The sequence below is a fragment of the Rahnella rivi genome (genome assembly GCF_019049655.1).
Taxonomy (GTDB): Bacteria; Pseudomonadota; Gammaproteobacteria; order Enterobacterales; family Enterobacteriaceae; genus Rahnella; species Rahnella rivi.
Map to the genome: position 1 here is coordinate 230,687 of NZ_JAFMOX010000065.1, position 57,671 is coordinate 288,357.

Below are 57,671 nucleotides of genomic sequence, written 5' to 3' on the forward strand. Positions count from 1 at the left end.
GGAAGGTTCAAGGCTTGCAGAGGTGCAGGCTGAGCCAGATGAAACGGCAAGATCTTTCAGTGCCATGATCAGAGATTCACCTTCCACGTTGGCAAAACTGACGTTCAGGATATTGGGCGCCGCGTGCTGCCCGGAACCATTGAGGTGCACCTGATCCAGTTTCTGAATACCTTTCCACAACCGGTCGCGCAGCACAGTCAGACGCGCCACTTCAGCGGGCATTTCTTCTTTGGCGATGCGATACGCTTCGCCCATGCCGACAATCTGATGCACCGGTAACGTCCCGGAACGCATACCGCGTTCGTGACCGCCACCGTGGATTTGGGCTTCGATGCGGACTTTCGGTTTACGGCGTACATACAGCGCACCAATGCCTTTTGGCCCGTAGATTTTATGCGCTGAAAACGACATCAGATCCACCGGCAACTCGCTGAGATCGATGGAGATTTTACCCACGCTCTGCGTCGCATCCACGTGAAACACAATACCGCGACTGCGGCACAGTTCGCCGATGGTCGCAATATCCTGAATCACACCGATTTCGTTGTTCACCTGCATCACCGACACCAGAATCGTATCCGGGCGCAGCGCGGCTTCAATGGCAGCGGCGGTGATAATACCGTCGCTGCGCGGTGCAAGAAAGGTGACGTCAAACCCTTCACTTTCCAGCTGAAGGCAGGTGTCGAGCACGGCTTTGTGTTCGGTCTGGCTGGTAATGATGTGTTTGCCTTTTTCACGCTGTGCGTGAGCCGCGCCTTTGATCGCAAGATTGTCTGATTCTGTCGCGCCTGACGTGAAGACAATCTCACGCGGGTCGGCATTAATCAGCTCGGCAATCTGGTTACGCGCCACATCTACCGCCTCTTCCGCCTGCCAGCCAAAGCGGTGCGAGCGGGAAGCCGGATTGCCGAAAGTACCGTCCAGTGTCAGACACTGCATCATTTTCCCGGCCACGCGCGGATCGACCGGCGTCGTGGCTGAGTAATCGAGATAAATAGGTAATTTCATGGCAGGCAAGCTCCGGACTGCGCGTTCGACAGCGAACGAAAGAATTAAAAACGACAACCAGTTTAAAACGGCTTCACGGATTCTTAAAAGGGAAATGACGTTTTGCGGGCACTTATCGGTAAGAATTGGCTTTTGAAAAGCAAAAGCCCGCGGGAATATGCATTTCCGCGGGCTTTTTAAAGCGGTTATCAATGTGGATTAAGCGATCAGGCTCTTAAATTGACATTGATGGTTTCCATCTGGCGGCCGTTAGGCTGACGACGAACTTCACCGTTCTGACGGTCGGCCACTTCCAGGATTTCCTGATTGTTGACCAGTTCAGCCAGCGTAATGTTGTTGAGGAAGCCGCTGATGCGCTCGCTCAGATCACGCCATAAGGTGTGCGTCAGGCAGCGTTCGCCATTCTGGCACCCTTCTTTACCCTGACAACGGGTGGCGTCAACCGATTCGTCGACGGCAGTAATCACTGCGCCCACGGCGATATCAGCTGAATCTTTACCTAACAGATAACCACCGCCGGGACCACGAACACTGGCAACCAGACCGTTTTTACGCAAACGTGAGAACAGCTGTTCCAGATACGAAAGAGAGATGCCCTGGCGCTCAGAAATGTCAGCCAGTGGTACCGGTCCTTCCTGTGAATGCAGCGCTACGTCAAGCATAGCGGTCACGGCATAACGGCCTTTGGATGTCAGTCTCATAGCATGATTACCTGTGTTGAAGAACTTAAAAAGTACAATGGGTCGCAATATGCAAATGAGTCTGCCATTCCCGAGTAAAACAGTCAACTATTTAACCTAGTAATTTACTCAAGTATTATAGAGCGGTCAGAGCGGAGGGTAAGAGAAGGGATTAACAGGCTGATAAATAAACATAAAGTCGTCTTTATTATCAGCCTGAATGGCTTATTCTTTGTCGTTCTTAGTCTTTTCAATCGACGTCAGGATGCCGCGCAGGATGTTTAATTCCTGAGATTCGGGGCGCGCACGGGTGAATAATCGACGTAATTTACTCATCACCTGCCCCGGATGTGCCTGGCGAATAAAGCCAGTTTCCAGCAGCGTATGTTCCAGATGCTGATAGAAACGCTCGAGGTCATCTACCAGCGGATACGGTGACTCTTCGTATTCCACCTGCGGTTTGGCGGCTTCCAGCAAGGCGAGGTGCGCGACGCGAACTTCATAGGCAATAATCTGCACGGCCATGGCCAGATTCAGTGAGCTGTATTCCGGATTCGCCGGGATGCAGACATGGTAATTACACTTTTGCAGTTCTTCGTTGGTCAGCCCCACGCGCTCACGGCCAAACACCAGTGCGACCGGTGCGGTTTGTGCCGCAGCCGCGCTGTGCTCGCCGCATTCACGCGGATCCAGCATCGGCCACGGCAGCGTACGCGAACGCGCACTGGTGCCGATCACCAGACTGCAACCCGCCAGGGCTTCGTCCAGCGTATCAACGATCCTGGCGTTACCGATCACGTCACTGGCACCGGCAGACAACGAGATGGCCTGAGAGTCAGGTTTCACCAGCGGATTCACCAGATAAAGGCTGGATAATCCCATGGTTTTCATGGCACGGGCGGTAGAGCCCATATTGCCGGTGTGGGAGGTTTCAACTAATACAATACGGATATTGGGCAGCATACAAACTCTGAGCGTGGCGGAAAATCACAACAGCCTATCACAACGGTAGTTAATTTTCAGAACCCCTGCTATACTGCGCGCCGTTTCCCGTATTCCCGTTCTTTAACATCCTAGTTGGAAGATATCCATGCATCCGATGCTCACCATCGCCGTGCGCGCTGCGCGCAAGGCCGGTAACCTGATTGCCAAACATTACGAAACGCCAGATTCTGTAGAAGCGACTCAAAAAGGTACCAATGATTTTGTTACCAATGTAGACCGCGAAGCAGAACACATGATTATCGACGTCATTCGCAAATCCTATCCAAAACACACCATCATCAGTGAAGAGTGTGGCGAGCTGGAAGGCGAAGACAAAGATGTACAATGGATTATCGACCCGCTGGATGGCACCACCAACTTCGTTAAACGCTTCCCACATTTCGCTGTTTCTATCGCCGTGCGCATCAAAGGCCGCACTGAAGTTGCGGTAGTTTACGATCCAATGCGTAACGAACTGTTCACCGCGACCCGTGGTCAGGGCGCACAGCTGAACGGTTACCGTCTGCGCGGCACTAACGCGAAAGATCTCGACGGCACCATTCTGGCGACCGGCTTCCCGTTCAAAGCAAAACAACACGCAAACAGCTACATCAATGTGATTGGCAAACTGTTCACTGAGTGCGCAGATTTCCGTCGCACCGGTTCTGCTGCGCTGGATCTGGCGTATGTGGCCGCTGGTCGCGTTGACGGTTTCTTTGAAATTGCCCTGAAGCCTTGGGATTTCGCCGGTGGCGAACTGCTGGTGCGTGAATCAGGCGGCGTGGTCACTGACTTCGTTGGCGGACACAACCATTACTCTTCTGGCAACATCGTTGCCGGTAACCCGCGCGTTGTTAAAGGTATTCTCAATACCATGCGTGAAGAACTGAGCGAAGCGCTGAAGCGTTAATTCCGCTGCCGGTCAGTTAAAAAAAACGGACGTCCCATCGGGCGTCCGTTTTTTTATGCCTGCCGTTTACCCCCTGAAGGGACCACCGGTTATCGGGGAGACATCGCCGCCACCGGAGCTGTAGAGCAACATACCCGCCACCAGCAGCACAATCCCGCCGGTCAGCGCCAGCAGCGACCAGGTGATCCGCTGCCAGGCCGCAGGCGTCCGGGTGGCGCTCAGTTTTACGGCCAGCGCACGGCTGTAAAACACCAGCACGCCGATAAGCGATACGGTCAGGGACGTTCCGACAGCCATGGTGATCGCCGAGATCACGCCCCAGCTGTAAACACCGATGACTTTCGCGAACAGCAACACCATGATCGCGCCGGAACAGGGCCGCAGTCCCATCGCCAGTACAATGGCCACCTGCGTGCGTAAATCTCCGCCGGCCTGAAGCTGCTGATCGCTGGGGACGTGCTGATGCCCGCAACCGCAATGCTCATCATGAATGTGCGCTTCGTTTCCCAGCGGCGAAAGACGGCGGATGTGCATCGCCGGTGCCGGGCGCAAACTTTTAATCGTCTGCCACACGCGTTTTAGTGCGCGCCAGCAGAGCAAAAGACCCAGCAGCATCACCAGAATAAAGCTCCCCCGCTCCATCCAGAAACTGCTCTGATGCAGCTGACGTGAAGAGAGTTGCAGCACGCCAAGCACTACGCTGACCAGCAAAATTGCCACCAGCCCCTGCACGATCGCCGACGCAAAAGTCAGTTTCAGGCTGCTTTTCAGCCGTGAGGGGTGCGTCGCCAGATAAGTGGTGATGACGATTTTCCCATGCCCCGGTCCGATGGCGTGGATCACCCCGTAAACAAGGCTGAAGCCTGCCAGCGTCATGCCCGACTGCATCGGATTTTCTTTCACCTGACGCAGCAGACCGGCCAGTTCCTGATGCAGTTCCCGCTGCCAGATAATGCTGCTCAGCAAAATACGCGGCCAGTAGTGCATCAGCAGCACACCGCCGCCCGCCAGCAAAATGAGGAAAATGGCCAGCGGCCAGAGATCACGCCATGAGAGAGTTTTCGACGGCGTTGAGATTAATGACATTCCAGCGTGACCTTTTGTGCAAATTGCTGCCCGAGATCCATATCTTCCGGCGGGGCATCGGCCTTATCGAGAGACAGCGCGTAGTTTTGCAGTGAAGCATCCGGTTTCGGTGTAAACAGCGCCAGCGTGCAGCGCTTTTCAAGCGACGGCGGCAGACGCAGCGCAGCGTTGTCTTTATAGGTCATATCGACAAAGTACGAGGGATCGAACGTTGAAAACTCCATAGGTTTGCCCTCCAGCAGTTGCGGTTTTGCCAGCGGCAGAACGAATTCCAGCACCGCCTGATCGCCCTTGCGGGAAAGCTGATATTCGCTGGGTAAATCCAGATATTTCACCGGTTTTCCTTCACGATAGAAATTGGTGAAATAGTGCTGGCTGAGCACCCGCGCCATCACTTCGGCGGCGAGTTTCTTCCAGATATCGGACCCCGGTTTAGCGTTCTGCGCGTCATACAGCAAATCTGCTGAGGTGATTTCATCCATCGTCCAGACCATTTTCAGCCCGGTCAGCGAGGTTTCATTCGCCACCAGCGTCGTCTGCATATCGATAAAACTGTGCGGGTGCGCCAGCACCGTTGCGGGCAGGCAGAACAGCGCAGTGCCCAGCCATTTGGCATAACGGGAGAAAGGCCGGTTCCGGGCCTGGTGTAACGTCATTTCCATATCAGGCGCCATTATATTGTTACTAAGTAACAGTATTTTGCTGTGCATTTAGGCGGTCGTCAAAAATATCTGTGATCTGAGTTGTAAGCCGGAGTAAAACCCGCCAGCCATGCCCTGCCGCGGGCAGGCGGTTTGCTATGCTTGACTAATAATTTCATGTGGCACCATTACAGAAGGTGATATGACTCTGGAAACACAACCCACTCCTGCGCTTTCCGCTTCGCAACGTCGCTGCCACGTGTTGCTGATGCTGTACGCGCCGCTGACGGCTGTGCAACTGGAAATCATCAGTGAAATCAACCGTGTTGATCTGCGCACCACCTGGGACGATCTGGCAGAAGTGACCTGCGAAATTCAGCGGATCCATCATCTGGATGTCATGCAATACAGTGAAAAAGAGTGCCGCATTGAAGGCGATACGCTTGCCCAGCGCTTATGTTTGTTTCACGGTTTGCGCCGTACATTACGTATTTCCCCCGATTTCGTGCCCCGCTATTTTCTTCCCTGGTTACACATTGCTTTCGAAAGTCAGCCCTGCCCGAAGGCGGCGCTAAGGACTGACATTCTGGGAATGATGATTGAAGACTGCTCCTCGCTGCTGCCAAAAGGGCTGAGCGAGCACGACGGCAAGCTGATGCGCATCTGCCTTCAATATTGTTTATGGCAGAACGGCGCATGGAAAAACGCCCCCTCCTCCGGACTGCGTTTCACCGAACAACAGCGCCGGTGGTTGCGTGAGAAAGCCGAATACACGGCAGCGCGCGAGCTGTTTATGCAGCTGCAAACGCTGAGTAACGGTCTGCTGGATGACGGTGAGTGCGAATTTTTCACGCTGATGTTGCGGATGTTGAAAACTCACAGTTATCAGAGCTCAGGCTCTACCGAAGACCAGCGTTTACTGCTGCACATCGAAAGTCTGGTGGGGCGTTTTCAGGAAGTCGCCGGCATGAAATTCAGCAGCTACGAAGGGCTGGTTGGTCAGCTGTTCGCGCATCTCGGCCCGGCGATCGAACGCTGTCATTTCGGCATTGGTATCGACAATTTAATGCAGGAAGAAGTGAACCGCATGTATCCGCGCCTGGTGCGGACAACGCGCGAAGCGCTGGAAGGCTTTGAGCACGAATATCTGATCCAGCTTTCCGAAGATGAAATCGGGCTGGTGGCGATCACGTTCGGCGCATGGCTGATGCAGGGAAATGCCTTGCAGGAAAAACAAATTCTGCTGCTGACCCACGACAATCCGCAGCTGGAAGAAGCGGTTGAGCAGCAAATCCGTGAAGCAACGCTGCTGCCGCTGAACATCAAATATCAGACGCTGACGGATTTCTACAAATTTGGTGCGCCGAGCGGCGTGGCGATGATTGTCACCCCCTACGCCACCCGCAGCACCGATGCCGATCCGCTGGTGATCCACACCCAACTGCCACTGGCGAAAGAGCAGCGAAAACGTATCCGCTCGCTGCTCGAAGCGCCTTAGCGCGTTGCCGGTGCTGACGGCGCGACCTGCGGACGCAGGAAAATCGCCGGTACCGCCAGCAGTGCCATCACCCAGAACAGGCCCGCGTGGAGATGTTCGAACAGGAAGCCGGACACCATGGTCATCACCGCCACGCCGCCCCCCATCGCCAGTGCGGAATACACCGATTGCAGGCGAATGACCTGATCACGCGGACGCGCCGCGATAAAGCGCATGCCCGCCAGATGACACACCGTGAAGGTGCCGCAGTGCAAGATCTGAACCACGATAAGCCACGGCAGCGCGGTGAACGCCCCCATCATTGCCCAGCGCACCACGCCACAGACGGCGGAAAGCAGCAGTAAATCACGCGCCGACCAGCGGCTGAACAGCTGTTTGCTGAAGGTAAAGACCAGCACTTCCGCCACCACCCCCAGCGACCAGAGATAACCAATGGTCGTGGAAGAATACCCGACATCCTGCCAGTAAATGGCGCTGAAACCGTAGTACGCCGCATGAGCGCCCTGCAACAGCGTGACGCACAGCAGGAAGCGCCACACCGGCTTTTCGCCCAGCAACGCTTTCCAGGAGATGGTCGGTGCACCGCTTTGACGCGGTTCGCCCACCGGTTTCACACTCGGACGCAGCAACATTCCCAGCAGCATGGCCGCCACACCTGCGGTCAGTGTGTAGAGGATCGCGTTATGACCGTACACTTCAACCAGCTTGCCGGTCAGCGCTGAACCAATCACAAACGCAATGGAACCCCAGACGCGTACCTTGCCGTAATCCATATTGATCTGACGTTGCAGTGTGCCCGCCATCGCATCGGTCAGCGGTACCAGCGGGCCAAAGAACAGACTGAAACCGGCGATGTTGATCATCAGCCACGCCCAGCCATTGCCAAACCAGAAGCCAACCGCGAACGCCAGCGTAAGCAGCGCCAGAATGCGCAGCCCGGTGACCAGATGAGAGGGATCTTTAATTGAGGGGGAGATGATCAGCGTGCCAAGGAATCGCGCCACTAACCCGGCGCCGAGCAGCAGGCCAATATTTTCGGATGAAATGCCCTCGCCCTTGAGCCACAAACCCCAGAAGGGAAGAAAAATACCGTAACTGAAAAAATAGGTGAAATAACTGAGTGCCAGCCAGCGTGTGGAACGCAATTCCATAGATCCTCCGGTGTGAGGCCAATACTTTGACAGAGCTCACAATCGCTAGCAATCCGCAAACCTCTTCATCACAAAAGAATGTCTGCCAGCTCACAAATTCTGATTCATAGGTATAAAAAAACCCGCCGGAGCGGGTTTTAGCAGCTTTACGGCTTCACGAATATTACGCGTAAACCGGGAAGCGTGCGCAGATATCAAGGACTTTGTTTTTCACGCGTTCGATAGTGGCTTCGTCGTTCACGTTGTCCAGCACGTCACAGATCCAGCCAGCCAGTTCACGCGCTTCAGCTTCTTTAAAGCCGCGACGGGTAATTGCCGGAGTACCGATACGCACGCCAGAAGTCACAAACGGGCTCTTCGGATCGTTAGGTACGCTGTTTTTGTTCACGGTGATGTTAGCGCGACCCAGTGCAGCATCGGCTTCTTTACCGGTCAGGTTTTTCTCAACCAGATCCATCAGGAACAGGTGATTGTGCGTGCCGCCGGACACCACTTTATAGCCGCGTTCCAGAACCACAGCCACCATCGCCTGGGCATTTTTAGCCACTTGCTGCTGGTAAACTTTAAACTCAGGTTCCATCGCTTCTTTCAGTGCGACCGCTTTACCGGCAATCACGTGCATCAGCGGGCCGCCCTGGCCACCAGGGAATACTGCGGAGTTCAGTTTTTTGTAGAACTCTTCGTCGCCGCCTTTCGCCAGAATCAGACCGCCGCGTGGGCCAGCCAGCGTTTTGTGCGTGGTGGTGGTGACGATGTGCGCGTGTGGAACCGGGTTAGGGTAAACGCCCGCCGCAATCAGACCGGCAACGTGTGCCATATCAACGAAGAAGTATGCGCCCACGCTGTCTGCGATTTCACGCATTTTTGCCCAGTCAACGATACCGGAGAAGGCTGAGAAGCCGCCGATGATCATTTTTGGTTTGTGCAGTTCGGCCTGACGTTTTACGTCGTCATAATCGATGTCGCCGCTTTCGTCGATACCGTAAGGCACCACGTTGTACAGTTTACCGGACAGGTTAACCGGTGAACCGTGAGTCAGGTGACCGCCATGGCCGAGGTTCATCCCCAGAATGGTGTCGCCCGGTTGCAGCAGTGCGGTATACACCGCGAAGTTTGCCTGTGAGCCGGAATGTGGCTGAACGTTGGCGAAATCTGCACCGAACAATTCTTTTGCACGGTCGATAGCCAGTTGTTCAACGATGTCGACGTACTCACAACCACCGTAATAACGTTTGCCCGGGTAGCCTTCGGCATATTTGTTGGTCAGTTGCGAACCCTGAGCCTGCATGACACGCGGGCTGGTGTAGTTTTCTGACGCAATCAGCTCGATATGTTCTTCCTGACGAACAACTTCTTTTTCCATTGCTGCCCACAGCTCAGCATCATAATCGGCAATGTTCATTTCACGCTTTAACATCCGCATCTCCTGACTCAACAAACTAAAATAAACGCCCCTCGGGGTTCTGCGCCACAGTGTAAATGTTTAAGCGGCCTTCGGATAGGGTCAGTTTAAGGTTTTTAGGCAAACGATTGGCTCCAGATACAGCAAGGCTTTGATCTAAGAACTCCTGCCCGGAATCAAGGGATAAATATTCATCTGAACATGTCTATATTTCAGCTTTGTGACCTGGGCACCTGACGTAAAGCCCTTACCCCTTTAGTGGGTGTTTACAAAAATTGTGGGTTTATATAAGATGCATTTAAAATACATGTTTAATAAAATCGACGAAGACACGGAGTTCACTATGCTTGATTCAGCCACTATCGCGACCGTTAAATCCACTATTCCATTACTGGCGGCAACCGGCCCGAAACTGACCGCACACTTCTACGACCGCATGTTCGAACACAATCCCGAACTCAAAGACATCTTCAATATGAGTAACCAGCGCAACGGCGATCAGCGTCAGGCGCTGTTTGATGCCATCTGCGCTTACGCAGCCAATATCGAAAATCTGGCGGCGCTGCTGCCCGCGGTGGAACGCATCGCGCAAAAACACACCAGTTTCACCATTCAGCCTGAGCAATACAACATTGTCGGCGCACACCTGCTGGCAACGCTGGATGAAATGTTCAGTCCGGGTCAGGAAGTGCTGGATGCCTGGGGCAAAGCCTATGGCGTGCTGGCGAACGTGTTTATCAACCGTGAAGCGGAGATTTATCAGGACAGCGCAGAAAAAACCGGTGGCTGGCGCGGCACGCGTGAATTCCGCATCGCCGAAAAACAGCCGCAGAGCGAACTGATCACGTCCTTCCTGCTCGAACCTGTCGATGGCAAACTGGTCGCTGACTTTCAGCCGGGGCAGTATCTGGCGGTGTATATCCGCGACGCGTCACTGGAAAATCAGGAAATCCGTCAGTATTCCCTGACGCAGGCACCGAACGGCAAAACCTACCGGATTGCGGTGAAACGTGAAGGGGAAGGCGCCGTGTCTAACTTCCTGCATAATTTTGCGCTGCCGGGCGACATCATCCATCTGGCGGCCCCGCACGGCGATTTCTTTATGGATATCAGCGATACCACGCCGGTTGCGCTGATTTCTGCCGGTGTCGGTCAGACGCCGATGTTAGGCATGCTCAATACGCTGGCAGCGCGCGGACATCACGCGCCGGTGCAGTGGCTGCACGCGGCTGAAAACGGTGCGGTACATGCGTTTGCCTCAGAGGTAAAAGACGCACAGAAAAACCTGTCGCAGCTGGAAAGCCACGTCTGGTATAACCAGCCACAGGCGAATGATTTACCGGGTGAGGATTATCAGTATGAAGGGCTGATGAATCTGAGCAGCGTCAGTACACAGCTGAGCGATCCGGCGATGCATTTCTACCTGTGCGGCCCGGTCGGGTTTATGCAGTTTGCGGCGAAACAGTTGCTGGCGTTGAACATCCGTGAAGCCAACATTCATTACGAATGCTTTGGCCCGCATAAAGTGATTTAAAGCAGAAAGACCAGAAATGCAAAAAGGCTGATGAAATATCAGCCTTTTTCGTTTTTTCGCCGCAACCGGGAATTAAATGGCTTCTTCGTCCTGCTCGCCGGTACGGATACGCACGACGCGCGCCACGTCGAACACAAAGATTTTACCGTCGCCGATTTTACCGGTCTGCGCAGTGGTCATGATGGTTTCCACGCAGGTATCCACGATGTCATCCGCCACGACAATTTCTATTTTTACTTTTGGCAGGAAATCGACCATGTATTCCGCACCACGGTACAGCTCGGTGTGACCTTTCTGACGGCCAAACCCTTTCACTTCGGTCACGGTCATCCCGGTAATCCCGACTTCTGCCAGCGCTTCACGGACGTCGTCGAGTTTGAATGGCTTGATAATCGCATCAATCTTTTTCATGGCGGACCCTTATAATCATTCGTTTGCTCTCCGCCTTCCTGAGCGGCAGCATGGTTCACAGTCTGGCTTCGGGTGCGCGCGGCACGCGAAGGCGCTAAAGGTATCATAGTTCAGCGGCAGGAATGTACCTCAAGCCTCTGAAAGTAAATTCCCGTTACTCTTTAAAATCGGTGGCTTCCAGCTCGTGGCGGGACAGCAACTTATAAAACTCGGTGCGGTTACGTCCGGCAATGCGTGCCGCCTGAGTGACGTTGCCTTTCGTGATTTGCAAAAGCTTACGCAGATAATTCAGTTCGAACTGGTTACGCGCATCCGCAAAGGTGGGCAGCGCGGTGTTCTCACCTTCCAGTGCCTGCCGGACCAGCGCTTCACTGATCACCGGCGCCGAGGTCAGCGCCACGCATTGTTCGATCACGTTGACCAGCTGACGCACATTGCCCGGCCAACTGGCCGCCATCAGGCCTTTGAGCGCATCGGTGGAAAAACTGCGCACAAAAGGTTTGTGCCGCAGTGCAGAAATGCGCAGCAAATGGTTGGCGAGCAGCGGGATATCCTCCGCCCTTTCACTCAGCGTCGGTAATTTCAGCCCCACAACGTTCAGCCGGTAGAACAAGTCTTCGCGAAACTCGCCCTTCTCCATCGCTTTCGGCAAATCCCGGTGCGTGGCGGAAATGATCCGCACATCCACGTCAATATCGTGATTACTGCCGAGCGGACGCACTTTGCGTTCCTGCAACACGCGCAGCAATTTCACCTGCAATGACAACGGCATGTCGCCGATTTCATCGAGAAATAATGTCCCGCCGGTGGCAGCCTGGAATAACCCTTCACGGCTGCTGACCGCGCCGGTAAAGGCCCCTTTGGCATGACCAAACAGTTCTGATTCCAGCAACTGCTCCGGCAGCGCGCCACAGTTTATGGCAATAAAGGCTTTCTTAGCGCGCGGGCTGGCACCATGGATAGCCTGCGCCAGCACTTCTTTACCGGTGCCGCTCTGGCCGTTGATCAGCACACTGACGTCAGACTGCGCGACCATATTGGCCTGCTCGAGCAGACGCAGCATGATCGGGCTGCGCGTGACGATTGCCTCGCGCCAGCTTTCGTCAACCGACGGGCTGGACTGCGCCAGCGCTTCATCAATGGCTTTATACAACGCATCGCGGTCAACCGGTTTGGTCAGGAATCCAAAGACACCCTGCTGAGTGGCGGCGACCGCATCGGGGATCGAGCCGTGCGCGGTGAGAATGATCACCGGCATACCCGGCTGAAATTTTTGGATCTCGGCGAACAGCGCCATGCCGTCCATTTCATCCATGCGTAAATCGCTCAGCACCAGATCAATACGTTCACGGTGCAGGACGCGCAGCGCCTCAGCTCCGCTTTCCGCGGTGGTGACACGAAAACCTTCGCTGGTCAGGCGCATCCCCAGCAGTTTTAACAGGCTGGGATCGTCATCAACCAGCAATAAACTGGCGGCTTTGCGTAGCGTCATTTTGCGTTCAGCCCTTTTGGCGGCGTGTAGGTTTCAGCCGGTTTGACAGAGGAGTCAGCGTTAGATTTTGCCGGTGTGGCAGGATCGTTATCCGGTAAATCACCCTGAATTTGTTTGCGCGAGGAGAGCTGACGTTCGATATCGGTCAGGTTCTCCAGTTTACGGCGCGTATCCGCCAGGCTGTCTTCCAGCACCTGCTGCTGAGCGGTCATCGCCTGAAGTTTTTCCTGGCCGACCGCCTGCTGGCGAAGATTGCGGGCTTTTTCATCCCCCAGCGTCACCTGCAGATTCTGGCGCTCACGCCACAACTGCACCAGCGGACGGATCGAGCCAGGCATCTGCCCGCGATACTGGCTGACTTTATTTAATAACGCGCGGCGCTGGGTTTGATCCGGATCGGCACCGGATAACAGAATGCTTTGTTTGAAGACCTGATCCCAGCGGGTGGCGGGGATCTGCTGCGCCTGAAAACGCGCCTGCGCATCATTCATGCGATCGGCACAATCCATCGCACGCAGCCAGTAAAGGGAATTGGTCAGCGCATCATCATCGTCCAGCGCCCACAGGGTTTCACAGGGCGCAATACGAAAATCGGTGACTTTACTCTCCGGAACGATCTGATCGGAGACTTGCTGATAATAGCGGTTATCGGTGGTATGCGGCACACAGCCCATCAGCACCAGCGGCGCGCCGAGTAAAAATATCCGGCGGCTCAGCACGCTGCGCACGCGCGCAGCGGCACATTTCAACAGTGAGGTTAATGCGCTCATAGGGCGCACCAGCCAGCAAATATCATCATTATTAATTCTTCTCAGCCGTCAGGGGCAATTCGATACGGAAACAGACGTCCGCATCCTCAACGGCAACCAGTTGCAGCTCTCCATGCATGCGGCGAATACAGTCCTGAGCAATGCTTAATCCCAGACCGCTGCCTTTTACAGCCCCTTTTCTCTGCTGGCTACCCTGATAAAAAGGTTCAAAAATCATCGCACGTTCGGCATCGGGGATCGGCGCGCCGGAGTTCGCCACTTCGATAATCACCCGCCCTTCTCCCGGCCTGCTGCGGACCCAAATAGTACCGGATTCAGCCCCGTAGTGCACCGCATTGGAGTAGAGATTATCCAGCACGCGACGCAGCAACGTCGGCTCAGCCAGACACTGTGGCGCATCGATGTGGACTTCGCTGCGAATTTTCTTCGCACGCGCAGGAAGAGAGTTTGCCGCGACCACGTCGGCCACCAGCGCATTAAGATCAACCGCCACGCTGAGCGTCGGTGCATCGGCCAGTTTACGGTTGTAATCGAGCAGTTGTTCGATCAACGTCTGCAAATGGCGGCTGCTGTTATTGAGGATCGCCACCACTTCTTTTTGATCCGGCGTTAAAGGCCCGGCGACTTCATCGGCCAGCAGTTCGGTGCCTTCGCGCATACTGGCGAGCGGCGTTTTCAGCTCATGAGAAATGTGGCGGAGGAATTCATGACGCTGCGACTCCAGCCAGGCCAGACGCTCGCTCAGCCAGACGATCCGTTGTACCAGTGACCGGATTTCCCGCGGGCCTTTGAAGCGTGTGACATCCCCCAGATTTCGCCCCTCACCCAGCCGGTTGATCATGCGCTCAACGCCCTTAACCGGTCCGATGATCATGCGGGTAAACAGCAGCACCAGTGCACCGCTAAGCAGGAACAGAACCAGCGCCTGCCAGCCGAAAAACTGGCCACGTTCGGCGATAGCCCGCTGCAACTGCTGGCCGCGTGAAAAGACCACTTCACGGGTGGCCTGAACCATTTCGGCATTCGTGCGGGAGAAGTTTTCCAGGCGTGCAGAAGAGTCGGCATCCGGGGCGTTATTGTGGCAGGTCAGCGTAGTGAGCTGGGTCAGTAAAGTACGCAGCGTCTGGTAATAACGTAAATCCGGCAGCACCGAAGCATGGGCATCCAGCATCTGGGAATATTGTTTATGTTGATTCTGATAAAGGCGGGAAAGAGTGGGATCGTCGAGGACGCAATACTGGCGGTAACTGCGCTCCATCTCCAGCGCGATGCTGGACATCGCTTCGCTGCGGCGGGCGTCGCTCAGCGTGGTGCGGTTAATGCGGGCCGCCTGACGGCTGAGCTGATCGAGGCTGTCATAGGCCTGATAGGCCAGCACCAGTAAAGGCAGCAGCACCAGCAGGAAAGCCATCAATACCAGCTGACGTAACGAGCCGGGGAATAAACGTCCTCTTTTCAACGCATTCATCTCATTTTCAACAGATGACGCCATGCTAGCTGACAACGGTTTGAACAGCCAGTGCGACAGCAAAGCAACAGGGGGTTTAGCGCGAAAGGGGTGAAACAGGAAGTTTTCAGAGGGAGGTATTGCTGAACGCCTTTTGCAGGCGTTCAGCAAACCGGAAGAGGTGGTGCCTCACTCAACGTGTCGTTCGATGCTTGATAACGTGCTTGCGCAACGATTATCGGTCTGGTGAACGATAGGCACCGTTTCTTTGGCGTCATTCGGGCATTATGAGCATATCAACGCTTTCGCGTGAGCCAATCATAATCAGGTGAATGAGCAACTGACAGGATACTAGCACAATGCATGCCAACATTAAAATAACATTTTTATAGCATTGAATAGGCTACGTTTTATTTTTTCAGCACGTGATTTACGCGGGGCAAAGCCCGAATAAGCCGTTGAAAAAACAGTCACAGTGTCGCCATTGCCCAACAAAAACCTGCCTGATAATTAAATCACTTTAAAAACAGCAGTATAAATGTCGTTAAATGACGACAGGCCTTTACCGGTTTGTCGTCATTTTATGACACAGACGCATTAATGATTGAAAGCAGCCCGCTTGTTCAGTTGTTTATGGCTGTACATCGCCTGATCGGAGTCCGCCAGCAGGCTGTGAACGGAGTCATGTTTATGCGGGTTATATTCGATCTGCCCGACGCTGAATTTAATGTTGTATCCGCGCTGTTCCTGAAGATTCCATCCGACCACGGCTTCGTGCAGTCGATGCATGATTTCAGTGGCTTCGAGATGGCTGACGTTGGTGAGCAGCGCGACAAACTCATCCCCGCCGAGCCGCCCCACCACGTCCGTTTCGCGCAATAATCCGCTGAGAATGCCGGCGAAAACGGTCAGCGCGCGGTCACCTTCGGCGTGCCCGAATTTATCGTTAATCTCTTTAAAATCATTCAAATCGAAGAAGAGCATCGTGGCGGGTAATCCCAGACGCTGACAGGCATTCAGCGTTTGCTGCGCCTGCGCTTCGAAGCCGCGACGATTAGCCACCAGCGTCAGTTCATCCATGGTCGCCATCTGCAGCGCCCCGATTTCCTGCTCGGCCATTCTGGCTAAATCGCGCAGCAACTGACGCTCATCGGCGTCCATATCGCGCGGCTTGACGTCAATCAGGCACAAGGTGCCGAGTGAACTGCCGTTGGGTACCACCAGCGGGCAACCGGCAGACTAAGAGAAGTCCGTAAAGTCAGTCTTGCGGGCAAATGGGGTGAAAAATAACACGCAATATCCGATTAATGCTCACTAAAACCGAGCGAATTTGGGACCGGCACCGGCTGTTCGCAGTCTATCGGATTATCGGCTTTCGCCGGATCGCACTGGGTGGCCTGCTGCGGAATAAAGATATGATCCAGAATCGCACGCGCCGTCGGCCCGGCAATCACGCCATCGCCGCCGCCGTTTTCAAGGATCAGCGCCATCACCACGGACGGATGTTTGTACGGAGCAAAAGCGGTGTAGAAGATATGATCACGCAACCGTACCGGCGTCATTTTGGCGTTATAGGTCTGGTTCTCACGCAGGCTGAACACCTGAGATGTCCCGGATTTCGCCGCTATCTGATAAGGCGCGGTATGGAAAAGTTTGTAGCCGGTGCCGTTTGGCAGATTCGCCATGCCGAACATACCGTTTTTGACGATCCCCCAGATCGGAGATTTCGGATCGGCAATTTGCTGCGTCGGCGGCATCTTATACGGCGTAATCACTTTGCCACTTTTTGACGAATACAGCAGATGCGGCGTCTCCAGCTTACCGTTATTCACCAGCGCACTTAATGCACGCACCATCTGAATAGGCGTCGCCACCCAGTAGCCCTGCCCGATGCCCACAGAAACCGTATCGCCCTGATACCAGCCCTTCTTGTGCACCTTCAATTTCCATTCACGGCTTGGCAGCACGCCGTTGTACTGCTCATCCAGATCTATGCCGGTGGATTTACCGTAACCGAATTTACTCAGCCAGGTATGAATACGGTCGATCCCCATTTCAAACGCCACCTGATAGAAGAAGGTATCCGCTGATTCCTCGATAGCTTTGGTGACGTTGAGCATCCCGTGGCCGGTTTTCAGCCAGTCACGGTAATGGCGCTGGGTACCCGGCAGCGTCCAGGTCGGCGCACCGAAGAAGGTGGTCTGCGGGGTGATCACGCCTTCAAACAGCGCCGAGGTCGCCATGAAAGGTTTTACCGTCGAGGCCGGTGGATAAAGCCCCTGGGTCACGCGGTTAATCAGCGGCAGATCGGGGTTTTTCAGCAGTGCACTGTATTGTTTGCTGGAGATGCCGTTCACGAACGGATTCGGATCGTAACTCGGGCTGGATACCATCGCCTTAATCCCGCCGTCACGCGGATCCATTACCACCACCGCCGCCCGCTGGCCTTTCAGCACTTTCTCGATGTATTGCTGCAAGTCGAGATCTAACGTCAGGTAGATATTTTGCCCGGCCTGTGGCGGCACTTCTTTCAGCAAACGCACCACATGCCCGTGGTTATCCACTTCCACTTCCTGATAACCGGTACGGCCATGCAAAATATTTTCATAATACTTTTCAACGCCCTGCTTACCAATATCATGATCTGCGGCGTAGTTTTCTGACAAGCCTTCGGCGTCGAGGCGTTTTTCATCTTTATCATTAATTTTCGACACATACCCGACCACGTGTGCCAGTTCGGCGCCATACGGATAGCGGCGCTGCTGATAGGTGCTGATCGAGACGCCGGGAAATTTGAACTGGTTGACGGAGAAGCGGGCGACTTCGATATCGGTCAGCGCCAGTTTTAGCGGGATTTGTGCAAAGCGACGCCCGTGGATCATCGCATCATGAAAGCTGTCGAGATCGTCCTGCGTCAGATCGACAATCGGCTTAAGCGCGTTCAGCGTGGCCTGTAAATCCGGGACTTTTCCGGGGATCATCTGCAACTGATATAACGTGATATTTTGCGCCAGGATGACGCCATTGCGATCCATGATAAGCCCGCGGCTTGGCGCGATCGGCAACATTTTAATGTCATTCTGATTCGATCGGGTCTGGTAAAAATCGTGCATCCCCACCTGTAAATGATACAGATTCAGCACCAGAACGGCGGACAACAGAAACACGACCATAAAAGCAATCACGGCGCGGCGGACGAAAAGGACGGACTCGGCGGTGTGGTCGCGAATTTCGTCGTTAAGTAAGGCCATAAGCGGGCAAATACCTTTATTGTCTGCTTCTTAAAGCGGGCGAAATGAAAAAGAGTGGGGTCTGGAAAAGTGCGCAAGGATAGCCCGTAGAGAAACAGGCGACTATAAGAAGTGTGCTAATGAAGTAGCAGGAGTGTTTCTATTTATTAACGAAAAGGATATTGCACGATGATGGCCTGACGACTTCGAGTTAACACAAGGCAAGGGCTCGAAACAGGCCATCCGTCAGCGGGCGGTGTTAAGCTTACAATCGCCGTAAACGTAACCCTCGGTTTGTGTCGCCACCACAAAGCTGTCTTTTGTGTGGATATACATCAGGTTATCCTGAGCGCCCGCTTTCATCGGCTGATTATCCTTACCGATAATATCGGTCAGTTCCGGGCTGGTGATAAGCTTGCTGCCGTCCGGCGAAAAACTGAACGTATTGCCCGCATCATAAACTGCTGCATTTTTATTGACGACTTCCGACACATCGCTGCCATCTTCTGCCTGGGTATGATGCGTTAAAACACATTGATACTGCGTAACAGCCGATGCAGAAAATGACGCCAGCGCCAACATCACCGCTACACAACCTCCTAACCTGACCATCAGAAAAATCCCTAAAATGAGTAAGAGCGCCATGCTATCACTTGCCCGCCCGGTGGGAAGGGCTTGCCAAAAATACTCACAAGTTGAATGTATTAAGCCAAATTACTTCTTAAAAATAATGTCTGGAATGACGGCCCGTCCGATCACTCGTTTTTTATACAGTCATTGAGAAAAATCCTGCTTATAATCCGCAGATTGCACTTATGCCGTTAAGAAAGGATTGAGATGAAATCTTTCAAAGTACCCGGTGCGGACTTTTATCTGCGTTTCCACGAATTGTCAGGGCTGGGCGTGCCGCTGGTGTTTTTACACGGTCTGGGATGTGCGGCTTCCTGCGACTTTCCCCGCGTGGCGACCGATGCCTCACTGCGACCACGTCGCTCCCTCCTGCTTGATTTTGCCGGTTCAGGTTACAGCGATAAACCTGATGATTTCAGTTACAGCCTGCAATCCCACGCTGATTGCGTGATTGCCTGGCTGGAAAGCCTTGGCGTACCGCAGGTGAATTTGATCGGCCACAGCATGGGCGGCAGCATTGCGATTATGGTGGCGGCGCAGCGGCCAGATCTTATTCAGCGGCTGATCGTCGCCGAACCCAATCTGGATGCGGGAGGCGGCGTGTTTAGCCGTTCGGTCGCTGAATATACGGAAGAAGAGTATCTGCGCAGCGGGCACGCGCGTCTGATTGACGTCGCGGTTCGCGGCAATAATCACATCTGGGCGGGCTGTATGGGGATTGCCTCACCCAGAGCGATTCACCGTCAGGCCGTCGGGCTGGTGGAAGGCGAAGCGGTGTCGTGGCGCGAACAGCTTTACCAGCTAAGCATGCCGGCAACCGTACTGTTTGGTGAGTTTTCACTCCCGGAGCCGGATGTCGCCGTGCTGCCGCAGCACGGCATTCATACCGCGATCGTCCCGCAGGCCGGTCATTCCATGATGTGGGAAAACCCGACCGGCGTGGCGGCTGCGATCAATGCCGCACTGAATGCCGAAGTGTTGTAGGTCAAAAGGAAAATGTGGTGATGTCTTCCTGGTGCTCAAGAAGGTGCGCAAACTGACTGACCTGTTGGGGCTGAGGAACAGAGCGCAATTGCAGTGCCAGATTAATGTTTTCCAGTATTGCCGCGTTTTCAACCAGCGCATCGCCCGTTGTCAGCCGCCCTTGCCTTACCATCCAGTCCGCCACATCCTTCCAGCGCCAGAGTGGGGAATTGCCTTTGAGCCGCTGGACGGGATTCGGGAAATTACGCGGCCCTCTTGCGCCATCTTTCAATAACGCCACCGATTGCCGGGTCAGACCGGCCAGCCCGGCAATATCGCTGAGTCCGACTAATGCCGAATCGACCGACTCCACGCGGGCATTCAGACCCGCTGATTCAATGTCACGGATAGCGGTCATGACAGCGCTGGCGAAAGAAGCACTGTCCCGGTCAAATTCCAGATACACCGAGGTGCCATAAAAAGCGATCAGAGCATCGTCGCAACCGCTCGCAAAAAGCGCATCTTCGAGATTTTCCGTATCCGACGTCACCCCGGAAAGTGTCAGCGTGAAGTTATAAAGTGGCAAAGAATCTCCTTATTCAGGTATGACAAAAAGGCGGTTTCCCGCCCTGGTGTTATGTCTCATCAGTCAGGCAATGATCTACTTTCCTGATAATTTGTGCAGCATGGTTTTCCGGATTACGGGGAGTGGACCAGATGCTCATCATATGTTCACGATGAGCAGGGATTCCGCACCGGATCCGACCAAAGCAGTGAGAACTGCCGCCGCCAGCGACAAAATGCCAGCCTTTGGATATCGCATATTCAATGGCCGCGTGAATATGTTTATTAGGATGTGCCTTCATTGGCCTCCTGTTGCTGTAGTATATCAATCCGTTGACACACGTCAACGACCACATGCATACGTCCTCATGCACGCCGGAAGTGTAACCTCGCAACAGGGACTAAAACCTTGAAAAAATGACATCGTCAAAAATAAATGTGGCCGCCCGTTTTGCGCAGAAAACAACCTTCCGTAATCATGCTGATCGCTCCCACGTCACAAAAAAGCCTTCGGGACAAAATGTGGCATCGTTCATGAAAAAACTAATCGCCGGATTAGTGATCCAGATCAACTAAAACCCGCGCCCCGCAAGGGCTGCAGAGGCGTTTTAAGTCCAATTTTGAGGCGTTTTTGGCCTGAAAATGGCGACTCATACCGCCAGCAATGCATTTCATTCCGCAACTCATGCATCTCACGCCGCAAATGAACCGCATATATACGCGAGGATTATCATAGCCACAGTTAATTGAATCTACTTCGCTCGGGAGAACCCATTATGAGTGACAAATCTGGCATGCCGAACTACAACCGTACCCGCTGGCTGACTCTGGCCGGTACCATTCTGACTCAACTTGCGCTGGGTTCTGTGTATACCTGGAGCCTGTTCAACGGTCAGCTTTCTGAAAAACTGGGCGAACCGGTCAGCCGCATCGCGCTGACCTTTGGGATCCTCAGCCTGTGTCTGGCGCTCTCCTCTTCCGTGGCCGGCAAACTTCAGGAGCGTTTCGGTGTGCGTAACGTCACCATCGCCGCAGGCGTGCTGATGGCAGCCGGGTTCTTCCTGACTGCTCATTCCGATAACGTGATCATGTTGTACATCAGCGCCGGTGTGCTGGTCGGTCTGGCGGATGGTGCGGGTTATTTGCTGACGCTGTCTAACTGCGTGAAATGGTTCCCTGAGCGTAAGGGGATGATTTCCGCCTGCGCTATCGGCGCCTACGGTCTGGGCAGCCTGCTGTTCAAATTTGTCTGCGGCCACCTGCTGGCGACGGAAGGTCTGCAAAACACCTTTATGATCTGGGGCGGCGTGGCGATGGTGATGGTGATTTCCGGTGCGCTGATGATGAAAGATGCGCCGAAACAAGAAACAGCCGACGTGACCCGCGAAGAAAACTCTCTTAACGATAACAGCAAAGACAGCCGTGAATTTACGCTGGCAGAAGCCGTTCGCGCACCGCAATACTGGATGCTGGCGCTGATGTTCCTGACGGCCTGCATGAGTGGTTTGTATGTGATTGGCGTAGCGAAAGATATCGGGCAGAGCCTGGTAAAACTGGATGCGCTGACTGCGGCCAATGCCGTCACCGTGATTGCGATTGCCAACCTGAGTGGTCGTCTGGTGCTGGGTGTGCTGTCTGACAAAATGCAGCGTATCCGCGTTATCTCCATCGCACAGGTCGTATCTCTGGCCGGTATGAGCATGATGCTGTTCACCCACATGAACGAAACCATGTTCTTTATCTCTGTGGCCTGCGTGGCCTTCAGCTTCGGCGGTACCATCACCGTGTATCCGTCACTGGTCAGCGACTTCTTCGGGCTGAACAACATGACCAAAAATTACGGTCTGCTTTATCTGGGCTTTGGTATCGGCAGCATCTTCGCTTCGCTGGTGGCTTCCCTGTTCGGCGGCTTCGCGGTGACCTTCAGCATCATCACCGCATTATTGATCGTATCATTGGTTCTTTCTGCCACGATTCGCTTACCGAATAAATCAGAAGCAGGTCATAATACGCTCCAGCACGTGTAAGGCAGCACTTGAGCGCAGAATAAATGATGAACGGGAGCGTAATTCGCTCCCGTTTCTTATGAGTAAAGCATATCCGTTCAGTGACTGACTCACACAAATCTTATGACCAAATGTGAATACACCGGACACCCGTAAATGAAACGCACTACCCTCGCTCTTTTCAGCCTGATGCTCAGCCTCACCGCATTTAATAGCTTTGCCGTCGCTTACCCTTCCAGCGCGCAGGAAGTTGCAGCCGAACTGAGCCGCAAAGCCAGCGAAAGCAGCACCCAGCCCGCAACACCTCTTGATGCCAGCGCACACAGCAAACTGACCTCCGCAGGCGACTACCTGAATTAAGGCAGAAAAATCAGCGCACCAGCGTGGCGCGCTTGCCGTCGAACTTCCATCCCTGTATCAGATATTGCATGGCGATCGCATCATCGCGGTCTTTTTGCGTCAGGTTGTTGTAGCGCTGATGGGCAATGCCGACGGCATCCATATCCAGCTCCACACCCAGTCCCGGCAGATCGTTCAGCGCCAGTTTGCCGTCTTTGATTTGCAGCGGATTTTTAGTCAGATGCTGTCCTTCCTGCCAGATCCAGTGCGTATCAAACGGCGTAATCTCCCCCGGCGCTGCCGCACCGAGATGCGCCAGCATCGCCAGCGATACGTCGAAATGATTATTCGAGTGACAACCGAGCGTCAGTCCCCACGCATTGCATAACGTCCCGATGGTATTTGCCCCGCGCATCGACCAGTAATGGGGATCGGCCAGCGGGATATCTATCGCGTTCAGTTGCAGCGCATGGCTCATCTGCCGCCAGTCATTGGCAATCATATTGGTGGCGACCGGCAAACCGGTAGCGCGCCTGAATTCCGCCAGCGTTTCCCGCCCGGAAAAACCCTGCTCCGCGCCGCACGGATCTTCAACGTAAGACAAAATTCCGTGCATGCCTTTGCACAGCGAAATCGCCTGATCCAGCGACCACGAGGCGTTCGGGTCAACGGTTATCCGCGCCTGCGGGAAGCGCTGTTTCAGCGCCCTGACCGTGTCGATTTCGATTTCTCCCGCCTGAACGCCGCCTTTGAGTTTGAAATCCCTGAAACCGTATTTGTCCTGCGCGGCCTCGGCCAGTTGCACAACTTTCTCGTGCGTCATGGCTTCCTGATGCCGCAGGTGATACCACGGGTGTTGCCCCGCCTGCGCTTTCCCTTCCAGATAGGCTAAATCTGTTTTCTGGCGATCGGCGATATAAAACAGATACCCCAGCACCGGCACTTCATCACGCTGTTTGCCGGGGCCGAGCAGCTGGGCCACCGGCTGACCGAGATGTTGCCCCATCAGATCCAGCAGCGCAGTTTCCAGCACCGCCACGGCATTGTGATGCCGCTCGAGATCCCATGGCCGGAAGCCCGGCAGAACCGGCGCAGGCCGGCTATGTTCGTCAAGATCGCGTTTGTGCAAATCACTGACCAGCTGATTCATTTTGCCAATTTCCTGGCCGACGATATGCGGGATCGCGTCGTTAAGAATTTTCAGCACCACTCCCGTCGCGGGCGATTCCCCCACCCCGGTGTGCCCGGCGCTGTCTTTGAGCACCAGAAGAATGCGGGTGAAATAGCAATGGTGGGCACCGGCGATGTTCAGCAGCATGCTGTCGTGACCGGCAACCGGGATGACCTGCATTTCGACAATTTTTGGCGTATCAGACATGGCGTTTTTGCTCCAGTCCCTGCGGGGCGTGATAGTCAGGTTGAGTTGGCGTGCGGTGAGTTTTGGTGAAGAACAACGTGATGGCGGCAAACACGGAAATGCCGCTGAGGATATACAACCCCGACGTCGTGCTGCCGGTAGTTTGTTGCAGATAACCAAAGACCGCCGGTGCGAAGAATCCGCCCAGATTACCCAGCGAATTGATCAAGGCTATGCCCGGCGCAACGATGGAAGACGGCAACTGACTTTGCGGAATAGGCCAGAACAATACCGCACTGGATTTGGTGCCGACGCACACCACGCACAGCGCAAACAGACCAAACCACGGGCCACCGAGGGTACACAAACAGGTGCCGATGGCGGCGACAATCAGCGCCAGCGCCAGAATGGTTTCACGATTGCCGCGGAAACGGTCACTGACACGCCCGAGGATATTGATGGCGATAATGGCGCAAATCCACGGCACGGAGTTGAGCAAACCGATCTGTAACGGCGACAGTCCCGGGATCCGGCCAATAATCTCCGGCTGCCAGAACACCAGCGTGTAACCCGTCATGCACATCACGAAAAACAGAAAACAGAGGTAGGCCATTTTGCCGTCGGTGATCAACTGCCAGCGTGACTGGCCCTGAGTGTTCACATCACGCGAACTGGCCTCTTCGGTCAGCGCGGTGCTCAGCGCCTCTTTCTCCGCGGCGGTCAGCCATTTGGCTTCTTCCGGTCTGGAGACCAGGAAGAATGCCGCCACGATCCCGACCAGCACCGACAGCGCACCTTCAATAAACAGCACCCACTGCCAGCCCGGCAATCCCATGAAATCATGCAGTTCCAGCAATCCGCCGGTCACAGGGCCGGATAACAAGTACGCCGCCGCCGATCCGGTCAGGATCAGCGCCGTGGCGCGTCCGCGGTACACATTCGGTACCCATTTACGAAAATAAAACAGGATCCCAGGGAAGAAACCGGCTTCGGCCACGCCCAGTAAAAAGCGCAGCACGTAAAACTGCATCGGCGTCGTCACAAAGCCCATGGCAAAGACCACGGCGCCCCAGGTGATCATAATGCGGGTCAGCCAGACGCGTGCGCCGTACTTGTCCATCAGCATATTGCTGGGGATTTCGAACAGCGCGTAACCGACGAAGAACAAACCCGCGCCAAAACCGAAGGCGGCGGTGCTGATGCCGACGTCCGTTTCCAGACTGTGTTTGATGAATCCGACATTGGTGCGATCAATCTGGTTAATGATCAGCATCAGGATGAGCATCGGAATGGTGCGGACAAAGAATTTGCGGTTTGCACTTCTTACCGCTTTATTTTCATGACCGTTCATGAGGTTCCCTTAGCGTTGAAATAATGAGCAACTGCAACACTCATTAAAAAGCGAACGGGATGAATTGCCATTGTGCACTCGCCCAATGTTTGATCGTCAACAAAGACAGTCACGGTGGATTAATTCATATTATCAATGGATTGAGTGATGTGCATAAGCACAGTCAATTTTAAAAGAGGGAATGAGCTTTTGGGAGGATTAGCGAGGCGCTTCACAATTTCCGGTTAAATTTTTTCCGATCAACGGCTTAAAATCAAAGTATGTCATTATTCCTATGATTTACATGTTTGTTATAATCAGGCGTTGAAATCGATGACCGGGGCAGGCCGTCCCGGCACAAGGAGCGTGAAATGAAAGCAACAGCTTTTTGGTTAATGATGGCAGGCGGTTCCGTAGCGATTGGCTACGTGATGGCGCTGATGATGGAGGTTTTGTAACGCCCGTTGCAGAACACTATTTTTCGATGAGGACATATCTATGGCTTTTTACAGCCCCAAACGCATCATCCTCTACACCGCCGCAGCCATCGTGTTGCTGGTTATCATTGGTCTGGTGACTTATTTTGGCGTCGGCCACATGGCGCTGTAATGCTTTCTCCCCTGCCCTGAGAAAGGAAACGTGGTGATACATCAGGTATCGCCACATAATGCCTGCAACAAAACCCCGTATGAACATCACACTCACTGAGAGAAAAACATGACTTACAAGGGATTAATGGTTGTTGCAGTGGTCATTCTGCTGGCCAGCATCGGTTCAGAATCATTGATACAGAAGGGAATTGCGTTAGCGGATGCGAAAATCGACCAGGTCATCGGTTATTACGCAGACAAATAAGGCTTACATCTGCTGGAGTAACCTTACCCGGTGATGACAAAACCATACACAGCGTTTGGTATCTTAAATCCATCAAATGTTGTGTGATGTCCCTGTGTAATACCCCTGTAGAACCCTGTTATTTTGCCCGCCGCGTGCGGGCTTTTTTTTGCCCAAAGCTTGACGAAAAGGAGGTCACTGACGTCAATGATGGCGGCTAACGCAGAGCCAGCCAAAGGAGAAAGGGGATTTGCCGGTGCTTTCCCGGCCGTCATATTATGGCGTAAGCGTCCATCGTACACTCCAACATTACGCAGCCTGAGCATGGCCTGGTCACAACAGAAAAAACGACTGACATATTTATTTATCGTTGATTAACGCAGAATCCGATAAATAAAGAAAACCGGCTTTTCTGTTGTGGCTCCCGAAATAATTCTGGAAGCTTATAAATAATAAACCCCGGCCTTGGCCAGGGTTTATTTTTGTGGTTCAGCATGTCGATATTGAAACAATGATTCCTGTCTGCTCCGGGTTTACCCCATCTTCGCTATTGCAGGTGATTTGCCTTCAATATCAGGCGACATTACAGAACGACAACGTTACCCGCTGAAGGGCCTTTCTGGCCTTGTTCGATGGTGAACTCAACGTTCTGACCTTCGTCCAGGGTTTTGAAATCATTGCTCTGGATTGCAGAGAAGTGTACGAACACGTCTTTGCTGCCGTCTGCAGGAGAAATGAAACCGAAACCTTTACCAGCGTCAAACCATTTTACTAAACCAGTCATTTTATTAGACATAGGAAATACCTTCTTCGTTTTTATTTTATGATGCCATAGGGCAATATAGGTCTGTTTTTATTTGAAATACTTATGGATGCATCAGAGAAGGAAATTCGTCGGAGAAAGGATTTGCTATATCACTTGAACCAGGAACTGCTTTACTAAAATGTCTTACATAAATAGGTCTTAACCACAAACCGTTGACGCTATTTACACACAGCAGGATTTATTAAGCAAGCCTTTATTTCATCGCATTTCAATTGATGCTGATTATATTTCCGCGGCAAATAACCCGCAGGCCACGAAGGGCGGTGGCTGTAGCCCGAAAATAAAAGAATAAAACCTGCCGGTTAAAACAGGTTTAAGACGATTCCTCAGGCCCACTTCGCGTTCTTTAGCGTGCCGATGCCCGGCGGACGCACTCGGCGCGGCGTCCGTCTACCCGTTTTGCAAACCACGCCGTGGTCAGCGTGCGGGTAATTTTTGGACTTTCCAGCGTAATCCCCGGCAGGATTTCGCGCGGCTGACGCTTGCCGGTGGTTTTATCTGCCAGCGCAAACACCTGCTTGTAAAGCTTCGTGTCCTCAAACTCAGGCTGATCCCCCTTCTCCAGCGCCTTGCGGATGGCAGACTGGCTGAGATCCAGACGCTTGCTTAGCGTGCGCACCGCCAGCTCCGTGCTGCCGGGTTTATCGGTGCCGTAATTGATCAGATCCCCGTCCAGCGCCAGCGGAATGCCCGAGGCCTTACTGACCGCACTCTGGAACGCGGCGTTGCGACTGGCGTACCAGCCCGCATTGAAATCGGCAAAACGGTAAAGCGGCTGAGAATAATTCGCCGGATAGCCCAGCAAATGTTTCACGCCGAAATAGACACCGCCGCGACGGCTGAACACCTCATTACGAATAGAGCCATCGACTTTATACGGATAGCCTTTGGCGTTTTGCTCAGCAAACGCAATGCTGACCTGCATCGGCCCGCCGGTATGCACCGGATTCAGATTGCCAAACAGCTTCTGCCCCATCGGCACCATATTGATAAAATCATCGAAAATCGCGCTGAGTTGTTTTTCGGTTTTCACCTTATCCAGCCGCTCGCTGTAAGACTTGCCGTCAGGAGATTTCAACAACAACGCGGTGTGCACCAGGAAATTCGGCACGTGAACCGCGTCCGCGCGGCGGTCGATCTCTTTCCACGCAATTTTTCCGAGCCCCGGCACCGGCGCGTCCGCGTTGAAATTCGATTCCTGCTGCGCCACGGCCAGCACGGAGCAAATATTGTCAGTCGTTGCAGGGATGCCCTGCGCTGAAAATGCCGCCGTGATGTCCGTTGCCCAGCCTTTCTTGTCCGGGGCGCCGGAAGGCATAAGCCGAACGATATCCGCCCTGGTGTCCTGCGGGTTTTTCAGCGGCGCCTCTTCTTTCTTATTCGAGGTACACCCGGCGAGGATCATTATTGCCAGCAGGCCGAGCGTGCGGGGAACTAAAAATGGCTTATCGTTCAAAGTAATACCTTTCCTGAAGAGGCAGTTATCCGTTAACTCAGGGACGTTAACCAAGATAAGCGCGGCTTTCTAGTTAAAATTTCATCTTTTTACGCTAAGGTTAATCTTCTGAATATGGAGCAAAAGGAGCAAGGAATCCATGCATTACGCCACCAAAACCTCTCACTTTCACCGCGCATTTCTGATGCCTTTTATGCTGCTGATGATGATTTTTGCCGTCAGCGGCTGTGGCGACAAAGAGCCCGCACAGCGCAAAGCGTTTATGGATTTCCTCCAGTCGCGCATTCTGGATAAACAGGTGCTGGCCGTCCCACAACTGACGGAAGAACAGAAAAAACAGTTCGGTGAATACAGCAAAGATTACGCGATCATCACAGGTTTCCATCACCAGATGAATACCGAGCTGAACTCCTCGCTGGTGCCGGTATTTGCCGGAATGAACAGCGTGAACAGCGTCAACGCGCTGGTCGAGCAACGTGATGATTTAAAGAAAATGGCCGACAGCAGCCTGAACTGGAAAGAAAAAATCATCACACTGAGAACGCAGGCCGATACCCAGCACAGTGCGCTGAAACAGCCGGATGACCTGAAAAAGCTTTACGATCAGGCCTACGATAAAACCGTGGTGAAACCTTCTGAAATCACTGAACAGGTGTTTGATTTACTGCCGAAGGTGCTGAATCTCATCGTGGAAAAAGCCGACTTCATCAAAAGCCAGGGCAAAAACGTCACCATTACCGGTAACCGCCTGCAATTTTCTACCCAAAAACAGCTGGATAAATACAACGCGATTCAGCAGCAGCTGGTGCCGCTCAATGCGCAGCTGATGGAATACAGCCGCCAGATGCAGCAAATGGTACGCTAAACCCGCATTCGTGCACCCTGACCGCCGAAAGGCGGTTTTTTCATGGCGACGCTTTTGTTATGGTGTGCGGCAATTAACTAAGGAGACACCTATGAGTGACGAAATTCTTGCCAAACGCGTGGATCAGCTTGAACGCGTAAACCGTGAACTTCTGGTTCAAATTTCCGCCATGCGTCTGCTGTTCGGCAGCGTCGGTAACGTGCTGAACGCCAGCCAGGAAAATGCTTTCACCGTCGCCGTCAATCAGGCGCTGGAAGCCAACCGTGCAGACGTCGCCAATCAGACCGATCTGGATGAGGCCTCACGCAAATTCCGCGAAGACGTCTTCAAATGCACCGAATCTCTGTTGCCGGGAAGCCGTTAATTCCCCATGCACAGTCAGGGCTCAACGCAAACTTGGGCCTTTTGATTTTCCCCCACGCTTCTCCGCCCGCTTAGTTGGGACACATCAGCGCCAGCTCAGGGCTTTCCGGAAATACCCGTTCACTGAGAAAATCGATTAACACCCGCAACTTTGGCGTCATATAGCCGCCCGATGGCCATAAAATGAAAAAGTCTGCACTGCGTTTAACGTACTGATCCAGCACCGTCACAAGCTGTCCACGCGCCAATTCCTTACGGATGCTAAAATCCGGCAAACACGCAATACCCAACCCCTGCAGAGCAAAACACTGTCGCGTTTCGATGTTATTGCAAACCATCGATACCGGCAGCGTCAGATCCTGATGCGCAGGGAATGGCCACTGCTCAAGCTTTCCGCTGTTGGGAAACCGGAAATGCAGACAACGGTGATTCAGCAAGTCCTGCGGTTCGCCCGGCACGCCGTGCGCGGCAAAATAGGCCGGAGCGCCGACCAGCAGATGATGAAATGTGCCGAGTTTTCGCATCGAAAGCCGTGAATCGGCCATCTGCCCGGTACGCACCACCGCATCAAACCCTTCTTCCACCACATCAACGATACGATCGGTAAAATCTAAATCCAGCTCGATGTCAGGATAGCGGCGCATAAATTCCCCCAGCACCGGCAACAACAGCGTACTCACCTGCGGCAAACTCAGGCGCAGCCTGCCACGAGGACTTTCTGACAACTGAGATAACTCACTTTCCGCCGCTTCGAGCTCAGCGACAATCCGGCGGCTGCGCTCAAGAAACAGCGCACCTTCCGCCGTGAGCGTGACGCTGCGCGTGCTGCGGTGAAACAGGCGGACGTTCAGCTTGGTTTCCATCCGGGCGATGCTTTTGCCCACCGCCGACGCCGATACCCCTAATATTCTCCCGGCGGCCACGAAGCTTCGGGTTTCAGCAACGTGCACAAACACATTAAGGCTACTCAGACTTTCCACTGCCACCTCCGATTACGGACAACAGAGTCCGCATACACTGGAAATGTACCCTACTTTTTCCGCACTGAGGAATTCTCTATCGTGATTTCACCTTTTCCGTCACTGAGAGACTCCATGAATTCCACTGCACTGAAATCCCCCCTGCCGCTTTCGGCTTTACTGGCGATGGCGATGACCGGTTTCATCGGGATCATGACTGAAACCCTGCCCGCCGGTTTATTGCCACAAATCTCTGCCGGCCTTGATATTTCGCAGGCGATGGCCGGGCAGCTGATCACGCTTTATGCCGCCGGATCTCTGATGGCGGTGATCCCGCTTGCGGCGATGACGCGCGGCTGGAACCGCCGCACCGCGTTACTGACCGCGATCCTTGGTTTTCTGGTGTTTAACACCATCACGACAATATCGACAAACTTCATGCTGACGCTGTTTGCCCGCTGGATGGCCGGTGCCGCGGCCGGTCTGGCGTGGGGATTACTGGCGGGCTATGCACGGCGTATGGTGCCGGTGCACCAGCAGGGACGGGCGCTATCGGTGGCCATGCTGGGCGCACCGGTGGCGCTGTCGATAGGCGTACCGCTGGGGACGTGGATGGGCACCCTGCTCGGCTGGCGGACGGCATTCGGGGTCATGTCCGCCCTCACGCTGCTGCTGGTGGTATGGGTAATGCGTAAAGTGCCGGATTATCCGGGGCAGGCAGCCGGGGAACAGCAGTCGCTGCGCCATGTCATCATGATGCCCGGCGTGCGCAGCATACTGGCCGTGATCCTTCTGTGGATGCTGACGCACAACCTGCTTTACACCTATATCGTGCCGTTCCTGAAACTCTCCGGTCTGGCCGGACGGGCTGATCAGATCCTGCTGGTGTTCGGCATTGGCGCGCTGGCGGGAATTGGCATCACCGGCATGCTGGTGGATAAACGTCTCAGGCACACCCTGCTGACCAGCCTGGCGCTGTTCGCCCTGATTTCTGTAGGGCTGGCGCTGGACAGCCACTCTCCGTTCATGGTCACGTTGTGCGTTCTGGTCTGGGGGCTGACGTTCGGTGGCGCGGCAACGTTACTGCAAACCGCCATCGCGGATGCCACCGGGGAACAGGGGGATATCGCGCAATCGCTGGTGGTCGTATCATGGAACCTGGCGATTGCCGGTGGCGGTTTATCGGGTGGCATTCTGCTCAACACAACCGGCATTGACGTTTTCCCGTGGGTGATGGTTCTGCTGCTGCTGGCCGGTCTGGGCATCGCGTGGCGCGCACGGCAACACGGCTTTAAACCGGGCAGCCGGCATGCACTCATTTGCGCGGATCCGCTCACGAAGGGATAGGATCAAAGTTTCACTTTGTCTGAAAGGGTATAATTTCCTAAACCCTTTCAGAACCAAATGCCTGAAAGTTCCTCAGACGCAGCACTTTCTGATAGAGTAAAAAACAGGCAATGCAAAGACGATGAGACGATGGAAGCCCATAAAAAAGCCGCTATAATTTTGACTGTACTCACCCTGACAACCTTACTACTGGTGGCTTTTGAGTGGCTCGCCGACCAGTCAGTTCCCGAATTAAAGGAACACGTGGTCCACTACATTGACCGGCAAATCACCAGTTAACACGGGCTCAATACAGGGAGGCTCCGATGGTCACAAAAAGGATGATGAGTAAACACTGGAAGATGGTCGTCGTGCTGTTGTGCATTTGCGGCGGCCTGCTGTTACTCCGCTGGGCGGCCATGATTTGGGGTTGAGCTTTTATTGTTAGCGATACTATTTTGAGTTAAGTTGACGCCCATATGAAGACCCCCAAACCACGCCGCCCTCACGGGCGATGGACCTATTACATTATGTACGAAGACATTCTCTGGCCCTGCCCGGTTCGCTGGGAGTGGGAGAATGGCTATGGCGGCTGGCTGCCGTTTTACTATTCCCCGACGCTTGAGTTTGTTGCCGGTGACCCGCTGAAAGCGACCAAAGTGCCCGCTTCCAAAACGCGGGCCACGGTCAAAACCCTCAAAACACCGCAATACGAATACTGATCACACCGTTTCGATCAATCCGCTGGCTCTCAGCACCCTGCGCTGTACCGCTTCCGGCAGCACCGCATTGACTCCTCCGACACACCCCAGACTGAACCAGTGACGCGCACGGGTGATCCCGGTGTAAATCAGCTCGCGCGTGAGGATCGGGCTGAGATTCTCCGGCAACAGCAGCGCGGTGTGGGTAAATTCTGAACCCTGCGATTTGTGCACCGTCATGGCGAATACAGTTTCCACCGCCTGTAACCGGCCAGGCATCACCCAGCGGATACTCTGCGTACCGTCTCCGGACAAAAATGCCACGCGCATCCCCCACACCGTCGTGCCCTCCGCCAGCGTTTGCGGGTAAGGCAACGTAATGCCGATATCACCGTTCATCAGCCGCTGGCTGTAATCGTTGCGCGTCACAAGCACCGGACGCCCCGGATACCAGCCCACCGACGCCGGGATCAGTTTCTCTTTATACAGTAATTCCGCAATGCGCAGATTCAGCCCTTCGACGCCCCAGCGCCCGCCGCGTAAGGCACACAACAACTGGAACTGACTGTAGGCCAGCAACACTTTTGTTGCCCAGCGGTTGAAGGATTCCGGCGGTTCATCCAGAGCCGGTCGCTCATTATTCACCACCGTCAGGTAATGCCGATAACCGGCTGGCGGCGAAATGCCCTCCCGGCTTTGTGTCGCAGGAAACTGCCCCGCCGCACCGTTGATCACCCAGTCGCGCAACGCCGCATCATCGTCGGCACTCAATGTCAGCTGCGCCAGGTCAGCGTAGCCCTGTTTCCAGACCTGTTTAAGGGCTTTCACATCCCCGTCGTTTACCGCTTCCGCCAGCTGACCGATACCGCTTTGCGCATCGAAACGGTAGCTGTGGCGCAGCATCACCACGGCCTGATCGATCGCCGTACCTTGCGGATCCACCAGCGCATCGGGGATCTGCTCGCCGGTCACGCTTTGCAGCCAGTCGCGGGTTTGCGGCAGATAATGGCCCCCCCTGGCGCGCTGACAGAGTTCACTGAGCAATGCGCCCGCTTCCACCGACGCCAGCTGATCTTTATCACCGAGCAGGATCAGGCGTGCGCTCTCCGGCAACGCCGCCAGCAGTGCCGCCATCATTTCCAGATCGACCATCGAGGCTTCATCCACCACCAGCACGTCCAGCATCAGCGGATTGCCCTGATGATGGCGGAAATGCCGCGTATCCGGGCGGCTGCCCAGCAAGCGGTGCAGCGTCACCACTTCCGTATTAATGCTTTCACGCACCGCCTCGCCGTTGCCGAGCCCGCCGAGTTCCAGCTTCGAAACTGCCCCCGCAATCGACTCATTCAGCCGTGCCGCCGCTTTACCGGTCGGGGCGGCCAGCCGGATACGCATCGGCTGGCCCCGGTCTTCCAGTGCCAGCGTTTGCAGCAACGCCAGAAGGCGGACCACGGTGGTGGTTTTGCCGGTGCCGGGGCCGCCGGTAATAATGCTGAATGCACTTCCCGCCGCCAGCGCACAGGCCAGTTTCTGCCAGTTAACGTGCCCGGCATTGCGCTTCGCCGGGAACAGCGCGTCCAGCGCAGTGCGCAGGGAGTCCACCGGCAACGCCTGCGGCTGACTGCGCGCCAGCCGTTGTTCAATCGCTCCGCGCACGTTCTGTTCGTACTGCCAGTAGCGGCGCAGATATAACCGGTGGCCGGCCAGCACCAGCGGCGTATTGCCCGCACCGTTGCCGACCAGTTGCGGCTGCACCAGCGCATCCATCCATTGACGGAGCGTGAGATTATCCAGCACCGCTGAGGGGCGGATCACCGCACCGTCGGCGTGATCGCCATCCGGCGGCAGGGAAAGTGAAAAGGCGCTGTCCGCCAGCGTGGCCTGTAAATCCAGACAAACGTGGCCGCGTCCCAGCTGATAGCTGGTCAGCGCGGTGGCCAGCAATAACAGCGGATGCGCATCGGGCACCTGTTTCGCCAGAAACGTCACCAGCGCACGATCCAGCTCACGCAGCCAGCCGCACGCCACCCAGCTTGCCAACAGGTGCGCGATATCTTCATGGCTGTTGATTTTCATGCGCTTTTCTCCTGATTGCCACTAAACAGCATGTCGAGTTCTTCCATTAACGCTTTATCCGGCCGCTGAACGCAGACCCCGTTGCCCGGCGCATGGCTGCCGCGCAGGAAGACATACACCGCACCGCCGATGTGCCGGTCGTAGTCGTAATCCGGCAGACGTGATTTCAGCAGACGATGCAGGGCGAAAAGGTACAGCGTGAATTGCAGATCGTAGCGGTGATCCCGCATCGACTGCGTCATGGCCGTCTGGTCATAGCCGCTGGCATCAGCGCCCAGCCAGTTAGATTTGTAATCCAGCACGTAATAACGCCCGTCGTGTTCAAACACCAGATCGATAAAGCCCTTCAGCATGCCGTTAAGATCTTCCGCCAGCAGTGGCGCGCGTTCTGCCCCGCCGAGCGTATATTGCTGAACCAGCTTGTCCAGGCGACGGGTCGGCACCTGCGTCAGGGAGAACCAGAACTCCATCTCCACCTGATACGGCGGCAAACCGGCCAGCGTAAACGCCCCGCCATCCGGCAGCGGTAACGGCTGCGTCAGCAGCGCGGTCAGCCAGCCGGTCAGCGCGGGGATCCATTTCTCCCAGCCGCGAGTCTGACAGCGACGGCCAATCTGATCGGCGATTTTCTCAGGTTCAGCCGCCAGCGCAGCAAAACCTTCGTCCCCTGCCCACTCCAGTAAACCATGCAGGAAATTCCCCGGCGCCGGGCCACGCGGAAACGCATACAAATCCGCGCCGGTCATCGGCTGCGATAATGCGTCTGTCAGTCGCAGATCGGCCAGCCCGAGGCTTTCGGAGATCTTGTTTTCAAAATAGGTGTCCTGTGCGGCGCTTTCGGCCTGCGCCTGCGGCTCGTGTGTCACCCCGTCTGAGACGATATAGGTTCCGGCAGGCGCGATTTGCAGACCCGAGAAACTCGATACCCACCAGCGCGGTGCTTTCTGCGTCCGCAACGGCGGGCGCGGCCCCAGCGCAGGCGGCGCCTGCTGCGGACGAAACACGGCACCGTCAGGAACCGGCAGCGGCCATGCGCGCAGAGTGTCGGTTTCCAGCGCCTGCAAACGGCCCGGCAATGCGGCAGCATCAATCGCCTCGCCGCCGTTAAAAAGATAACCCGGCGCGCTCTTTTCAAACTCTTTCAGCGGTGCCATGCCCAGCCACAGCGCGTAACGCGAGCGGGTCAGCGCCACGTAAAACTTACGCAGATCTTCCCCCAGCCGTTCACGGTCAGCCAGCGCCAGCTCGTCTTCACTGGCGCTTAACGCCACTTCCAGTTCGCCTTCCGGCGTATGCCATTTGAGCGGTGAATCCTGTTTTTTCACCGCGCGGAATGCGCAGGCAAACGGCAGGAAGACCAGCGGATATTCCAGACCTTTGGATTTATGCACCGTCACCACTTTCACCAGTTCGGCATCACTTTCCAGACGCAATTTCCGTGCGTCGCCGCCCTGATTTTCATCCTGACACTGCTCCGCCAGATAGCGGATCAGCGCATGTTCTCCGTCAAGCTGCACACTCGCCTGTTGCAGCAGTTCTGAAAGATGCAGCAAATCGGTCAGCGCCCGCTCATCACCGCGCCCGAGCAGGCGGCGCGGCACGTCGAACTCCCACATCAGGCGGCGCAGCATCGGTAAAATGCCCTGTTTGCGCCAGCAGGTACGGTACTCCTGAAACTGCCGGACATAGCGTTCCCACTCATTTTCATCCTGATTCAGACGATCCAGCGCTTCCCAGCTGAGATTGAGCGAAGGCGTCCCCAGGGCGGCACGCAGCAGACGATCGTTTTCCGGCGCGGCACAGGCCGCCAGCCAGAACTGCAATTCGCCTGCCTGCGCGCTCTGGAAAATCGATTCTTTATCTGACAGATAGACGCTGCGCACGCCGCGTTTGGACAGCGCCATGCGGATCGCCGCGGCCTCACGGCCGGTATTCACCAGCACCGCGATATCGCCGGGCATGACCGGTTTCAGCGGTTCTCCGGGGTGGCCGAAACCGGCGGTGCCCTGTTGCCCGAGACGCAGTAAACGGACAATTTCTGTCGCACAGCCGTCAGACATCAGCTGAACGTACTGAAGTTTCGGCAATGCTTCCGCCTGATCTTCCGGATACCACAGCGTCATGGCAGCGGCTTCGGCGTCGTCAATCACCAGCGTATCGGCGCGTCCTTTGGCTTCCACAGGCAGGAACGGCACCTGATTATCATCACCACGACGGAACAGAAAAGCGCCCTCGCCGGATGCGCGGGATTCTGCCAGCTGGAACACTTCGTTCACGGCCGCGACCATGGCGCGGGTGGAACGGAAGTTGGTCGCCAGCGTGTAGTGACGTCCGCCGGTATCGCGGCGCGCCCGCAGATAGGTGTAAATATCGGCCCCGCGAAACGCATAAATCGCCTGTTTCGGATCGCCGATCAGGATAAGCCCCTGCTCCGGTACATTTTTTGCCACACGGTAAACGGTATCGAAAATACGGTATTGCAGCGGGTCGGTGTCCTGGAATTCGTCGATCATCGCCACCGGGAACTGAGTGCGGATGATCTCCGCCAACCGTTCACCGTTATCACTGTGCAGCGCGGCGTCGAGGCGGGTCAGTAAATCGTTGAAGCCCATCTGCGCACGCTTTTGCTGCTCGGCGTCAAAGCGGTTTTCTATCCAGCGGCAGGCGTGTTTCAGCAAACCGCTGCGCGCATCAGGCAAACTCTCGAGACGCGCTTTCAGGGTTTCCATCGCGGTCAGCGCCGGGTGCGCAGGCGGCTCGCCCTGTTTCCAGCACTCTGCCAGGCCTTCCGGCGTCAGGCGTTCCCAGCCGGTTTTCAGATCCGGCATCACTTCATCGGTGGTGGCCCAGGTATGGAGTTTTTCCAGCCACGGCGTGAAATAACGCGCCTGAATTTTACGGCCATCGACCACTTTCGCCGCCACCGCGCCCTCGAGGATCGTGCGCAGCTCCTGCGTCCATTGCGCCCAGCCCTGTTTCAGCGCCGCCAGCTCGTCGGCTTTCTGCTGACTCACCGTTTCGCACACCTGCGCAGGCGGTTCATCCGATCCCAGTTCGTCGGCATAGTCCAGCAGTGGCATCACGCTCTGGTGTAACGCTTCCGGCGTGCGCCACCAGCCGCGCAGGGTGCGGATGTCCGGCTCCGGCAGCGCGAAATAGAAGCTGCGCCAGTAGTCGCGCACCACGTCCATCAGCAATTCGCTCTGATCGGTTTCCAGTGTCTGCGTAAACAGGCTGTCGCTGTCGAACGCGTGTTCGCCCAGCATCCGGTTACACCAGCCATGGATAGTGGAAACCGCCGACTCATCCATCCATTCGGCCGCCAGTTGCAACTTACGGGCACAGCCCGGCCATTGCTCCGGCGTATATTCCGCACGCAGTGTTAAGAGAAATTCGTCGCCCGATGACGGCTCATGCGGATCTTCCTGAAAGCACACCGCCGCTTTGGACAGACGTTCACGAATACGATCCCGCAGCTCTTTGGTGGCCGCATCGGTGAAGGTCACCACCAGAATGTCGGGCGGCGTCAGCGGGCGGCTGAAGGCGTTATCGCCGCCGTGCCCGAGCACCAGCCGCACGTACAGCGCGGCGATGGTGAAGGTTTTCCCGGTACCGGCGCTGGCTTCAATCAGGCGGCTGCCGGTCAGCGGGAAATTCAGCACATTGAGGGCCGATGGCAGGGTGCGATCCGTCATTCCTTTCCTCCTTTCTTACTGCGAGAAAGATGATTTTTCAGCGGAGCCAGAAGGCGATCCGCAAGCACGGCGAATTCGCCGTCGGACCACAATGTGGCAAAATCAGGCCACGCGCGGGCCAGATAAGGGTTGCTGTCGCGCTCACCGAATTTTTTGTTAGCCGGATCGTGATTTTCATAGGCGTCACGGGCGGCAAACCAGGCATCGCTGTCCGGCGCGCTCTGTTCATTGCCGTCTTTTTTCAGCCAGACGAAGGCGGTTTTCACCGCCAGCGGCAGCGGACGTAACTGCCCCTGCTGCCATGTCTCCACCAGCGTTTGCCACAATGCTTCGGCCTGTGAAATCTCCAGCGGCGGCAGTTCAGCGGTGCCGTTTTTGCTGACAATAATGCTGTGCATCGGCTGCCCGCCGAGGTGCCCGGCCAGATGAGCGACCCAGTGCGGCAGCAGTTTGTCGAAGCGGTAGCTGCGCTCTTTGGTCATCAGGCCGCCACTTTCCAGCACCACGCGCGCCCGTTCACCGCCCTCACTGGCGCGCAGATCGCCCAGCCAGTCGGAGAAACTGACGCCGCCGGTATCCACGCTCAGCGATTCATTGCCGAGAGCCTGCGGCCACGCGTCGAGCACCTGCTGATAGCTGGCAAACAGCTGTTCCATCGGCTCCGCCAGATCTTCACTCAGTACCCTGGCAAATTCGCCCGGTGCCAGCTCGCCGCGCCGTTCGATGCGTTCAAGCTGCTGTCGCAAGACATCCTGCCGCGAAACCCCGGCTTCCAGCGCCCATTTCTGCGCGCGGATCAGTTCATCCTGTAATCGCCAGTTTTCCAGCGCGTTCACATCGAAAGGTTCCTGATCTTCGCTGCCCGGATCTTCCCGCTCAAAATAGATATTCAGCCGCTGGCGGAAGAAGCTGCGCACCGGATCCGACAGAAAATCCGACAGCTGGCGCAGCGTCAGCGCCCCTTCCTGTTCAACAGGTTGCAGCGGTTGTGCAGCAACATCAGCGGCTTCCGCTTCCAGCCCGGCACGCCATTCGTGGGCATAACTGAACAGTGCGCTGTCTTTAACAAAATAGTCGCGGTTGAACGGCTGAAGACGATGTTCAACGGTCAGCGCGGGCAGCACCTCGTCGCCGCTGCTGAGCGTCCAGCCTGCCGCCAGATGGTCACGCAGTTGCGCCACCAGCACCGACGGCGGGCGCTCAGTGTTGTCATGAATGCTGCGCCCCACCCAGCTGATGTGTAGGCGTTCGCGGGCAGAAAGCAGCGCTTCGAGGAACAGGTAGCGGTCATCTTCCCGACGTGAACGGTCACCGGGGCGGTAATCGCGTCCCATCAGATCGAAATCCATCGGCACGCGGTTACGCGGATAATCGCCGTCGTTCATGCCGAGCAGGTAAACGTGGCGGAACGGAATGGCGCGCATCGGCATCAGCGTGGCAAAGGTCACCGCACCGCCGAAGAACGGCTGCGTCAGGCCGGACTGGTCAAACTGCGCCAGCCAGTGATCGCGCACCACTGAAAGCGGCAGTTCGGCCTGTAAATCAACGCTTTCACAGGCTTCCAGCCAGGTGTCCAGTTCGGTGTGCAGACGGACTAAAATGAAGCCGTCCTCTCCCTCGTCGTCCTGTGCAAAATACTGTGAGAGGATCGCGCGCAGACGTTCACCCCAGACCTGCGGCGCGGCGGGCTCGCGCAGCTGACGCCAGGTTTCATCAAGGCAACTCAGCAGATGCGACAACGGCCCGATCAGCGCCGCGTCCAGCCCGCCGATTTCATCCAGCGGCTCGATATTCCCCCAGGCTTCGCCGCTGCCCACTGCGTAGCCCAGCAGCATCCGTTGCAGACCAAAGAACCAGCTGTTTTGCTCCGGCGATAACGGCAGTTCGAGGCTCTGACGCTGTTCGGCGTGCAGCCCCCAGCGCACGTTGGCGGCACGTATCCAGCGGTGCAACAGCGGCAGTTGTTCTTCTTCGATGGCAAAGCGCTGACGCACCGACGGCACATCGAGTAAATCCAGCAAATCGCTGACGGCAAACCGCGACTGCGGCAAATTCAGCAGGCGCTCCAGCGCGCCGAGCAGAGAATTATTCTGGCGCGGCCCCTGATCGGCGACGGTGAACGGAATGTAGCGCGGGTCGCTGCGCGCGGTCAGGCCGAACACCGCCTGAATATGCGGCGCGTAGCCGTTGATGTCCGGCACCATCACTATAATATCGCGCGGTCTGAGCGTCGGATCTGCCGCCAGCGCGGCCAGCAGACGGTCATGCAGCACTTCCACTTCGCGCTGGGCGCTGTGGGTAATGTAGAAGCGCAGAGAGTCGTCCTGCGCATTCAGCGGCGGCCAGTATCCTTTGGTTTCAGCCAGCGGGCGCAGTTGCAAAATATCTTCCTGCAACTGGTGCAGTAACGTGTCGGTGCCGTTAGAGGTAAAGAGATCAATACGCGGGATCACCGGCGCCAGTTGCGAGGCGTAGGATTCATGGTTGTCATATTCATTGAGCAGGCCGATATAATCGCGCCCCTGCTTGCCCCACGCTGCCAGCAGCGGATGGGCATGCTGATGAAGCTCATCATCGTTCATCACCGGCGGCATACCCGGCTTGCGCTGCTGACGCATCCGTTCGGCGCGCAGCAGATCTTTATCGGCGATGATATCGCTCCAGTCGTGCTCGCACGGGTTATGCACGCACATAAAAATGTGCGTCCAGCGGCCAAGCACCGCCAGCACTTCGAGAGACTGCTGTGGCAGTGAAGAGATGCCGAAAACGACCAGGCGCGCAGGCAGACCGGCCGGGCGCTGATGTTCAGAAAGCGTTTGGCCGTGGTGCAGAAAACGCTGATGCAGCGCGGCGCGACTGGTATTACGCTGATTTTCAGGAACATCCGCCAGCAGCGCACGCCACAGTTGAGGCTGCCACAGCAGGTTTTCCGGTAAAGGCTCGCTGCCCTTGCGGCTGGTGCGCAGAACGTCCAGTCCGTTGCCCCAGTCCTCCAGCCAGTCGGCGCGATACACCTGATATTGATCGAACAAATCAGCCAGACGCTGTGCCAGCTGATGCAGTTTGCGCATGTCGCCGTCGTCTTTTAAGAAACGCGCCAGCGGTGCAAACACCGGTTCGGTGAGCAATTGCGGTAACAGCCGGATCAGCCGCCAGGTCAGCAATGGCCGGTCGAACGGTGAAGATTCCGGCACCTGCTCTTTGCCCAGCACGGCGCGGTACACCTGCCAGAAAAAACGCGCCGGAAGCTTGATGTCCAGCGCCGCCGCAATGCCGCAGCCGCCGTCATCCGCATCGCGCGCCAGCGCCAGTTTCAGCCACTGGTTGATGCCATTGCTCTGCACCAGAATCACTTCATTTTCCAGCGGCGAAAGCGGATGCGCCGCCATCCACGTGATCAGCACGTCCCTCAGGGCTTCTGAGTGATTGCCGTGTAACACCATCAAACCTGAATTCACGCCCGCATCCCTTATTATCGCTGGTTTAAGGGAGAGATTTTGCGTTGATTTGGAAAGGATTGAAAGGAAAAGAGGCCGGGATTGCAGGCACCGTCATCCTGTCAGAGGGTGACATTAATCATGACTCCCCTGATAATTTCATTAGCCAATAAATTAGTTTTTAATTAAATTCATTTCAGTAACATTCAGCTATCTAATAATTTTCTGTTTATCAGAGGTAAAAATCTCATTTTTTAGAAGATTCAGAAAACAGCTTTTGTGTCGTGAAAAGTAAACTGTTATAAAGATGCGTTAGTTATTTACCGCATAAGAAATACAAGTGAATCAGTTAATAAAAATATTTACAGTGAATATTAGAATTATCTATAGTGGTGTTTTCTTGTAATCATTATTGGCTCTCGCCGCTATACCTGCTGAAAGGCACAGGAAAATAAACAATAAAAACAATTTCTTACACTTTTAGAACAGCAAGTGCATCACGAAAAAACGTAAAAAAATCCAGACAGTTTCTGTACGGTCACCAGAAATTACAGGGTCTGAAGGACATCTGTGATTTATTATTTACACTATCAATACCACTCAGCATGTATATTTGTATTTCAGCTGTCAGGACAGGTAAGAAAAATATTTTATCGGAAAATGCTACGTCACTTTTAGAATTCCCCGGCAGGTGCAGTTCGAAATATCTCTTATCGAATAACCGGGTTATTCCATTGTGAATTGAATCGCCAGGACGGCGTTTAGCATTATCTGATTTTCACGAGCAACACCCTGCATCTCAACCAGGGTGGGCAATTGCTGGCCGGCAGAAACTGGAGCTGACGGCCAGCCCCCACAGCACGGAAGAGGTGCTTAGCGCGCGACTTAACCGCGCGCCGCTTTAATCATCCCGTCCAGCCATTCCTGATGGCCGTTGATCATCGGATTCGGCCGCGTCACTGCGAGATCGCGTGCCGGTTTTCCATTCTGCGTTTCCTGGGTCAGGATGCGTACGCGGCCACCGGAAAGTTCTTCGATAAGCCACGCGTGATGCACGTCGAGACGGGTGTCGGCGTCGCCTTCTGCCCAGCCGTGCCACGCCATGCGCGCGGGCTGGCCGTTGGCTGGCGGGACGTATTCATTCACCTGCGCTTCCACCGGAAAGCCGAAGGTGCTGAAGCGAAAACGAGCGCCGTCGCTCAGCCCCGGTCCGCTGCCGTCGTGAAACGCAATATCCGACGCGTTGCTGTAATACTCCGGCCAGGCGGCGGTGTTATCGAGTTGTGCCCAGAGTTGTTCAACAGTCAGGCCGGTGATGATCATTTCGTTTGACGCGAAGTTATCGGCTTCGCCGGGGAGGTAGCCTTGCGGCCAGTTGATCGCATTCATGTGTGATTCCTTTATGTCCGGGAAACAGCCCGCAGGCTGGTGTCCACAAAGAATACGCACCGCTGAGATATTACGGAAATCATGGCTTGTAATAGCCAACATGGCTTATTTTTATATCTGGAAGGCAGATAAAAAAACAGGCAGAAGAAGACTTCTGCCTGCCGACAATGACGCTGATGTCAATCAGCGATCAGTTAATGCTGTAACGCTCAAGCCAGTGCGCGTAAGGCGCAGGCAAGACCCATGACGGATTGTCTTCGCCCAGCTCTTTCGCCAGCGCATACGGATAATGCGGGTTGGCGAGCATCGCGCGGCCAATCATCACCAGATCCATATCTTCTTCGCTGATGCAGCGCTCGGCGATTTGCGCCGAAGCCACGCCCCATGAGCTGGCCACCGGCAAACCGGCTTCTGCACGCACGCGGCGCGACACCGGCGCGAGGAAACCGGCACCCCACGGGATCTGCGCTTCCCAGGTGGAGAAACCGACGCTGACGTTCAGCATATCCAGCCCTTTCTCACGCAGAATGCGGGTCAGTTCGATAGATTCCGCCAGGGTTTCTTCGTCGCGGCCATCGTATTCAATCACGCCGAAACGCGCGGTGATAGGCAGGTTTTTCGGCCAGACGGCGTTAACGGCGTCGAAAGTCTCAATCAGGAAACGGCTGCGACCGGCGAAATCACCGCCGTATTCGTCGGTGCGGGTGTTGGAATGCACGGAGAAGAAACTTTGCGCCAGATAGCCGTGGGCAAAGTGCAGTTCCAGCCATTCAAAACCGGCATCGCGCGCACGTTTTGCCGCGGCCACAAAATCCGCCATCACGCGCTGGATATCGGCTTTGGTCATCTCTTTCGGCACTTTTGGCAGATGCTTGCCAAACGCAACGGCGGAAGGCGCAATCGTCGCCCAGCCGCGCGGGTCGCCTTCGGCAATATGGTCGTCCCCTTCCCACGGCAGATTGGCGCTGGCTTTACGGCCTGCATGACCGATCTGGATCCCCGGTACTGCGCCTGCGGCTTTGATGGATGTGGCGATTTTCGCCAGTTCAGCGGCCTGTTCATCGTTCCAGATCCCCAGGCACCCTGGGGTGATGCGGCCTTCAGGTGACACCGCCGTCGCTTCGACAATGACCAGGCTTGCGCCGCCGCGGGCGAGGGTCGCGTAATGCACCTGATGCCAGTCGTTCGGCACGCCATCAGTGGCGGAATACTGGCACATCGGCGGAACGGCGATACGGTTTTTTAAGGTGACGTCTTTCAATGTAAAAGGCGTGAAAAGTGCAGACATATATTTTCCTCTAAGGATGGGATCATTCAGCAACCAGCGTGCCGTCAAAGAGCTATAAGCAGAAGTCTGAAAATATTATAGTGCCTATTATATTTCGTTATAACTCAATCGGTGCCCTGCCCATGCGCAATCTGAAAAGTCTCGATCTGAATCTGCTAAAGACGTTCGATGCACTGCTCGACGAGCGCAGCGTGACCCGCGCCGCTGAGCGCCTTTCCCTGACGCAGCCTGCCGTGAGCAGCATGTTGACGCGTCTGCGCGAAAGCTTTGATGACCCTTTATTTGTGCGTGCGCGCTACGGCATTGTGCCGACCGAGCGTGCGCTGGCGCTGGCAAAACCGGTGAAACGGGTGATGGCGGAAATTGACGCGCTGTTGCAGCCGGAAGCCTTTGTTCCTGCCGAATGCGAGATGACGTTTACGCTGGCCGCCACGGATTACGCGCTGAGCGTAATTATCGTGCCGTTCTTTTCTTTGTTGCGGCAACGAGCGACGGGCATTCATCTGTCGGTTCAGCGGGCGGAGGCGTCGAACATTCAGGAGCGGCTGGAACGCGGTGAAGTCGATCTCGCTCTGCTGACACCGGAAACCACGCCGCCCGACCTGCATATCCGCCATTTGTACGATGAGCGTTATGTTTGCACGCTGCGCAAAGGCCACCCGGCGCTGGACAAAGGAACGATTTCCCTCGGGACGTTTTGTCATTACGACCATGCGCTGGTGTCGCTGAGCGGCGAAAATTTTGCCGGAGTGACGGATACCGCGCTCCGGGCGCTCGGCAAAAAACGCAATGTGGTGTTGTCGGTGAACAGTTTTCTGGTGCTGCCGCCGGTGTTGCAGACCACGGATCTGATCGCCGTGGTGCCGGAACGGCTGGTGCGAGATGCCGCAGGGCTGGAAGTGATGCCACCGCCGCTGGACATTCCCGGCTTTACCAAAGTCGCCGCATGGCACGAACGCTCGCATCTCTCCCCCGCGCACCAGTGGCTGAGGCAGCAACTGGCGCAGGTCTGTAGCGGGCAGTAGGATCGTGCTATTTTCAGGGCGTTACCGGCTTTTAAACATTCTCTTAAAGGGTCTGAACCATGGAAAAATTACCTGCTATCACCATCACTTACTGTTCCCAGTGCAACTGGATGCTGCGCGCCGCGTGGATGGCGCAGGAACTGCTGAATTCGTTCAGCAGCGATCTGGCGTCGGTAACGCTGGTCCCCGGCACCGGCGGCATTTACGAGATCAAAGTCGATGACGAGATTATCTGGGAGCGTAAACGTGACGGCGGTTTCCCGGATGCGGCGCCGCTCAAGCAGCGCGTGCGCGACATCTGCTTCCCGGAGCGTTCACTCGGGCATGTGGATAAGAAGAAAATTGAACAGGATGGCGAGGCGTAATTCATCGGGAAGGGAAAAGGCAGGAAATGTATCCTGCCCGTTAAGCACGACTCAGGCTTTGCGTGACACGTGTTCCGCCGCTGCACGGTTGGCTTTCGCGACAGCATCGGCCAGCGTATTTCCGTTCAGGAGTGAAGTGCACAACATGCCCATAAAACAGTCACCCGCGCCGTGGGTACTGACCAGCGTGATTTTCTCGGCGGGCAGCGAATGGCCGGGGTTGCCCGCTTCGCTCCAGGCAACGCCGTGTTCGCCCGCGGTGACCACCACGGCCGGATAGTGCTGACTGAGCCACTGCGCGGCTTCGCAGGCGCCGGCTAAATCATTCACCACGATGCCGCTCAGATCGCGGGCCTCAACGCCGTTGACCACCAGCAAATCCACCGCAGCCCGCATCCCGGCGCACAGTTCACGCGCCGGAGCAGCATTCAGGCAGACGCGCACGCCGCGCCGCTTCGCCTCTCTCGCCGCGTTCAGGTTGACCGCTTCCGGCACTTCATTTTGCAGCAGCAACATGTCCACCTGCTGCCACAGAACATCATGGCTGAACTGCGCCGGGTCGATCAGGTTGTTGGCGTTGGACACCACCACCGCGCCGTAATCGCCTTCGGCATCCATCAGCGCAACGCTCATGCCGGACGGAACGGCGTCAGTGACCGCGATACCCGCCGTATCAACGCCGTGCTCATGAAGTACGCCGCGCAGGAATTCTCCCTGCGCATCCGCTCCGACCGCACCGGCAAAACTGACCTGAGCGCCCGCTTTCGCAGATGAAACGGCCTGATTGCCGCCTTTACCGCCGAATTTGTACGAACAGCCGCTGCCGATCACCGTCTCGCCTTTTTCAGGGCGGTGATGCGCGTGGATCACGATGTCGTAATGGAGGCTGCCCGTGACTAAAATTTTACCCATTCTAGTATTCCCGAAGGTCCTGAACCGCCTGCTGGGTTTTCATCAGGTTCTTTTCCGCTGTCTTCAGATCCTTCTGTGCGATCGCCACGAATAAGGCATCCAGAATATTTAACTGGGCGATGCGCGACGCGGCGTTTTCCCCGAGCAAGTGCGATCCCTGAGAGGTTGAATTGAGAACCACATGCGCATTGCGCGCAATAGGCGACTCGGCATAATTGGTGATGGCGATAACTTTGGCACCGTTGCGCGCCGCCAGTTTGATCGGATCATTCACCGCGCGGGTCGCGCCGGAATGACTGATCGCCACCACCGCATCATCGTCCGATAAGACGGCGGCTGACATCAGCATAATATGAGCATCATCGTAGACCGTCGTTTTGATCCCTATTTTCAGGAGCTTGTGCGACAAATCTCGTGCCACGGCGGCAGAACCGCCAACGGCATATAAATCGATGTGCCTGGCTTTAAAAAGAATGTCAGCGGCACGGTTAAATTCAGAAATATCGACAATCGATAATGTTTCTTCGATGGCCTGAATAGAGGTTCTGAATACTTTTTCAAGTAATTGCTCCGACGAATCTCCCGGTTCAATTTCAGCATGTAAATTTGCCACTTCAGAATAGTTGTAATAAATTAAACTGCTTCTGAAATCTCTGAACCCTGAAAAGTTTAATTTTTTCGTCAGTTTTACAACCATCGCCTCAGACACATTATTTTCCAGCGCAATTTCTTTTAAAGACGTGTGCTCGGTAAAATCGGTTTTAGACGTAATTGATTCGACGACTTTTCTTTCCAGTGGCGTCAGATGTGGCAATTTCATACGAATTTGAGCACCAATAGCTCGCGGATCCTGATTCATTACTTGCCTCGTGTCGCCCGGTCAATCAACATCGCTATGATAATTATAAGGCCAGTAGCAAGCAATTGATAAAACGCCTGAATATTCAGAAGTGTCAGGCCATTACGTAATGAACCCAAAATAACCGCGCCAATCAGCGTACCGATCACACTGCCTTTGCCGCCCATCAGCGAAGCCCCGCCAATGGCCGCCGCGGCAATGGCGTCAAGCTCCCACAAATTCCCCATCGTCGGCTCGGCAGCGCCCAGCCGGCCAATCAGGATAAGCGAAGCCAGCGAGGCTAACACGCCGGAGATCACAAAGACCGTCACCTTGGTTCTTTTGACCGGCACACCGGCCACGCGCGCCGCTTCTTCGTTACCGCCCACCGCCAGAATGTATTCGCCGAGCGGGGTTTTATTCATCACTACCCACAATATAGCGGCAATGGCGATGACGATAACAATCGGTGCCGGAACGCCGAAGACCGTGCTGTTGATGACGGTGCGAAACTCCATCGGAATGCCGAAAATCGGGTTGCCGTTGGTGAATATCAGCGCCAGAGCGCGGAATAACGACAGGCCGCCGAGGGTGACGATAAAAGGCTGCAAACCGGCGTAAGCCACCAACATCCCGCTGAACACGCCGCACAATGCGCCGACGCCGAGCGTCGCCATAATGGCCAGCGGAATGGGCACGCCGGACACCATCAGCGTTGCACCGAGCACCGCAGAAAGCGCCGCGGTTGGCCCGACGGAGAGATCGATACCGCCGGAAATAATCACCAGCGTCATTCCCAGCGCAATAATGCCGTTGATGGAAGACTGCTGCAAAATATTCAATAAATTAGGCACGGTAAAAAATACCGGCGATAAAAAAGAGAAGGTGATCACAATGATTAATAAACCAATCAGCGTACCGGCATCGCGTACGTTGAATTTAAATAATGCCGAAGAAAAAACCTTGGGCTGAACATTACCTTGAGTCGTCATAATAATGGCCTTCAATAAATTGGGAGGTGACAGACTTTATCAACACTTAATTCAGATCGCTTATCGCATAACGGGCAATATTTTCTTCCGTGATCTCGTCGCCGTTAAGTTCTTTTGTGATTTTCCCTTCACGCATCACCAGGACTCTGTCCGAAATTCGCATAATTTCCGGCATTTCAGAGGAGACAACCACAATGGCTTTTCCCTGCTGCGCCAGTTTTTCGATCAAATTATAAATTTCAGACTTGGCACCAATATCAATTCCCCGTGTTGGCTCGTCAAAAAGAAACACTTTATTATCTGCGGCCACCCAACGTCCGATAATCACTTTTTGCTGATTACCGCCACTGAGCGTACCGATAGGTTTTTCAATATTCAGCGGACGCAGGCGCAGATCGGTCATGACCTCCAGCGCGGTCTGATCCAGCTGATGTCTTTTCAGCAATCCGAAACGGGTGAAACGCCCCATTGACGGCAATGCCATGTTCATTTTCACCGCGCGTTCTTTGATGATGCCTTCTTTTTTACGATCTTCCGGCACCAGGCCGATCCCGGCGCGTATGGCGGCGCTGACGTTATGATTTTTAACGGCAACGCCTTCGACCTCAATACTGCCGCCAGTTTTTGCGTCGATCCCGGCGATCAGTTTGAGCAACTCGGTACGCCCTGACCCGACCAGCCCGGCGATACCCAGAACTTCCCCTGCTTTAACGCTGAAACTCGCCGACCGCACCGCGCTGTCACGGCTAAGCCCCTCGACGCGCAGCACTTCACGTTGCGTCGCATGCGAATGATGCTGCACTTTTTCGATTTTTCGCCCGACCATTTTTGTGACGATGGTTTCTTCCGTTTCATCGCAGATATTCACCACGCCGACCTGTTTGCCATCACGTAAAATCGTCGCGCGGTCGCAGACTTTGAAGATTTCGTTCATTTTGTGCGAGACGTAAATCAGCGCCACGTTCATTGATTTCAGATCCGAAATCAGTTCAGCCAGTCGCTCGAATTCAGTGGGCGTCAGGCTGGAAGTCGGCTCGTCCATCGCAATGATTTTGGCTTCATCGAGCAGCGCGCGGCCAATTTCGACAATCTGCTGCTGCGACACTTTCAGGTTTTTGATCGGTTCATCCGGATCAATGCTCGGATCAAGACGGCGCAAAATCGACACCGCCCTTTTGTACTGCGCCTGCTTATCGACAAACAGCCCTTTGAACCGCGTTAAAGGCCTCCCGAGAAACATATTCTGGGCCACGGAGAGTTCAGGAACGTGCTGCAACTCCTGATGGATCATCGCGATACCGGCATGGCGGGCGGAAAGCGGGTTCTTCATCTGAATCACCTGCCCGTCCACCAGGATCTCGCCGGAATCTGCCGCACGCACGCCTGACAGAATATTCAGCAACGTCGATTTCCCCGCACCGTTTTCACCGATCAGCGCGTGAACTTCACCCGGCCTGACCGAGAAATCGACATTCTGTACCGCCGCCACGCCGCTGTAGCTTTTGCTGATGCCACGCATCGTCAAACTGTACTGTTCCATAAACTCTCCCGACCCGTTTTCAGACGCCTGACTTATTTTTGCTGTGCCAGCAGCTGGCGCAGTTTGATGTTGTCTTTGGTGGAGAAGGCATCAACGTTGTCTTTGGTGATTAACGCCTGCGGCGTAGACACCACGCGGGAGATTTTCTGGCCGCTGATAAGGCGCAGCACCACTTCCATCGCCACCTGACCGGTCAGCACCGGGAAGCTGTCCACGGTACCGGTCAGCTCGCCGCGTTTAATCGACGCATAGGCATCAGAAATCCCGTCGGTGCCAAATACGGCGACCTGTTTGGATTTTCCGGCAGCGGCCACCGCCTCGACCACCCCGAGCGCCATGCCGTCATTGTTGGCGTAGAAACCAATTAAATCAGGATGTTGTTGCAAAATGGTCGCGGCAGCGTTGTAGGCATTCTCGCGGCTCCAGTTGGCAGGCACGCTGGCCACCACGGTGAATTTTCCGCCGGGCTGAAGGGTTTCTTTAAAGCCGCGCGTACGCTGAGCGGCGGCGTATACGCCAGGCTGCCCTTCGATAACGGCCACTTTCCCGCCTTGCGGATGTTGTTTGATAAACCAGTTGGCGACGCGCACGCCGTTATCCTTTTGCACATTACCAACGTAATGTTCCGCATTAGGCATAACCGCATCGTTGACGTTAACCACCGCGATGCCTTTGCTTTTGGCGGATTCATACGCCGGTTGCAGGTTGGCATCGGTTTGCGGAGAAACCAGCAGACCGTTGAAGCCCTGCGAGATCAGCGTTTCAGCGATAGACAGCTGACCGAGCTGATCGTCTTCGTTAGCGGCGGCCTGATATTCGACGGTAAACCCGTATTGCTTCGCCGCGTTTTTGTAGCCTTCGCCCAGCGAGCGCCAGTATTCGTTGGTCAGCGTTTTAGACACGCCGCCAATTTTGAGGTTTTTATCTACCGCCGGCATCGGGCCGTATTTAACGCCGAGCTGCGTCCAGTCAGTGCGATCGGGCTCGGTGTCGGACTGTAACGGCGCTAAATCTGCGGCGTAAACGCTGGTGCAAAGCAGTGTAGAGGTGAGTACAGACAGTAAGAGTTTTTTCATTATCTGACCTTCGGTTGTTATTTTTATGGTTGTCACAGCGAAGCGCTGTGGCGGGTACTTTTGCTTTCCGGCTGGTTTGGATTCAATAAATCTTTTACTGCGCCAGCATCACGTCGTTGACGATCTGCTGTGAGGCAACGGCGTCCTGCCTGCTGATGGCATCATTCAGCGCCGGATTGTTTTCGAGTTTTTCGCACAGTTTCAGTAAACGGATCACCGTGGCGATATTGGTTTCCGCTTCGCGTACCGGATCCAGACCGCTGGCGTCCGGGAAGGTATCGAAGTAATACGCGCCTTTATAGCCGTCACGTTTCATCTGCAGCAGAAACTCCAGCGTGGCGCGCGGGTTGACCGAGCCGACCATCAGGCCGTCGTCGCGTTTTCCCCAGCCGTCGTTGAGATCAAGCCCCAGCAGGCGTGAACGGCGTGCCACCATGGCGGCGGCGAATGCCGGAATTTCGTTGGCAAATAACACGTGTGCGAAATCCAGCGTAATGCCTAAGTTCTTGCAACCGGCCTCTTCAACGGCCAGCAGGCAGGTCGTGGCATTCGGGAAGATGCTGTAAGCCCGCGGTTCGTTGGGTTTGTACTCAATGCTGACGTCGATGTCCGGGGCATATTCCGCCACTTCGCGCACCGCGCCGACCGCGTCTTCCCACATTTTTTTGTAATCGGCCTGGAAGCAGTAATCAAAACCGTCCTGCCCCATCCACAACGTCATGATGCTGGCACCGAATTCGCGCCCGGCGTCGATGCCGCGTTTAGTGAGTTCAATCGCCTGACGGCGGATCTTAGGGTCCGGGTGGGTGAATGCGCCGATTTTGAATTGCGGAGCATCCCAGCGCATTTGCATCCCGTTAACCGCCAGCCCGACTTCCTCGATTTTCTGACGCATCGTCTTGATATCATCGGTCATATGCTGCGGATAGTTGAGGTCCAGATGCGTCAATCCTTTAACCGTAGCTGCACGTTCGATCATTTGCAGCACTGAAGGTTTGCCTTTCAGTTCCGGCCAGTAAAGATAAGCCCCCGAGGCAAACGAGTTCAGACGTGTGGCAAATTTAAGTTCTGACATGGGGTGTCCTTTAAAATCGATTCGTAATGTACTTTCCCACTTCACATTATTTCGTAAAGTAGTGCATTACTATCATCAGGCGAAAAAAGCCGCAAGATCCCCTGCCGGATTTGTGATCAGTTTTGAGAGGTGATTCACGAAATAGATGAACAATATGGCTTCGGCATACGCGGACAGGGAATGACTCTGAATACGGCAGCTTTCCCCGCTGAAATAGCAGGAAGGTGATGCTGCGCCCTACAAACGCCCGTTTTTTGTGACCTGCTTCAAGTTTCTCCGTTTACTGTCGATACCCAGATCTTAAGATTCCTTTCAGGGAAATGCCCATGCTTAAGACCCTTCGTTCGCGCATCATCGTGGCCTGCATCTCGATTGTGATTTGCTCGCTGGCTATCAATACGTTCCTCAGTTACACCGTCGCCAATAAATACAACAGTCAGGCGACAGACAGCACGCTGAACGCGCTGACATCAAGCCATACGCAAGGGATCAGCGAATGGGTCAGCGCCAAAACGCAGATGATTGTTTCACTGCAACCCGTGGCGCTGACGGCGGATCCGATACCGGTAATGAAGCAGATCGCAACGGCGGGAAACTTCGCCAACGTCTACGTCGGCTACGCCAATAAAACCGCCAAATTCTCCGATCCGACCGGCGTACCCGCCGATTACGATCCGACAGGCCGCCCCTGGTACAAACAGGCCGAAAGCGCCGGACGTCCGGTGGTCACCCCGCCGTACATCGATGCGGGCACCGGCAATCTGGTGGTGACTTTCGCGGTGCCGGTGATGGAAAACGGCGCGCTGAAAGCGATTGTGGCGGGGGACGTTTCCATGGACAGCGTGGTCAATAACGTCAATACCATTCACCCGACGCCGGAAAGCTTCGGCATGCTGGTGGACAGTGCCGGCACCATCATCGCGCATCCCGATGCAAAACTGGCGCTGAAACCCTTCACTTCTCTGGCGGAAGGCGTGGATCTGCCACGGCTGTTTGCCGCCAGCGCGCCGTCGGATATTCGCATGAACAAGGCGGTAAAACGCGTCCGCGCCCTGCCGGTTGCAGGTACGGACTGGTTTACGCTGGTCATTGAAGACAAGAAAGAATCGACGGCAGGCATGCGATCCCTGCTGACCTCCTCGGTGATTGCGCTGATGGTGATTGTGCTGCTGTCGGCGGCGGTTATTGGCCTTATCATCACCAAAGCGTTTCGTCGCCTGTCTGCCGTGCGCGATACGCTCAACGCCATCAGCTCCGGCGAAGACGATCTGACGCAGCGCTTACCGACCGACGGCCATGACGAAGTCACGCAAATTGCACATGCGTTTAATACCTTCGTCGATAAGCTCAGCAACGTGATGGCTGAAATCCGCACCACCAGCGAATGGGTAAAAGTGGCGGCGGATGAAATTGCGGCCGGGAATAACGATCTGTCCGGCAGAACGGAATCCGCAGCGGCCAGCTTGCAACAGACGGCGGCGTCACTTGAGCAGATCACCGCGACCGTCTCTCAGTCCGCCAGTTCGGCCAGACAGGCCAGCGAGACGGCCAAATCGGCATCGGAAGCGGCGTCACGCGGTGACATCGTGGTGAACAAAGTCATGACGACAATGGAGAGCATTGAAAGCGCATCATCGAAAATCGGTGACATCACCGGGGTTATCGACGGCATCGCGTTCCAGACCAATATTCTGGCGCTCAACGCGGCGGTGGAAGCCGCACGGGCAGGCGAACAGGGGCGCGGTTTTGCCGTGGTCGCCAGCGAAGTGCGCAGCCTGGCACAGCGCAGCGCGCAGGCAGCGAAAGAGATCAAAGGGCTGATCGAATCCACCGTCAGCAGCGTGGCGTCCGGCTCTGCGCAGGTTCGTCTGGCAAGCAGCAGCATGAGCGAGATTGTCAGCAACGTGTCTAACGTCAGCAGCGTGATGCTCGACATCACCCATGCCTCCGAAGAACAGATGCAAAGTATTCACGAGATTAACCGCGCCATCACACAGCTGGACGGCATGGTGCAGCAGAACGCCGCGATGGTTCAGGAATCTGCCGGTGCCGCCTCTGCCTTGCAGCAACAGGCAACCGGACTGGCGGTCGCGGTCGGGCATTTCAGGGTCTGATCACGCCGCCTGACTGAAACGTTCATCACCGCCCCCGGACCTCATCCTCCGGGGGCTTTCCTTCTCCGCACTCCTCAGGTTATTCCCGCCGGCCTCAGATTTGGGTTATGTCTGTTTTATGCTAGGATTATGTCAGGAATATATAAAAACAGCGTCTAACCTTTGAGGAATAAGGAATGAAGTACCCCATTGAGTTTCGATGGACTCAAAAACATGAGGATTATTGTTTACGACATAAGGTCCATCTTAAATTCCCGGAAATGGTGGAAGGGATATATAAAAAGAGAAATATATTCCTTTTTAAAAAAGGGGAGAAAATAAAATTTAACGCGGATGTTTGGGTCGAAGAATATGCCGCCATGCCGCGGAAAAGTTTCTGTTCGATGGGCGCCTATTCCTACGCGTGCAGTAAATTACCTAATAACCTCACCACCGGGCGATTTTGCAGCCTGGCGGCAGGCGTGCGGATTATGGGGCCACAACACCCCATACACCGGTTCACGACCAGTCCGCTGACGTATCATGATTTCTTCTCGAAGGTGGCGCAGGAGCAATTCGGGGAAACGCTGAACATTGCGGGGTTCGACTATATGCCGCCCGCAACGGTATTAGGTCATGATGTCTGGGTGGGGGAACACGCCGTATTAAAAGGCGGTATCACTATCGGTAATGGCGCCATCGTTGCGGCCAATGCAGTGGTCACCGGCGATGTACCGCCTTACGCCATCGTCGGCGGTATTCCGGCTAAGATTATTAAATACCGCTTTGCGCCAGACATCATCGAGCGCCTTCAGGCAATGGAATGGTGGGATTATAAAATTACCGATCTGCCGGATGTCACTCAGTCCGATGACATTCTTTATTTCATCCAACAGATGGAAGAAAAAATAGCCCGTGGTGAAATAAGTAAACATCAGTATAAAATCATGAATATCGCGCAGGAACTGGCGAGGCTATAAAAACAGCAAGACTTTCATTGCATCTGTTTCAGACCATTCCTCAAAGCCGGTGATTTTTAATCCCTCAATCCCGGCTTCTCAACATCATTTTGCGTACGTTAAAGGCCCGGTAAATAGCCTTGCCGAAGGGGTTGCCCGTTCTCATTAACCGGCAACCGGCTTCAGGCTTTAAGTTCCCGTTCCACCAGAGTCGTCAGCACGCTGATGCCCAGTGGAATGATGTCATCGTTAAAATCATAACGCGGGCTGTGCAGCGAAGCGGAAGGCGTGGCGCCATCAGCGCCCAGCCAGAAGTAGGCGCCCGGACAGGCTTCGAGCAAATAGGCAAAATCTTCAGCGGCCATCGAAGGGGCATTGTTGAAATGCACCTGGGTGATGCCCGGCGTGTTTTCAGCCGCATCACGTAAAATCACCGCCTGCGCCGGATGGTTTTGCGTGACCGGATAACCAAACTCCCAGCGCACTTCACCTTTCACACCGTACGGCTGCGGCACGGCGTTGACGTATTCTTCGATCAACCGCCAGCAGGTTTCTCGCGTCGCGCGGCTCAGGCAGCGCAGCGTGCCGGACATGTGCAACGTTTCGGGAATGACGTTGATGGCTTCGCCCGCCTGAAGCTGCGTCAGGCTGATCACCGTCTGTTCCAGCGGCGACAGACGACGAGAAATCAGACTTTGCAGTGAGAGGATAAGCTGAGCGCCCGCCACCACCGGATCGGCCCCCAGTTCAGGCATCGCCGCGTGACAGCCTTTTCCGGTCAGCGTGATGTAGAAGTTATCCTGCGAGGCCATCATCGGTCCCTGACTGACCGCGACTTCCCCGACCGGCAATCCCGGCCAGTTGTGCAGCGCGTAAACCGCCTGCATCGGAAAACGTTCAAACAGCCCTTCTTTCACCATCATCTCACCGCCGCCGACGTTCTCTTCCGCGGGCTGAAAAATGAAATGTACGGTGCCGCGAAAATGCCGGTTTTCACTCAAATGGCGCGCCGCACCGAGCAAAATAGCGGTATGACCATCGTGGCCACAGGCGTGCATCAGTCCGGGGTTTTGCGAGATGTGTTCGAAATCGTTCAGTTCCTGAATCGGCAAGGCATCGATGTCAGCACGCAAACCAATGGACGGACCTTCGCCATTGCGCAGCGTCGCCACAATGCCGGTTTCGGCAATTCCGGTATGCACATCAAGGCCGAACGACAACAACAATTCGCCGATGATTTTCGACGTGCCGTACTCTTTCAGACCAAGCTCCGGGCGGGTATGGAAATCCCTGCGCCAGATTTTCGCCTGTTCAATAATTTCTGGGGAAATGACTGCCATAGATCCTCTGTACTGACCTGAATTCATGCCGTTGAGATTCGCTCATCAGCCATTTGCTGGTTCAAAGTATCACATTCGCGGGCGAACGCAGAAAGGTGAAATTCGGCCTTTCATCGAACTCACGCCCTGAGAGAATTTTAGTGCATTAACCGCAGGATAAATGCCGGATTGGGGTAGACGTGTCAGCCGCAAACATAGACCATAAGCCATCAATAATGGTTACCGGGGCTCCAATGAGCGACTCGCCGCATCCCGTGCGTAAGCACCCCATGAAACTCAGCACCTCCGTCAGCCTGATGTTAAGCGCCGTGATTATTTCCGTGCTGCTGGTCGTGCATCTGCTGTATTTCGTTCAGGTCAGCGACACCGCGCGCGATGGTGTGAAAGATAAGGCGCTGGCCGTGGCCCGCACGCTGGCGGATGTGCCCGAAATCAGGCACGCCCTCACCCTGCCGCCGGACAGCGGAATCATTCAGCCGATCGCCAGTGCGGTGCAAAAAAGAAACGACCTGCTGTTTGTGGTGGTCACCAATATGGACGGCATCCGTTATTCACACCCCAATCCGGACGTGATCAATCACCATTTTATCGGTAACGACATCGATCCTGCGTTGCTGGGCAAAGAGAATGTCTCCATCAATAAAGGGACGCTGGACAAAGCGTTGCGGATATTTACGCCCGTCTTTGATGATAATCATCACCAGATTGGCGTGGTGGCGATCGGCATCTCGCTGGTAAATGTGACCGAGCAGGTTGATAAAAGTCGCTGGAGTATTCTGTGGACGGTGCTGTTCGGCATGATGGTCGG

General features: G+C 55.1%; 50 protein-coding genes (2 of these 50 running past the window's edge). 17 read left to right on the top strand and 33 right to left on the bottom strand.

The features are described from left to right. From J1779_RS20350 to trmJ, 3 genes are all read right to left on the bottom strand, one after another. A protein-coding gene (locus tag J1779_RS20350) for an IscS subfamily cysteine desulfurase (protein ID WP_217204625.1) crosses the window boundary here: on the bottom strand, positions 1-1,008 show its 5' portion. 162 nt of this gene lie to the left of the window's left edge; 1,008 of the gene's 1,170 nt are visible here — the first part of the coding sequence; its start codon is at positions 1,006-1,008; the stop codon falls past the left edge of the window. Positions 1,009-1,214: 206 nt separating this feature from the next. After that, positions 1,215-1,709 carry a Fe-S cluster assembly transcriptional regulator IscR gene (gene iscR, locus J1779_RS20355; RefSeq protein ID WP_056781306.1) on the bottom strand — a complete coding sequence of 165 codons (495 nt, stop codon included), beginning with the start codon at positions 1,707-1,709 and terminating at the stop codon, positions 1,215-1,217. A 204-nt stretch (positions 1,710-1,913) separates the two neighbouring features. Continuing rightward, complete coding sequence (trmJ, locus tag J1779_RS20360) at positions 1,914-2,651, bottom strand: tRNA (cytosine(32)/uridine(32)-2'-O)-methyltransferase TrmJ (protein WP_056781309.1); 738 nt, start codon at positions 2,649-2,651, stop codon at positions 1,914-1,916. 127 nt (positions 2,652-2,778) lie between these two features. Between trmJ and suhB the strand changes: the two genes are divergently transcribed. Beyond that, complete coding sequence (gene suhB / locus J1779_RS20365; protein WP_056781311.1) at positions 2,779-3,582, top strand: inositol-1-monophosphatase; 804 nt, start codon at positions 2,779-2,781, stop codon at positions 3,580-3,582. A 66-nt stretch (positions 3,583-3,648) separates the two neighbouring features. Here the strand turns inward: suhB and J1779_RS20370 are convergent, their stop codons facing one another. Further along, positions 3,649-4,668, bottom strand: coding sequence for a nickel/cobalt transporter (locus J1779_RS20370; protein ID WP_217204626.1), 1,020 nt, complete (start codon positions 4,666-4,668; stop codon positions 3,649-3,651). Next, the gene (locus J1779_RS20375; RefSeq protein ID WP_235533492.1) at positions 4,659-5,210 is read right to left on the bottom strand and encodes a DUF1007 family protein; all 552 of its coding nucleotides are present in this window, start codon (positions 5,208-5,210) and stop codon (positions 4,659-4,661) included. Before J1779_RS20375 ends, J1779_RS20370 begins: the two co-directional genes overlap by 10 nt. Before the next feature lie 301 nt (positions 5,211-5,511). Here J1779_RS20375 and csiE point away from each other — a divergent pair, with 301 nt between their 5' ends. After that, positions 5,512-6,807, top strand: coding sequence for a stationary phase inducible protein CsiE (gene csiE / locus J1779_RS20380; protein ID WP_056781317.1), 1,296 nt, complete (start codon positions 5,512-5,514; stop codon positions 6,805-6,807). On the opposite strand, the gene J1779_RS20385 is transcribed toward csiE, so the two are convergent. Continuing rightward, positions 6,804-7,958, bottom strand: a complete 1,155-nt coding sequence (locus J1779_RS20385) for a 3-phenylpropionate MFS transporter (RefSeq protein WP_056781322.1) — start codon at positions 7,956-7,958, stop codon at positions 6,804-6,806. The two genes, csiE and J1779_RS20385, sit on opposite strands and share 4 nt — an antisense overlap. A 163-nt stretch (positions 7,959-8,121) precedes the next feature. Beyond that, positions 8,122-9,375 carry a serine hydroxymethyltransferase gene (gene glyA, locus J1779_RS20390; protein WP_056781325.1) on the bottom strand — a complete coding sequence of 418 codons (1,254 nt, stop codon included), beginning with the start codon at positions 9,373-9,375 and terminating at the stop codon, positions 8,122-8,124. A gap of 277 nt (positions 9,376-9,652) precedes the next feature. Here glyA and hmpA point away from each other — a divergent pair, with 277 nt between their 5' ends. Then, positions 9,653-10,894: an NO-inducible flavohemoprotein gene (gene hmpA, locus J1779_RS20395; protein ID WP_217204627.1), complete on the top strand. Its 1,242-nt coding sequence runs from the start codon at positions 9,653-9,655 to the stop codon at positions 10,892-10,894. Between the two features lie 72 nt (positions 10,895-10,966). Here the strand turns inward: hmpA and glnB are convergent, their stop codons facing one another. The 7 genes from glnB to J1779_RS20430 all read right to left on the bottom strand — a co-directional run bounded on the left by glnB (position 10,967) and on the right by J1779_RS20430 (position 18,856). Continuing rightward, positions 10,967-11,305: a nitrogen regulatory protein P-II gene (glnB, locus tag J1779_RS20400; protein WP_013574351.1), complete on the bottom strand. Its 339-nt coding sequence runs from the start codon at positions 11,303-11,305 to the stop codon at positions 10,967-10,969. Between the two features lie 154 nt (positions 11,306-11,459). Continuing rightward, positions 11,460-12,797, bottom strand: coding sequence for a two-component system response regulator GlrR (gene glrR, locus J1779_RS20405; protein WP_056781328.1), 1,338 nt, complete (start codon positions 12,795-12,797; stop codon positions 11,460-11,462). After that, positions 12,794-13,567: a two-component system QseEF-associated lipoprotein QseG gene (gene qseG, locus J1779_RS20410; RefSeq protein WP_056781331.1), complete on the bottom strand. Its 774-nt coding sequence runs from the start codon at positions 13,565-13,567 to the stop codon at positions 12,794-12,796. Before qseG ends, glrR begins: the two co-directional genes overlap by 4 nt. A 31-nt stretch (positions 13,568-13,598) precedes the next feature. Further along, the gene (locus tag J1779_RS20415; RefSeq protein ID WP_056781659.1) at positions 13,599-15,035 is read right to left on the bottom strand and encodes a sensor histidine kinase; all 1,437 of its coding nucleotides are present in this window, start codon (positions 15,033-15,035) and stop codon (positions 13,599-13,601) included. Between the two features lie 576 nt (positions 15,036-15,611). Continuing rightward, complete coding sequence (locus J1779_RS20420) at positions 15,612-16,235, bottom strand: GGDEF domain-containing protein (RefSeq protein ID WP_056781332.1); 624 nt, start codon at positions 16,233-16,235, stop codon at positions 15,612-15,614. Positions 16,236-16,318: 83 nt separating this feature from the next. Further along, positions 16,319-18,265, bottom strand: a complete 1,947-nt coding sequence (gene mrdA / locus J1779_RS20425; RefSeq protein ID WP_136375088.1) for a penicillin-binding protein 2 — start codon at positions 18,263-18,265, stop codon at positions 16,319-16,321. Between the two features lie 225 nt (positions 18,266-18,490). Continuing rightward, positions 18,491-18,856, bottom strand: a complete 366-nt coding sequence (locus J1779_RS20430; protein WP_056781661.1) for a hypothetical protein — start codon at positions 18,854-18,856, stop codon at positions 18,491-18,493. Positions 18,857-19,081: 225 nt separating this feature from the next. On the opposite strand from J1779_RS20430, the gene J1779_RS20435 reads away from it, so the two are divergent. Beyond that, on the top strand, positions 19,082-19,858 hold the full coding sequence (locus tag J1779_RS20435; RefSeq protein WP_056781339.1) for an alpha/beta fold hydrolase: 777 nt from the start codon (positions 19,082-19,084) through the stop codon (positions 19,856-19,858). Position 19,859: 1 nt separating this feature from the next. On the opposite strand, the gene J1779_RS20440 is transcribed toward J1779_RS20435, so the two are convergent. After that, a complete protein-coding gene (locus J1779_RS20440; protein ID WP_217204628.1) occupies positions 19,860-20,423 on the bottom strand; it encodes a helix-turn-helix transcriptional regulator in 564 nt (187 codons plus the stop codon). Positions 20,424-20,472: 49 nt separating this feature from the next. Continuing rightward, positions 20,473-20,703, bottom strand: a complete 231-nt coding sequence (locus tag J1779_RS20445) for a hypothetical protein (protein WP_217204629.1) — start codon at positions 20,701-20,703, stop codon at positions 20,473-20,475. Positions 20,704-21,177: 474 nt separating this feature from the next. Here J1779_RS20445 and J1779_RS20450 point away from each other — a divergent pair, with 474 nt between their 5' ends. Both J1779_RS20450 and J1779_RS20455 read left to right on the top strand, forming a co-directional pair. After that, positions 21,178-22,428, top strand: coding sequence for an L-lactate MFS transporter (locus J1779_RS20450; protein WP_056781348.1), 1,251 nt, complete (start codon positions 21,178-21,180; stop codon positions 22,426-22,428). A gap of 135 nt (positions 22,429-22,563) precedes the next feature. Then, entirely contained in the window at positions 22,564-22,767 is a 204-nt protein-coding gene (locus tag J1779_RS20455) for a hypothetical protein (protein WP_217204630.1), read from the top strand. 10 nt (positions 22,768-22,777) lie between these two features. Here J1779_RS20455 and J1779_RS20460 read toward each other — a convergent pair whose 3' ends face one another. Both J1779_RS20460 and J1779_RS20465 read right to left on the bottom strand, forming a co-directional pair. Further along, positions 22,778-24,124: an enolase C-terminal domain-like protein gene (locus tag J1779_RS20460; RefSeq protein ID WP_217204631.1), complete on the bottom strand. Its 1,347-nt coding sequence runs from the start codon at positions 24,122-24,124 to the stop codon at positions 22,778-22,780. Then, positions 24,117-25,454 carry an MFS transporter gene (locus J1779_RS20465; protein ID WP_217204632.1) on the bottom strand — a complete coding sequence of 446 codons (1,338 nt, stop codon included), beginning with the start codon at positions 25,452-25,454 and terminating at the stop codon, positions 24,117-24,119. Before J1779_RS20465 ends, J1779_RS20460 begins: the two co-directional genes overlap by 8 nt. A gap of 696 nt (positions 25,455-26,150) precedes the next feature. Here J1779_RS20465 and J1779_RS20470 point away from each other — a divergent pair. Then, complete coding sequence (locus J1779_RS20470) at positions 26,151-26,288, top strand: hypothetical protein (protein WP_162997923.1); 138 nt, start codon at positions 26,151-26,153, stop codon at positions 26,286-26,288. A 562-nt stretch (positions 26,289-26,850) separates the two neighbouring features. On the opposite strand, the gene cspE is transcribed toward J1779_RS20470, so the two are convergent. Next, on the bottom strand, positions 26,851-27,063 hold the full coding sequence (gene cspE / locus J1779_RS20475; RefSeq protein ID WP_056781364.1) for a transcription antiterminator/RNA stability regulator CspE: 213 nt from the start codon (positions 27,061-27,063) through the stop codon (positions 26,851-26,853). Positions 27,064-27,439: 376 nt separating this feature from the next. Then, a complete protein-coding gene (locus tag J1779_RS20480; protein WP_217204680.1) occupies positions 27,440-28,498 on the bottom strand; it encodes a DUF1615 domain-containing protein in 1,059 nt (352 codons plus the stop codon). A 190-nt stretch (positions 28,499-28,688) separates the two neighbouring features. On the opposite strand from J1779_RS20480, the gene J1779_RS20485 reads away from it, so the two are divergent. After that, positions 28,689-29,414 carry a DUF3053 domain-containing protein gene (locus tag J1779_RS20485; RefSeq protein ID WP_136375095.1) on the top strand — a complete coding sequence of 242 codons (726 nt, stop codon included), beginning with the start codon at positions 28,689-28,691 and terminating at the stop codon, positions 29,412-29,414. Positions 29,415-29,505: 91 nt separating this feature from the next. After that, positions 29,506-29,778 carry a hypothetical protein gene (locus tag J1779_RS20490; protein WP_056781372.1) on the top strand — a complete coding sequence of 91 codons (273 nt, stop codon included), beginning with the start codon at positions 29,506-29,508 and terminating at the stop codon, positions 29,776-29,778. 70 nt (positions 29,779-29,848) lie between these two features. Here the strand turns inward: J1779_RS20490 and J1779_RS20495 are convergent, their stop codons facing one another. Next, positions 29,849-30,757 (bottom strand): LysR family transcriptional regulator, encoded by a 909-nt coding sequence (locus tag J1779_RS20495; protein ID WP_056781375.1) that lies wholly within the window; start codon positions 30,755-30,757, stop codon positions 29,849-29,851. Positions 30,758-30,871: 114 nt separating this feature from the next. Between J1779_RS20495 and J1779_RS20500 the strand changes: the two genes are divergently transcribed. From J1779_RS20500 to J1779_RS20510, 3 genes are all read left to right on the top strand, one after another. Beyond that, positions 30,872-32,083 (top strand): MFS transporter, encoded by a 1,212-nt coding sequence (locus J1779_RS20500; protein WP_122097398.1) that lies wholly within the window; start codon positions 30,872-30,874, stop codon positions 32,081-32,083. Between the two features lie 305 nt (positions 32,084-32,388). Beyond that, positions 32,389-32,496, top strand: coding sequence for a small membrane protein YniD (gene yniD, locus J1779_RS20505; RefSeq protein WP_112164783.1), 108 nt, complete (start codon positions 32,389-32,391; stop codon positions 32,494-32,496). Between the two features lie 45 nt (positions 32,497-32,541). Continuing rightward, positions 32,542-32,784: a hypothetical protein gene (locus tag J1779_RS20510; protein ID WP_072158192.1), complete on the top strand. Its 243-nt coding sequence runs from the start codon at positions 32,542-32,544 to the stop codon at positions 32,782-32,784. Here J1779_RS20510 and recD read toward each other — a convergent pair whose 3' ends face one another. From recD to J1779_RS20535, 5 genes are all read right to left on the bottom strand, one after another. Next, positions 32,785-34,839, bottom strand: a complete 2,055-nt coding sequence (gene recD, locus J1779_RS20515; RefSeq protein ID WP_217204633.1) for an exodeoxyribonuclease V subunit alpha — start codon at positions 34,837-34,839, stop codon at positions 32,785-32,787. Continuing rightward, complete coding sequence (gene recB, locus J1779_RS20520) at positions 34,836-38,534, bottom strand: exodeoxyribonuclease V subunit beta (RefSeq protein WP_217204634.1); 3,699 nt, start codon at positions 38,532-38,534, stop codon at positions 34,836-34,838. The genes recD and recB overlap by 4 nt, the downstream gene beginning before the upstream one ends. Then, positions 38,531-41,977 carry an exodeoxyribonuclease V subunit gamma gene (gene recC / locus J1779_RS20525; protein ID WP_217204681.1) on the bottom strand — a complete coding sequence of 1,149 codons (3,447 nt, stop codon included), beginning with the start codon at positions 41,975-41,977 and terminating at the stop codon, positions 38,531-38,533. Before recC ends, recB begins: the two co-directional genes overlap by 4 nt. Before the next feature lie 879 nt (positions 41,978-42,856). Further along, positions 42,857-43,360: an SRPBCC family protein gene (locus J1779_RS20530; RefSeq protein WP_183848001.1), complete on the bottom strand. Its 504-nt coding sequence runs from the start codon at positions 43,358-43,360 to the stop codon at positions 42,857-42,859. 190 nt (positions 43,361-43,550) lie between these two features. Then, on the bottom strand, positions 43,551-44,648 hold the full coding sequence (locus J1779_RS20535) for an NADH:flavin oxidoreductase/NADH oxidase (RefSeq protein WP_056781401.1): 1,098 nt from the start codon (positions 44,646-44,648) through the stop codon (positions 43,551-43,553). 122 nt (positions 44,649-44,770) lie between these two features. Here J1779_RS20535 and J1779_RS20540 point away from each other — a divergent pair, with 122 nt between their 5' ends. Together J1779_RS20540 and J1779_RS20545 are read left to right on the top strand one after the other, a co-directional pair. Continuing rightward, positions 44,771-45,673 (top strand): LysR family transcriptional regulator, encoded by a 903-nt coding sequence (locus J1779_RS20540; protein ID WP_217204635.1) that lies wholly within the window; start codon positions 44,771-44,773, stop codon positions 45,671-45,673. 59 nt (positions 45,674-45,732) lie between these two features. Then, a complete protein-coding gene (locus tag J1779_RS20545; protein WP_056781404.1) occupies positions 45,733-46,038 on the top strand; it encodes an Rdx family protein in 306 nt (101 codons plus the stop codon). 51 nt (positions 46,039-46,089) lie between these two features. On the opposite strand, the gene J1779_RS20550 is transcribed toward J1779_RS20545, so the two are convergent. From J1779_RS20550 to J1779_RS20575, 6 genes are all read right to left on the bottom strand, one after another. Beyond that, the gene (locus J1779_RS20550; protein ID WP_217204636.1) at positions 46,090-46,950 is read right to left on the bottom strand and encodes a ribokinase; all 861 of its coding nucleotides are present in this window, start codon (positions 46,948-46,950) and stop codon (positions 46,090-46,092) included. Between the two features lies 1 nt (position 46,951). Beyond that, positions 46,952-47,809 carry a MurR/RpiR family transcriptional regulator gene (locus J1779_RS20555; protein WP_056781410.1) on the bottom strand — a complete coding sequence of 286 codons (858 nt, stop codon included), beginning with the start codon at positions 47,807-47,809 and terminating at the stop codon, positions 46,952-46,954. Further along, complete coding sequence (locus J1779_RS20560) at positions 47,809-48,780, bottom strand: ABC transporter permease (protein ID WP_056781414.1); 972 nt, start codon at positions 48,778-48,780, stop codon at positions 47,809-47,811. Before J1779_RS20560 ends, J1779_RS20555 begins: the two co-directional genes overlap by 1 nt. A 46-nt stretch (positions 48,781-48,826) precedes the next feature. Beyond that, positions 48,827-50,320, bottom strand: a complete 1,494-nt coding sequence (locus J1779_RS20565) for a sugar ABC transporter ATP-binding protein (RefSeq protein ID WP_217204637.1) — start codon at positions 50,318-50,320, stop codon at positions 48,827-48,829. Positions 50,321-50,352: 32 nt separating this feature from the next. Next, a complete protein-coding gene (locus J1779_RS20570) occupies positions 50,353-51,396 on the bottom strand; it encodes a sugar ABC transporter substrate-binding protein (protein ID WP_056781419.1) in 1,044 nt (347 codons plus the stop codon). Between the two features lie 94 nt (positions 51,397-51,490). After that, the gene (locus J1779_RS20575) at positions 51,491-52,471 is read right to left on the bottom strand and encodes a TIM barrel protein (protein WP_122097389.1); all 981 of its coding nucleotides are present in this window, start codon (positions 52,469-52,471) and stop codon (positions 51,491-51,493) included. Between the two features lie 326 nt (positions 52,472-52,797). Here J1779_RS20575 and J1779_RS20580 point away from each other — a divergent pair, with 326 nt between their 5' ends. Together J1779_RS20580 and J1779_RS20585 are read left to right on the top strand one after the other, a co-directional pair. Continuing rightward, the gene (locus tag J1779_RS20580; protein WP_217204638.1) at positions 52,798-54,585 is read left to right on the top strand and encodes a methyl-accepting chemotaxis protein; all 1,788 of its coding nucleotides are present in this window, start codon (positions 52,798-52,800) and stop codon (positions 54,583-54,585) included. A gap of 176 nt (positions 54,586-54,761) precedes the next feature. Next, positions 54,762-55,544, top strand: coding sequence for a CatB-related O-acetyltransferase (locus J1779_RS20585; RefSeq protein WP_056781426.1), 783 nt, complete (start codon positions 54,762-54,764; stop codon positions 55,542-55,544). A gap of 161 nt (positions 55,545-55,705) precedes the next feature. On the opposite strand, the gene J1779_RS20590 is transcribed toward J1779_RS20585, so the two are convergent. Beyond that, on the bottom strand, positions 55,706-56,863 hold the full coding sequence (locus tag J1779_RS20590; RefSeq protein ID WP_217204639.1) for a M20 aminoacylase family protein: 1,158 nt from the start codon (positions 56,861-56,863) through the stop codon (positions 55,706-55,708). A gap of 233 nt (positions 56,864-57,096) precedes the next feature. Here J1779_RS20590 and J1779_RS20595 point away from each other — a divergent pair, with 233 nt between their 5' ends. Further along, positions 57,097-57,671, top strand: the 5' end (the start) of a protein-coding gene (locus J1779_RS20595; RefSeq protein WP_238485231.1) for a sensor histidine kinase. The gene runs 1,051 nt beyond the window's last position; 575 of the gene's 1,626 nt are visible here — the first part of the coding sequence; the start codon lies at positions 57,097-57,099; its stop codon lies off the right edge, out of view.

What these genes read in the sequence shown, in the direction of transcription:
- J1779_RS20500 (WP_122097398.1), top strand. Translation starts at nt 30,872, where the DNA reads ATGAATTCCACTGCACTGAAATCCCCCCTGCCGCTTTCGGCTTTACTG.
- trmJ (WP_056781309.1), bottom strand. Translation starts at nt 2,651, where the DNA reads ATGCTGCCCAATATCCGTATTGTATTAGTTGAAACCTCCCACACCGGC.
- J1779_RS20580 (WP_217204638.1), top strand. Translation starts at nt 52,798, where the DNA reads ATGCTTAAGACCCTTCGTTCGCGCATCATCGTGGCCTGCATCTCGATT.
- J1779_RS20490 (WP_056781372.1), top strand. Translation starts at nt 29,506, where the DNA reads ATGAGTGACGAAATTCTTGCCAAACGCGTGGATCAGCTTGAACGCGTA.
- J1779_RS20455 (WP_217204630.1), top strand. Translation starts at nt 22,564, where the DNA reads ATGAAACGCACTACCCTCGCTCTTTTCAGCCTGATGCTCAGCCTCACC.
- J1779_RS20550 (WP_217204636.1), bottom strand. Translation starts at nt 46,950, where the DNA reads ATGGGTAAAATTTTAGTCACGGGCAGCCTCCATTACGACATCGTGATC.
- J1779_RS20460 (WP_217204631.1), bottom strand. Translation starts at nt 24,124, where the DNA reads ATGTCTGATACGCCAAAAATTGTCGAAATGCAGGTCATCCCGGTTGCC.
- J1779_RS20545 (WP_056781404.1), top strand. Translation starts at nt 45,733, where the DNA reads ATGGAAAAATTACCTGCTATCACCATCACTTACTGTTCCCAGTGCAAC.
- recC (WP_217204681.1), bottom strand. Translation starts at nt 41,977, where the DNA reads ATGGTGTTACACGGCAATCACTCAGAAGCCCTGAGGGACGTGCTGATC.
- J1779_RS20555 (WP_056781410.1), bottom strand. Translation starts at nt 47,809, where the DNA reads ATGAATCAGGATCCGCGAGCTATTGGTGCTCAAATTCGTATGAAATTG.
- J1779_RS20560 (WP_056781414.1), bottom strand. Translation starts at nt 48,780, where the DNA reads ATGACGACTCAAGGTAATGTTCAGCCCAAGGTTTTTTCTTCGGCATTA.
- J1779_RS20370 (WP_217204626.1), bottom strand. Translation starts at nt 4,668, where the DNA reads ATGTCATTAATCTCAACGCCGTCGAAAACTCTCTCATGGCGTGATCTC.
- J1779_RS20375 (WP_235533492.1), bottom strand. Translation starts at nt 5,210, where the DNA reads ATGCAGACGACGCTGGTGGCGAATGAAACCTCGCTGACCGGGCTGAAA.
- J1779_RS20485 (WP_136375095.1), top strand. Translation starts at nt 28,689, where the DNA reads ATGCATTACGCCACCAAAACCTCTCACTTTCACCGCGCATTTCTGATG.
- recD (WP_217204633.1), bottom strand. Translation starts at nt 34,839, where the DNA reads ATGAAAATCAACAGCCATGAAGATATCGCGCACCTGTTGGCAAGCTGG.
- J1779_RS20565 (WP_217204637.1), bottom strand. Translation starts at nt 50,320, where the DNA reads ATGGAACAGTACAGTTTGACGATGCGTGGCATCAGCAAAAGCTACAGC.
- hmpA (WP_217204627.1), top strand. Translation starts at nt 9,653, where the DNA reads ATGCATTTAAAATACATGTTTAATAAAATCGACGAAGACACGGAGTTC.
- J1779_RS20385 (WP_056781322.1), bottom strand. Translation starts at nt 7,958, where the DNA reads ATGGAATTGCGTTCCACACGCTGGCTGGCACTCAGTTATTTCACCTAT.
- J1779_RS20510 (WP_072158192.1), top strand. Translation starts at nt 32,542, where the DNA reads ATGAAGACCCCCAAACCACGCCGCCCTCACGGGCGATGGACCTATTAC.
- J1779_RS20430 (WP_056781661.1), bottom strand. Translation starts at nt 18,856, where the DNA reads ATGGTCAGGTTAGGAGGTTGTGTAGCGGTGATGTTGGCGCTGGCGTCA.
- J1779_RS20445 (WP_217204629.1), bottom strand. Translation starts at nt 20,703, where the DNA reads ATGAAGGCACATCCTAATAAACATATTCACGCGGCCATTGAATATGCG.
- J1779_RS20450 (WP_056781348.1), top strand. Translation starts at nt 21,178, where the DNA reads ATGAGTGACAAATCTGGCATGCCGAACTACAACCGTACCCGCTGGCTG.
- recB (WP_217204634.1), bottom strand. Translation starts at nt 38,534, where the DNA reads ATGACGGATCGCACCCTGCCATCGGCCCTCAATGTGCTGAATTTCCCG.
- glyA (WP_056781325.1), bottom strand. Translation starts at nt 9,375, where the DNA reads ATGTTAAAGCGTGAAATGAACATTGCCGATTATGATGCTGAGCTGTGG.
- yniD (WP_112164783.1), top strand. Translation starts at nt 32,389, where the DNA reads ATGGTCACAAAAAGGATGATGAGTAAACACTGGAAGATGGTCGTCGTG.
- J1779_RS20570 (WP_056781419.1), bottom strand. Translation starts at nt 51,396, where the DNA reads ATGAAAAAACTCTTACTGTCTGTACTCACCTCTACACTGCTTTGCACC.
- J1779_RS20530 (WP_183848001.1), bottom strand. Translation starts at nt 43,360, where the DNA reads ATGAATGCGATCAACTGGCCGCAAGGCTACCTCCCCGGCGAAGCCGAT.
- csiE (WP_056781317.1), top strand. Translation starts at nt 5,512, where the DNA reads ATGACTCTGGAAACACAACCCACTCCTGCGCTTTCCGCTTCGCAACGT.
- J1779_RS20540 (WP_217204635.1), top strand. Translation starts at nt 44,771, where the DNA reads ATGCGCAATCTGAAAAGTCTCGATCTGAATCTGCTAAAGACGTTCGAT.
- J1779_RS20415 (WP_056781659.1), bottom strand. Translation starts at nt 15,035, where the DNA reads ATGAATGCGTTGAAAAGAGGACGTTTATTCCCCGGCTCGTTACGTCAG.
- J1779_RS20480 (WP_217204680.1), bottom strand. Translation starts at nt 28,498, where the DNA reads ATGATCCTCGCCGGGTGTACCTCGAATAAGAAAGAAGAGGCGCCGCTG.
- J1779_RS20585 (WP_056781426.1), top strand. Translation starts at nt 54,762, where the DNA reads ATGAAGTACCCCATTGAGTTTCGATGGACTCAAAAACATGAGGATTAT.
- J1779_RS20590 (WP_217204639.1), bottom strand. Translation starts at nt 56,863, where the DNA reads ATGGCAGTCATTTCCCCAGAAATTATTGAACAGGCGAAAATCTGGCGC.
- J1779_RS20575 (WP_122097389.1), bottom strand. Translation starts at nt 52,471, where the DNA reads ATGTCAGAACTTAAATTTGCCACACGTCTGAACTCGTTTGCCTCGGGG.
- J1779_RS20435 (WP_056781339.1), top strand. Translation starts at nt 19,082, where the DNA reads ATGAAATCTTTCAAAGTACCCGGTGCGGACTTTTATCTGCGTTTCCAC.
- J1779_RS20465 (WP_217204632.1), bottom strand. Translation starts at nt 25,454, where the DNA reads ATGAACGGTCATGAAAATAAAGCGGTAAGAAGTGCAAACCGCAAATTC.
- J1779_RS20470 (WP_162997923.1), top strand. Translation starts at nt 26,151, where the DNA reads ATGACTTACAAGGGATTAATGGTTGTTGCAGTGGTCATTCTGCTGGCC.
- mrdA (WP_136375088.1), bottom strand. Translation starts at nt 18,265, where the DNA reads ATGGCCTTACTTAACGACGAAATTCGCGACCACACCGCCGAGTCCGTC.
- qseG (WP_056781331.1), bottom strand. Translation starts at nt 13,567, where the DNA reads ATGAGCGCATTAACCTCACTGTTGAAATGTGCCGCTGCGCGCGTGCGC.
- cspE (WP_056781364.1), bottom strand. Translation starts at nt 27,063, where the DNA reads ATGTCTAATAAAATGACTGGTTTAGTAAAATGGTTTGACGCTGGTAAA.
- J1779_RS20535 (WP_056781401.1), bottom strand. Translation starts at nt 44,648, where the DNA reads ATGTCTGCACTTTTCACGCCTTTTACATTGAAAGACGTCACCTTAAAA.
- glrR (WP_056781328.1), bottom strand. Translation starts at nt 12,797, where the DNA reads ATGACGCTACGCAAAGCCGCCAGTTTATTGCTGGTTGATGACGATCCC.
- glnB (WP_013574351.1), bottom strand. Translation starts at nt 11,305, where the DNA reads ATGAAAAAGATTGATGCGATTATCAAGCCATTCAAACTCGACGACGTC.
- iscR (WP_056781306.1), bottom strand. Translation starts at nt 1,709, where the DNA reads ATGAGACTGACATCCAAAGGCCGTTATGCCGTGACCGCTATGCTTGAC.
- suhB (WP_056781311.1), top strand. Translation starts at nt 2,779, where the DNA reads ATGCATCCGATGCTCACCATCGCCGTGCGCGCTGCGCGCAAGGCCGGT.